This window comes from Bacillus sp. FSL W7-1360 (genome assembly GCF_038592975.1).
Lineage (GTDB): Bacteria > Bacillota > Bacilli > Bacillales > Bacillaceae_D > Shouchella > Shouchella lonarensis.
This window is the reverse complement of record NZ_CP151950.1, coordinates 2,300,604-2,356,710: the sequence shown is the minus strand read 5'-3', so window position 1 is coordinate 2,356,710 and position 56,107 is coordinate 2,300,604. Positions and strand designations below refer to the sequence as shown.

The following is a 56,107-nucleotide window of genomic DNA, read 5'->3' as shown; positions in this document are numbered from 1 at the left end:
ACTGGTGTCCCCCTATCTTGACTGTAAATACCACGCCCGCGCATTTTTATATAACACTTTTTCCGCAGCTTCTAGCGGAAGCGCTCTATATACGAGGTTAATATCATCATCACAATACGGTCTTTTCGCCCGCGTCGAAGGCAAATCTGTGCCAAACATGAGCGCATGCGGGTTGGCTTCATAGATTGTACGCAATGCTTCTTCAACGTCAAAATCGACCCTACCGAACCCAGTCGCTTTCACTTTGACTCCTTTATTAACCAAGGCAAGCAAGTGTGGAAGCCCTTCTTTCGATAAGCCGAGATGGTCAATGGACACAGCTGGCAAGCGCTCAAGTATCAATGCAATTTCGGGTAACGAGATTGCGTCGATGTACAATTCTGTATGCCAGCCAGCTAAATTGTAGACTCTTCTTGCAAATGCATCTAACCGCGCAATATCTTCAGAACCACCTCGTTTCACGTTAAAACGCAGCGCCCGCACCCCGCCATCATGCAGCTTCATGATATCGGCATCACTTACCTCATATGGTAGTTGCGTCACACCAACGAAATTTTCTCCTAACTGCTTTAGTGCATGCAGTAAGTAGGTCTGGTCGTATCCTTGAAAAGAGCCTGAAACAATCGCACCTCCTTCTAGCTGTATACCTTTCGTTCTCTTAAGATACTGCTCATGCGTAAATGGATCTGGTAAATAGCCTTGATTTTCGATTAACGGAAACTTCGGGTCAATAATATGAAAATGAGCGTCGAATATTTTCATCATTTTTCTCATCCCCTCTCCTAATCTTTACCTCTCCATATATTCCTCCACCAACGTCACAACAGCTGGTGCCATCCACTCTTTTTTCTTGACACTGATCCAATCGACTTCGCTAATTTCAGCACAAGGAGAAATTTCTCCATCCCAATTAGCAGCAAAACAAATTAACTCCACGAGTGCTTCTTCCCCGTAAGCCGGCCCCTTCACTGTATACAAATACTGCACGCGATCCTTTTGAACCGTGATATTCAATTCTTCCGCTAACTCCCGTACTAACGCATCTTCAGGCGCTTCCTCCGCTTCTACTTTTCCACCTGGCAAGTACCAAAGCTCATTGTCGCGCACACGCACGAGCAGCAATTTATCCGCTTTTTGTTGCACCAGACACGCACATTTAATCGTTTTCATTGTTATTCATTCCACCCATTCTGTCTATTACGTCTTCGTGATGACAACTTCTTTTTCATTCTTATGATCATCCCACACGACATGAATTTCGAATGTCCCATCTTCAAAGAAAAATGGCATACGCCTACGGATCGACTTTTGCATTGGAAGAGACGCGACCTCTTCGATATCGACCCATACCGGACGCCCACCTTCCGCATCATCACCATTTAACTTACCTTTGAAACTTTTTGACAAGTAATTAAAAATGATATAACGCTCATGGCTATCAGGATTGACGCATTCGTACAGTCCTTTGTAAATGAGCTGATCTACTTTAAGCCCTGTTTCTTCATATACTTCTCTTATCGCGCATTGCACCGGACTTTCAGGAAATTCTAATTTACCACCTGGAGGAATAAACCCTTTAAAATCATCGTGTTGTCGGTCGAGTAACAGTACTTGGTTTCCGTCTTGTATAAGACATAATGTGTAGATTGTGTATTGAATCTGGGATTGGATCATCGTTTCAAGCTCTCATTGCAAAATTTTTTCTTAAATGCTTGAAGATAACGCGTATCCCCTTTTGTTAAAGGAGATGGCAGCGAGTCTAACGAATAGAAAGACAGTGATCTTGTCTCATCATTATCATCGGATAACGTTCCAGAAAAGCTTTTACATACATACACTGCTGTTACCGAATACAGTTCATCGCCGTTTGGAGCTTTCAAATAATATTCGCTCCCAGAAAATACATTTAACAACTCAAGCTCGTGAACATCTAAACCCGTCTCTTCCTTCACTTCTCGTGTTGCCACTTCTTCAAAACTTTCACCAAGATTCATCAAACCGCCCGGCAACCCCCAGGGTCCATCATGTCGTTCTTGTAAAAGCACCTTTTGTTCTAATTCATCCCACAAAATGACAACCGCGCCTGGTAAAATCAATGGCTTCGTCCCGACATATTTTCGTAGTTCTTTGAAATATTCCATAGCAACGACACTTCCTTTGCAAGTTTGCTTATTGATTAAGGTAAAATTGAACGCCAGCTTGATCGACCCAACTAAGTGATCCTTCTTCTAACAGTCTACGTAACTTCTTTTTTGTCACCCACTCGATACGATCAGAACCATCGCCTTTTTTCAATAGCTCTCCCTTCGCTCGACACCTAAAATACACGCCCATAGAGTTTACAGGCCCTTCAAGTGTTTGATACACCGCATAAGGCGCCATACATTCGACTGTAAATCCTGCCGTTGACGTCGTTTTTACTTCATGTAAAGGGTCTATGATGGATTCGAGATCAAGACCGGTCTCCTCCTTGATTTCTCGTCGCAGCCCATCAATAAGTGATTCATACTCTTCCAGTCTACCACCCGGCAATTCTATCGGGGTTTCGCTTTCATTTTCCTTTACACGTCTTTGCACAAGGATTTCTTCCTCATCATCCACATTTCTTATAATCAACGCTCTTACATTGACATGGATCATGTGGTCACCTCCTTCTTAAACAACACCCGATCGAGCCCCGGACCATCATAATCTTTGTGCACATAAACACCGTCTTCTAGCCATGGACTTTCTTCCACCTCAAAGCCCATATGTGTGTGGAAAGCAATGGACTGCTTGTTCACCGGGGAAGTGATGCACTTGATCGTCACCTTTTTTCGCTTCCCTCGCACCGCTTCAAAAAAGTGTTCATACAACCTTTGCCCAATGTATCGTCCACGGTAATCTGGATGAACACCGACGAAATGAATATACGCCTCATCTGTTTGTGTTTGCGACAAAAAGCCGATGAGAAATGCAACCATGTCTCCATCCTTATCGATGGTGTAGCTTGTTGCGCAACGCTTGTACTTGATGACCGCCAGCGCCGGCAAATGTCTTGCTTAAATTCTTCACGGATAAAACAGTCTCTTTTTGTTTTGTCATGATATCTTCCCTCACAATTTAGTTATCTCGTAAACCGTTTTCAAAATACGTGCCGTTCGGGTTCAACACAGGCACGACAGTCGTCGCATTAAATTGGGCACAAAAGGCCACATCATCTTCATATCCTCTTGCAATCAGTTCTTGCCCACTCCCGCACGATGTGACTAGCTCAGACAGTTCATTTCTACAACCACCAAAAGACGCGATACACACTTGTGCTTCGGGAGACTTTGAGCCTGCTAATCCTTGTAATATCGCACCAGCACCGAGGGCATCTTCTATTGCTGGTCTCATGTTGTTCTCCTCTGCTCTTGCGTCATCCCAACGTTCGCCGCAAGAGACCACCGTAATCGGTCTATTGATCTCTTCTTGTAATTTATTGCAATAGCTAGCAACAGCCGCCGCATTTAATAATGAGCCAATCACAAGCTTTGGTACTTGCTTGGCAATCCAAGCGCAATGCGCGCCGTTGAGCGAGCTCAACACAAACCGTCGCTCGCAATGTTCTCGTGCAAAAGAAACAGGCGACAACGTTGGCACACCTAATTTAGCCGCTTCGCTCCTACCAGGAAGATACGTTGCGCCAATGGACTGCGCATACATTTTGCCATCTTCATGCAAAGGATACGGGTAGATAACGGCCCCGTTGTGCAAGGCTGCAACGACCGTCGAGGAAAAACTGAGCACGTCGTGATATCGCCTCTTTTTGCTGCTTCCCTGGCGCCTCTTATCCCCCAATCATGGCGACAGTCAAAGGATCGTTGATCAAACATCGATGCACCTCCAGCCAGTCACATCACAATTTAAAATAATGAACGTAATAAGTTCTAATTCTCTTAAAACCTACCTTTTCTGCCACAGCTTGGGACCGGAGATTTTCCTTCATACAATCCCAGTAAGGGGTCAGTCCTCTACGTAAACATTCTTGAACATAGGCACCTGCCACAATTTGTGCCAGTTTTCTTCCTTCATATTCCTTTAATGTCTCTATCGCTGTCGAAGAAAACTTATCGGTGATGAAATCCGAGAAGCACACACTCACAACTTTTTGTTCATGAACGATACAATAACCGAAACCTTTTTCTAAGAACTGGTTGATACTCCCCCAATAACCCGTGATCTTCCCCTGTAAAAAGGATAGATTTTCAATCTCATTTGCGTTTAATAGAGAACTGGATATTTTGCATAACTCGTAACCGGGTGGTAGCTGATATCCTTGCAACGCTACATGACCACTTTCACGCAAAGTATACACGAACTGCTCGTCAGTTTCGATACCCTTATGTTGAAAAATATCTTTCACAGCCTGATCCCACTGCGGAGACGTTCCACCGATTTCAAACCAATCCCAGCCGATCTTTTTTGCTTCAGATTTTATATACCCCTCAATGAAAGGACCAATCTCTCGCTGAAACGTTTGATTCCCACCATCGCCGATCAAACCAAAACCAATGTCATCGGATTTAAACCAAACTAAACCTGTAGATGGCTTGTCCTTGTCATCAACAAAGATTCTTCCCGGATTGTTACCTAAAATAACGGCAGTTGCTAACGGATCATTTTCATCAATTAAATGCGTACATTTGTTAAATTCATTTTTTTTTAGTTCGTAGATCATTTTTTTCTCTTCTTTCTCTCTCATATTATAAATAGCGGATAGCGGTGCACAGACAGTGAGCCTCTAATGAAGAATACAGCAACTGTCATTTTGTGTGACCGTTACTGCTCACAAATAAAAGTATAGTCTAGGTATAAAAACGAACTTGAGATATTCACAGCCCCGTCATTCTTCAAACACTCTTCCGTCAATACTTGTACCTCTTGATAGTTAAAATAAACCTTTATCCCCAATAAAGCTAAGATGATCACCAATGATAGCACCAATACCCACGTCCAATGAATTCGCCTCATTTACTACTATCACCCCCTTCCTTCTCAAGTTCTCATGCGTATCATATCTTATCATCAAGCTATCCATAAAGCATCCTTTTCTCTAGCTCCCTTGATACCGCGCGACATACGCATCAATCTGTTTATGGGGCTCATAAACGTCACGCCCATGACAAAGGCTGACCAACCTCGGTTTCAGTGTCTCAACAACACGACCGCTCGTTACAGCTTGTTTTAAGTCGACAGTGGCAGAGCCGAACGGCTTCCGTAACTGCCCTCCTCGTGACATAAACAAATCTCCGCCGATTAATACATTGTCTGCTTCATGATAATACGCGACATGACCGGGCGTATGCCCCGGGGTGTAAAATGGCGTTAATCCCCCTATTTCTTTGAACATCCCATCAGGCAACACCGGTAGTGTCTCAGCAAGATGAGACGGAACCGCGTGTGTTGCTTTCTTCATTCCAGGATAAGGTTCGCTCCCTTCAAGGTATTTCATTTCACTCACATGCGCATAAACAGGGACGGTGTGTGCCGCGAGAATCTTTTTTAATCCGCCGACATGATCGAAATGACCGTGCGTAAGCAACACTGCTTTTAACTCGCCCCATTTTTCTATCTCCCGCAATAACCGCTTTGCCATAAAAGACAGACCCGTATCAACAAGATAGACACCCTCAGTTCCCTTTACAATCCAAGCGCTCACCTTCACCAAAAACCAAGCCTCGACTTTCTTGACATGTGGCGATACATTAATGGTTCTCATGATTTTCCTCCTAATGTCATCATTAAAGTCCGTTTTGCGCAAGTGGCGAGTCTAGGGAGAGCCTCCAAGCCCCTATCTATTATTTTATCTCCTTGACCAAACATAAGTCTACTGCATCAATCACTTCAACTCGTTCCTCTGTATCCCACAGCATGATACCCGATGTTTCCTCGTTTTCCACAAACGGTATGAGTTTTTCAACCATTGCACCGTATACCGGATTATATTTAAGCGTCCCATTTGATATGTGCTTTACCATTAGCCCAATAAAATCCATCTCCGTGACCATTTGCCCTGTTTCTTCATATAATTCTCTCATCGCGCATGCTTTAGGGGACTCACGCCCTTCCCTCTTACCCGCGGGCAGTTCCCATTGTTTTCTCCACGTATTATAACAAAACAGGAACTTCCCTTGACACTTGATCACTGCATATGAACCTGCGACAGGCTGATACTGATCAATCTCACATTCTTCTAACCGAATCAACTCAAGAAATTGAAAGCCGTGATTTTTATGTCTGATCATCAGATTCACCTAAACCTTCAGCCAGACGGATCATTTCCTTGATCACAACGTCCACATCCTCGCTGTCTTTGATGACAAACAAATGGTCTGCTTCTTCTTTGGTAGGATCTGTGATGTCTTGTTGCTCAGATTCACGCTGTTGTCGCACGAGCACTTCCTCAAAATTTTCATAAGATCCTCTAAAGATGTTCGTACTGCGGTTGCTTTCTCGCACTCGCTCCAGTAACACCTTATCTGCAAGATCAAAATGAACGAGAATGCGGACAAACTGTTTTCCGGAGAACACTTCTTCTAGCAAATACGCGCGACCTTTCTTGCTGCGGTTGGCGTTACAAATAATAAAATGACAGTTGGCATGCGCTTTCGCATAATCGACAATGAGCTGCGAAAGCGCATGTTTCAAGGTGTTAGGACCGCGTTTGGGGAGTAATTTTTCATAAAACGTATTTAAAAATGCCGCGTGGTTGTCTTGATCAACGACGCACGCATTGTTCAACTCTTTTTCTAATGCGCGAGCAAAGGTCGTTTTCCCGCTATGCGTCTTTCCTACTGTCAGCACGACGAACCTTTTCATCATTTATACCACCTCGGCTTGTCACTACGGAAGTCGTCATGATCGGCGACGACTTCCCTCGCATACGTCGCAAACATTTCTTCGTCTTCTGATGAGCGATCATTTCGGGCAATCCATACCACTGCTGATACGGCATGCATCGCACTGTACAGCGCATATAATGACCAAAAATGATCCGTTGGTGTTTTTCCACCGTGGTACCCATCAATCACACCAGTTGTAAACGGCGTACTCACCGCTTTTGAAAAGAAGCCAAGTTTACACAAGTCGTGCAGTGGATCGCCCCAATCATATTGCCCAAAATCAATCAAACCTGCAAACCGCCCTTGATGAATGATGATATTCCCTGGATAAACATCATCGTGTTGAAAACGGTTCGGACGTCCTTTCATCAATGTTTCTCTCTCCCGAATCGCGCGCACCAACGTCTCTTTAAATGTGCGCTCAAATGACATCTCTTCAAATGCATCTATATAGCGATCGCTCTTGTTTTTCTTATGCTCATACCACGGTGACACATCCGCTGGTGCAGGACACTCGTGCAGCTGCACCAGCATTTGCCCCGCTTCATAGCCAACGTGATACTGGGCATCTTTACTTAACGTTGGTAACACTTCTTCCCCGTCCACACCAGGTATATACGAAAGTAACATATACGCCCTCACTACTTCAGGACAAGTTTGAAACTTGTATGCCGTCGGAACATCACTACTATACACATCTAATTGCTTGAGCGTTTCAAACTCCTTTCGCCGTGCTTCCTGTTCCTCAATCGGAAAAATCCGTAGTAATAAGCGCTCGTCTAATACATACTTGTCGTGAGTAGAAAACCCTTTTTGGAGCGCCCGTACAGTCTTTGCACCTGTTTCTTGCTTCACTTGTGCCACAATCGCATCATTCGTTGTTTGACTCATATTTGCCCCCTCACACACGCGCAATCCAGATCGTCCACCGATCTTTTTCAATGATTTCATCTGTCATATCACCAATACTTTTTTCCACATGCGCAATTAATGCTTCTATTTGTGCGTCGTCTAATTGATGTAAAATCGAACGCCCGCGCCGTGTGCGTAAATCATGCCGCACCTCTTCTATATCCGCGTAGACATCGCGCACTTCCCACAGGTGATGAGTGCTCACCTCAGTAAAGCCGGCTTCTTTTAACGCATACTGTACTTGTTCATCCGTGAACCGTCTTTTTTCCTCCACTTCTCGTAAGAACGGGAATTTCTCAAATAAATAGCCGCGCAAGTGCGTTTGTGATCCCGGGAGAAAACAGTCTGCCGGCGTGCGGTCTTGAATGATCGCAACCCCATTTTCCGCACGTAAAGTACGGTGAAATGCCTCAAACGTCGGACGGAGCGTATCCAAATGATGAATGAGCGCCCGCGCCAACAAGACATCAATCGTTCCTCGTTGTAACACGGATAAATCATCTGAAGGTGCGTGCACATAATCAATGTTGCCACCGCTATTTTTTTCGCGGGCAGCCGTTAACATTTTTTCTGATTGATCTACACCTGTCACATGTTTGGCGCCATTCTCTGCAAAAAGCGTTGTATAAATACCACCACCGCAGCCAATATCAGCAACCGTTTTTCCTTCAATGCCGACATGTTTACGAACAAAGTCTAACCATGATTGGTGTCCTCTTCTCTCTGCATACGTGAAGCGATTTTCAAGTTGATCGAAGTTGTGTTTCATGTGGAAAACCTCCTTGTTATATCTCACTGCAATCACTTTACGTGCATTGACTGCACCTCAATCCTCCCTTCTCTCTCTGTATGCACATACACACTACCAATACACGAATATTCGTCCCCTACTTTTAATAAGTACGCATCATCATCAATGCCAAATCCGCGGGTAATATTCGTTTGCCGCATCCCAGCCGACAAGTTGTCTCGATCTTGCCACGCGGTGTAATGAACACTGATCGCGACGTCTTGCAACAGGCCGATCCCTTCCCTGATCAGCAATGATTGTGTCTCATTGTCGTTCGGTGAGATGATACAGCACGCTGGTGAAATGAGTGCGCCAGCTGAGAAGCCCATTACCGGTTTTCCTGCTTCATACATTGTCTTGATTTGCCGGGCCACACGGGCATCCGCCGCAAAATACTGATGATACTTCACCGTATCACCACCGCCAATGATGAGCGCATCTGCTTGTTTGATGGCTTGTGTGAGTGCCTCACTATCGTCCGGGCCAGAAACGGCAAAGAAATCAATGTTGTCGTAACCCGCTTCCATGAGTCCTGACGTGTACTTCGGCATGTACGCTTGCCAACCTTCCCGCTCTAAACAAGCAATTAAAATGTTGCTATCCTTCGGTAAATGACGCGTAAATGTTGCAACAGCATCCGGTGCGATCGGTGGCCCTCCGCCACCAAAAATAAGCGTTTTCATTTACTCCACCCCTTTTCATTGGTTAAGAAAAGAGGGCCAGCGCCCTCTCTTTTAATCACATGTTTTCGTTGCTTGATGAAACACCATTTTCCATTCCTCATTAAACTCTTTCCATATTGAACTTCGTAATGCTTGCTGTTGCGTATTTTTGTTGTACGTCTGAAATGTCACGTGCGCCACCTCCGCTGTAAGCAAGCGCATCGCAAAATCACTCAGTTCCATATCTACTTCACCAAGGCCGTCCACACAATCCTTATAAGAGGAGACATACCCAGAACTACCAAATTCAACAAAGTTTTCCGCTAGCAACTCCTTAATCCGCTCAGGATTATTCCGCACCTCATTTGTAAGCAGTACTTCTTCCAACGACTGTAAATGTGCTTTCAAAGCTGCCTCATTCATCTGACCGCCACTCCCCATTCATTTAGGACTTACTCGTTGCAAAGTGCTGCACGTTGCACAACTCACCGTCATATAATGTTTCCGCTTCCGAGTATGGAATCCCAATCCTTTCATATACCTTTCTCCAAAAAGCAATCGCGCGCGCGTTTTCTACCATTTGCAAATTAAGATACTTTCCAGGAAATTTCTCAAACACTAACTCTATCGCAGCCTGCGCCACTCCTTTTTTCCGGAAAGCATTGAGGACGAAAAGTTCGTTCACACAATAATCAACCTCATCCGCTGTATACGGCGGCTCATTGACCATGACGAAACCAGCAATGTGCGAATCATGGCTGATCAAAAAAGCATGTAACCGCTCGTCTTGTTCATATAAATGCAGTCCCTCATATTCAAAAACGCCTTGTTCATTTGGTTGCAATTCCGACGTGTATGCAGACAAATCATGCAAGTACAAGGAAACAAGATTCTTCAGTGTCTCCATATGAACAGGTTGCTGTATCGGGATTAGACGTGTCATCATTTATTTTCACCCTCACTTAGCAGGATTTTTCCACGCCTCAATATAAAAGTATTCTTCCTCCACTTCTAAAAAGCCGCGTGCTTCAATTTCCTCGTGCATCTGCCACAACTGTGCGCGATGCTTTTTCACATCAAAACCGGGTGCTTGCCACGGACAAGCGAGCAAATAATAGACAACTGCGCCAATATCGGTATAGCGCTTTTTTACCATCGCTTCACGTGCTGCTTCAATGTGAAAGCCCGCCGCTCGTAGCGCTTGCGCTGCATTTGTGACATGCCACTCAGAATATGATGGATCAAGTGGCAAGCCTAACCGCTCATTGAGTAGCTCCTCATTCCGTCCACCGACTTGTTGCGTAAGGAAACGTCCGCCAGGCGAGAGGAGTCGCTTCACTTCTGGTGGATCATACGAGTCGTGCTGATTGATGATCAAGTCAAATGCCTCCGCCTCAAATGGAAGTGACGCATCGTCCGCAAAAAACGCCACTTGGACACCGAGCGGCTCAAGTTTTTTACGCGCCACTGGGAAATTCGGCTCATACCCTTCTGTCGCACAGACAATCGGCGGGAACGCTGATTGCAATTTTGCAAGCGATTCACCACCGCCCGTACCCATGTCAAGCAGTGCCTTCGCTTGAGGAAGCGCCTCACGTACGAAGCGGCCATAATTCCAAGGTAAGGGATCACTCACCATGCGTCGCGCATTCGTCACAAACGACCAATCCCAGCCAGAAAAACCAGCCTGTACCGCTTGTTCAAGTAAATCGTCAAATCGTTCTTTTTTTTGTATTCATCTGTTAAGCCTCCTATGTTCTTCATCATTTTCTCTTAAATTAGGAAACAATGAAGGCAAGGGAGGACCGCGACAGCGTTTTTATATAAATCCTTCTGGATGCATACAATCACTCCTAGTACTTTGCTTTATCCCAGCCTTATTCTCCCCACGCTTTCTTAGTAAGTCGAAAAATACCATTTATCAAGAGAATCACACCTAAAATAAGTGTCGCCAAGTTTGCTGCCGGACTTTGATACACATGAAACCATTCTCCCAAACGAATAAAATGAGCCAACTTCTCCGCTACTTTACCCGGGCCTATTAAAGACCAAGAAAAGTATTCCATCACCATGAAAACAATTTGCAAGAGTATAAATAAACCTAGCCAAATAATCCACGGAAGTCTTTCTTCTTTATCATAGTCTACCTCATGATTTATTTCTGTCATTTTTTCTAATCTCCTTTCCCATATATGACCATCCTACGTCTTGTTAACAATCCGAGAAATACCGTTTAGTAAGAGTAGTGCGCCCCAAATAAGCGTCACCAAATTTGCACCTGTACTCTGATGGAGAGTGAACCATTCTTCCAACTGAATAAAATGAGCTAATTGATCTCCAAACCTATTCGCGCCTAGTAACGGCCAAGAGAAATGTTCAATTATAGCAAAAATAAATTGCACTAGTACAAATAAACCTAACCAAATAAACCAAGAAAGCCTTCCATCGTCATGATCTACTTTCTGATTAACGTCTGCCATTTTTGTCTCCTCCCCATTTTCTATATGCTCTCCCGTTATCTCTTTCCTACATGTTAAAGCATAAAATTCTCCCTTCTTCATTGGTCAATCACTCATTGTTATAGTTATATAGTACACTGATGGTATTGAACTTGCAAGCATCGTTTCCACTGCACGATGAAAAGAACACCTCAGCCTAGGTGTCCATTTCTATCAGCATTTTTGTTCCAACCTTTTACCGCTCCCGCTTCATCACAAATGCATTCTCCGCTTTCTCAAACCCTACTTTTGGATAATACCCCATCGCCTCTGGCGCAGATAGCAAAATCAAACTACATTCTGCACCAATTGACTCTCGTGTTTGCTCAAGTAACTGCCGACCGACGCCGTCTTTTTGGTAATCCACATCAACAGCTAAATCCGATAAGTAACAGCAATACGCAAAGTCAGTTAGCGAACGCGCCACACCTACAACACGGTTTCCATCCCACGCGGTAATGCATAGCGATGCGGCATCTAGCATCTTTTGTAGTCTCTCCTCGTCATTTACTGGGCGGTTGATCCCAGAACGAGCAAATACCTCTCCTAGTTGTTTTGCTGTAATTTTCGCGTCTCTTTTGTATACAAGCATATGAATTCTCCTCTCTTATAAATATTCTCTAACCATGTAATCGCAACCGTGCCCAGCGCTGTACCTCCGCTGGAATTTCCCATTCACCAATCGTTTCCCTGTACCCGTCTAGAAACTTTTTACTCACTTCTCCATCCAACAATGATAATTCGACGACTTTTTCTTCCATAATAGACCTCGTCCGCGCAATGTCAAAACAACGTGCCCCTACCGATGCATTTGTCCAATCAAGTACGGCAATAATCTCGCCCCCACTTATCATCACATTCAAAGGATGATAGTCTAAATGGAGCAACACACGTTCATCACCGCTTGCATATCGCTCTCTCTCAACCTCTGTTAACCACGTGTCTTCGGTAAAAAAATGTGGCGGCACACATATGTCATGTATGTTCGCGTGCATCTGACCAAATTGATACCCGAGCTTTTCTGCGTCGGAAGGGCATTGCTGTAGCGCCGCTAATAACGTGCGTCCCTCGATCCATTCCATCACCGTACACACCTCATCACGAGCGGTGAAAGAAAGAACTTTCGGAATGGGGATGCCGTGCGCCTCTGCATACGCCATGATGCGCAAATCATCCTCACATTTGTGGACACGATTAGCGGGCAATAACTTCACTGCATACACTTGTCCACCTTCCACGGTCACTTTAAATACTTCTGCGTCACGGCCGCCTTCTATTTGCTGAATCTCGGCAACCTTAGACACACCAGACATTCTCGCCGCTATATGCTTCATTGTGGCACCATTTCCCTCCCTCATCGCTCATCCGTTCCCCTAGACTTTTTCATTCTCGTACACTATAATCTTACGCATGAGATACATAACAAGATTTTCTACCATTCTATTGTTGTCCGTCGCTCTCGTCTTAGGTTTACAAACAGAAGCATCTGCTTCTACGACCCATACGGTTGCTGCTGGGGATACAATGTGGAAAATTGCTGTCCGCTATCAAGTTGGTGTGACTGAAATTATCCAAGCAAATCCTCAAGTGAAAAACCCGAATATGATTTACCCAGGTCAAAAACTCACGATTCCGTCCTCTTCTGCCAATAAACGCTTTGAAGAGGAAGTGGTACGTCTTGTGAACGCTGAACGCGCAAAACAAGGACTGGCACCACTAAAGAACAATTGGGAGCTCTCCCGTGTTGCTCGCTTTAAGTCTGAAGACATGCGTGACGCCAATTACTTTGATCACACGTCGCCGACTTACGGAAGCCCACACAAAATGATCAAGGACTTCGGCATTTCTTACCGTGCTTCCGGAGAAAACATTGCAGCTGGTCAAGTGACCCCGCAAGACGTTTTTAAAGGTTGGATGAACAGCCCTGGGCACAAGAAAAATATTTTATCACCGAACTACACAGAAATTGGCGTTGGTTATGCGAAAGGCGGCTCTTATCGCCATTACTGGACACAAATGTTTATCGGGAGGTAAATAAACACATCCCCAGCACGAGTGAGATCATCACTACGTAGCTGGGGATTTTTCGTCTTTCTTTTTCTCCGTTTTCTGATCCTCCATCGCTAAAAGCACAATCGACCCAAGTAAAATGACCGCTCCAACGATATTTTGAGCGGTGATCGCAATCGGGAAAAAAGGAAATGAGATCACTGCAAGCAGGACAGGGCTAAACGCCCGTGTCACATTCGCAATGGAAAACCGCATATACTGGAGCGCTTTAAAAAAGAGCAGTGTCCCTACAAAGCCCGTAAAGAGTGAAGATAAGACAATAAAAAACGCCCCTTGCCAACGAAAGCCTGTGCTCAAATCATCCGTAAACAGGACATAAACAAGGACAAATCCTAACGCAATCACATTGTTGGTGAATAGTATTGCATTTGCGTTTCTATCTTTTGTTTGTGTCTTCTTAATGTATATATTGGTGAGCGCAAAAAAGAACGTATATATAATCGCAGTGATGACACCAATGAGCAAGGCTGACTCTCCCCCACCTTCACCAACAAACAAAAATGTCCCTAGCAAGGCAACAGCAATGAACACCACCTCTTTTTTCGTCATCCTCTCTTTTAAGATGAGCACCGCTAGTATCACTGCAAAAATCGTGTACAACCGCCCAAGAAATCCGATCATGACCGGTGAGAGTAAGCTAATACTAATAAATAACGCAATGACGCCAATCGCATTAAACAATGCCATCCACATTACATCTTTCGCGACATAAAAGACGACTTTATTTCGCGAGATAAGCCCCCATATAAAACTCGCGACAATGACCGTCAACATATTCACCAGGGCTGCTTTACCAGGGGAGATGTGAATAACACCAAACTTTGACATAAGCGGGCCAATTGCAGTAAACACAATTGACGCCGCATTGTACATATGTCCTGTTGCCAAATGACCGCTCCTCTCGTTACCTCATGTTTCTCTCCCGTTGCAAGCAATAGGCAGTCACACGCGCTAACTCATTCATCGCATGTATAGTCGGCTCCTGGAACGCTTGTCTCGTGAACCAATCGTAACTCCGCCTTAAGCCTTCTTCTAACCCAATACGTGGCTGCGGCAAACCATGCTCACGCAATTTATCGGTACACATCTTATACATGACATCTCGAAACGGGAAAAACTGTTTTGCCGTCACTTGTAATAACGCCATTTCTTCTACTGATACAGGCAATAACTGCGTCTCCCCGGCACATCGCGTGCAAGTGCGCACGAGTTTTTCCCACGTGACTTCTTCCGGATGGGCGAGGTGATACGCCTCATTCTCTGCTTGTTCATTCGTTACGGCAGCTAGCATCATGCGAACGACATCGTCTATATGGACGAATTGCACGCGCTTGTCCGTTGCTGGATAAGGGATCGCTTCCCCTTTTTCGACCTGCTGGAAGAAATACGATTCTCTATACAATTCGTTTCCTTCGCCGTAAATATACGGAGGGCGAAAAATCGTAACAGGAACATTGTACTTGTTTTCAAACAAAACATCCTCGGCTTCTCTCTTATCAAGCCCGTACCGACCCCAGTGCGGATTGGCACCACGCAGTGAGTGTTCGTGCAACAATTGCTGTGACGGAAGGTACACTGCACCCGAACTAAGAAACACGTAACGTTGCAATTTGCTTGTCTCTATAACATGCAACACAACTTCAATATCATGACGCGTGTAAGCAGAGATATCAAAAACGTAGTCGTAATGAACGCCCGCTATACACTCACTTAATGCCTGTTCATCTGTCCGATCACATATATGATGTGTCCGGTAACCGGTGACATCCACCTTCCGCTGCCCTCTCGTCACAAAATCAACCATATACCCACTAGCAATGAGCGCTTCCAACACTGCTCGTCCAACAAAGGCCGTTCCGCCTAGTACTAGGACACTTTTTGTCATAATGCGTTTTCCTCACTTTCTCATCCCGACCATCCTCGTCAAAACTTCTCGCAAAATCTTTTGGTCATACCCAGTATGCTGATGGATCCTTGCTGCCCAATCTGCCACTGTCGGACACGGTACATCGTCAATTACACCTTCACTCGTACTCAAAAAACTGTTCCAATCACAAAATTCCCAATGAGCCACCTCTGTTTTATAAGGGATGCGACACTCTAACAATGGATATGAATTCAACGTACGTTGAGACAGTTCTGCCGCTTGGAAGAAATCAGCCATTGACATCGGCTGACTACAAAACGACTGGGTTGAGACTTTTCCATTCGGCCGATGGTACAAAATGTTGAACCCTTCTTCACGCGGTTGCACTTGTACTTTCGCAGCCGGAAAGAAGCCGGCTAAACTTTCATTCGTGTAGTCCGCGCTATCCGTATTAATTAAAACCGGCTTGAGCCACTGGTCCCCTAAATCACAGAAAAAGCGATTTCCTCCCTCATCAAGTGCGATCACCGCAGCATGGTCGTGATCTTTATGACCAATCGGATACGCTTCAATTCCTGCTTGTTGAAATGCATCAAGTAACCACAAGGCCAAATCATAACAGTTCCCCGACGTTTGATATTGTGCTCGATGCGCTTTCATCAACGCGACCGATCTTTGTTTTTTTTCACCACTTTGATGATAAAACCATACTTTCGTCAACGTTTCCATCGGAAACTGATCAAACTTATGCCATACATCTAAAATACTCTTAGGTGGTAGCATCGCACTTTCACCCCTCAATCCGACATAAAAACTCGATCCGGTTTCCAAATGGATCATCGACATAAAAACGCTCCGCACCTTCTAAAGGCTCATCATCCTTTACAGTCACACCAGCTGCTGTAAGTGTCGACCGCAATTCCTCCAAATTCGCGACATGAAACGCTGGGTGTGCTTTCTTTGCTGGCGCAAAGTCATCTTGAACACCAATATGCAGCTGATGCTGACCACAGGAAAACCAGACACCGCCCCGCTTAGCCAAATTTGCCGGCTTTGGTATTTCTTCCATCCCTAATATACGCCCGAAAAAATCTCTCGCCTTCTCTTCACTCCCCTTTGGTGCTGCAAGTTGCACATGATCAATGCCTTTGTATTGAATGCCCATTAAAAATTCCTTCCTCACACAATAAAATACATAATTTTCTAACTAATAAAGCCACGTTGACTGATTTCCCACGAATGCGCCTTCTGCCTGCTGAAAACATAGCTTCGCCCAGTCGCCCAATTAGCACCTTGCGCTACGAGACAATATGTCCCCGACAATCCATGAACGAGCCGCAACATCGATTCATGTTCTTATCAGTTCCTCTGCTACTAGTTTAAAACCCGTTTATTGTACTGTCAATCATTCTGCTCGACATGTTTTGACATCACTGAGCACTGCGCATTTTTATGAAATGGCAAAGTTGAAGCGATCATACACTCATGGACACAATCACCACGCCTGTGTGACTACGGGATATACCGCGCCACACAGGCGTGGTGACCGTGTCAATTTAAAAACTGCACGGTCTTCTTTTCTTACCATAAGCTAAGTTTACTTCTCCACATCGTTATTCCTGTAATAAATAAGATAATCTGCCCAACTGCCATCCTCGTAGGAAAACGCCTCGCGCATGCACTCGAATCGAAAACCTGCCTTTTCAGCAAGGTGAATTGATGGGCTATTGTCAGGTAGAATATGACACTCAATGCGATGAAATTGTAATTCCTTGAAGAACGCTTCTCGGGCAGCGATCACACTCTCCACCCCGAAGCCAAGCCGCCAAAATTGATTATGAATCGCATATCCCATCATCGCCCACTGATAGTCCATTCGTAAAATCGTATACAACTCTACCTTTCCAACGTTCACACCATCGTCTTTACGAAAAATACCTAAATGATACATCTCATCACGAGCCGCCTTCGCTTCGAAATTGCTCACCCATTGCGCAAACCAGGTTTTCGTGTATATTTCCATTGATGACGGTCTTCCTTAGTCATACTTCGTTTTGGAGGGAAAACTATGCGCCACCTGGGTATGCCAATTTTCATAGTCATCTAGACGATATGGGCGTAATATCAGCCTGTCTGTTTCTGCTTGTACCGTCACTTTTCCCACTCCTTCCTGCTTAGCACCATCATACAATGCTTATATAATCATTGTCGACCTGAGTCAAATATAAAAAACAGGCCCCCTAAGGAGCCTGCCGCTAAATTTTATACTATAGATCCTTCAACACTGCTCGGAAATAGAGCACACGTGTAATCAAATAATAACCTACCTGCAGTAACACGTATATCCCAATCACCATTGACGCCTTCATAACATTAATCGGCAACAAGTTATTGACCATGACGTATGCAAATGATGCATGCACCGCCCCTACAATAGCTGGCACAAAGAAGAGAAAACGCATTTGTTGGTCTAAAACTTGTTTCATCTCTTTCTTTGTTGTCCCCAGTCGCTTAAGCGAAAATAGTTGGCGCTTTGTATCCTCAAGCTCTGTAAATAACTTCAAGTACAACATGCTCCCTTGTACAACAAAGAAGAGGAAACTGACAAACATGCCAATGACGATCGTCAATGAGAAGTCACGCACCATCGTCACATATTCAGAGGCTTTTAACGTAAGCGCCCAAGCATCCTTTTCATCAAGCGTACCGGCGATGGCTTCAGACACTTCTACTTGATCGCGCCAGTTTTTCAATTCATATCCAATGAAGCGCTGCATGTCTACGTCGTTATTTTGAACAAATTGATCATAATCTTGGTTAGAGACCACATATACAGACGCATACGAGAATAGGCGCTCGGTGTCCGTTTCTTGCACATCATACGTTTCTGCCCTATTGCCAACTTCCAAGTTTAGCTGAGTAGGAATCTTCTCACTAGAGACCATCGTCCCATTCGTCACTACTTTTCCCTGTTCTATCTGTACAGTAGGCACGCCAACGGTTTTAGCTAACTCATTGTAACGTGTTTCCGACAATAAAAAGCCAGAGTAAGGAAATTCGTTCCCACCTTCTATATCTTGAAACGATACATATGGCATCGTTTCATTAATTTGATACAAAACCTCCGCATTATATACACTTAACTTCTCTTCCACTTCTTCCGGGCTAATTAGCGCATACGTCCCTGGATCTTCTTCGACCCATGAAATGGACTGTGGCATACTACTTGTGTCTTCAATGATCGCGTTAAAGATCATATACACAGTCCCTGTCGCCGTCAACACAACTGCACTAATGATAGAGGTCAAAAATAGCATCCGCGCATAATCTTTCAAGCGAAATAAAATATTCGTCCTTGTGATCAAGCGCGTACCTTTCATCAACTGGCTTTTATTTGCATAAAACCGTTTATAAAGTGCGACCGTTCCTTGCGTGAAGAAAAAGTACGTTCCTATGACTGTTAAAATTAATACCGGGAATATTGTTAAATGCAATGTATCCCCTGTTGTCATGACCGCAGTCCCATAACCTCCACCAAGGAGCAGTACTGCTAGTACAGTGAATACCGGTGACGTGATCGGCATGGATTTCGGCTTTCGCGCTGCTTTTAAAAGATCCGTCACTTGTTTGCCACGCATTTTCCAAAATGATAGCAACGTCAACACTTGGAACAGTACGATGAATACAACAACCGTTATGATGAATGCCTTCGGAACAAACGCAAATGACAGCGGACTTTCCACAACCAAAACCGAAGAAATAAAGAGTAAAAACAACTTGGAAAATAACGTACCAAAGAGCAACCCAGCAGCAATCGCTAACAGTGAAAGAATCGTTTGCTCAAAGTAAATCAATTTACGCAACTGCCCGCCATTCATCCCAAACAGAGACAACAAACCAAACTCTCTCGATCGTACTTGTAAAAAAGCTTGATTTGAATAGGTAATAAAAAATACCGAGAAAATGACAATTAGCCACTGTGCTGCGACCATGCTAGATCGCATATGATCACCGATTGAACCATTCATCACATCTGGATGATAAATCACTTGTGCGTACATATGGAAAACGGTGACTGCAAACACACAACTAAGGAAATACGCCGCGTAACGTTGCGCATGACCCGTCACATTTCTACGCGCGAGGGTGCGGAGATTCATGGAAATCACCTCCAAGTATACTGAGTGTGTCTAAAATGTTTTGATAAAACACTTGGCGCTTGTCGCCTTTACGTATTTCTGAGAAAAATGTCCCATCTTTAATGAAAACGACCCGGTCACAAAAACTTGCCGCCGTCGGATCGTGCGTCACCATTAAAATCGTTGCCCCGCGCTCTTCATTCATTGAAGCCAATGTATCAAGCACTTGCCGCGCCGCTTTTGAATCGAGATTCCCTGTCGGTTCATCAGCAAGCACCATCGCTGGCTCATGAATGAATGCACGCGCACACGCAGTACGCTGTTGTTGTCCACCAGAGATTTCTGAAATACGCTTGTCGAGGATGTCGACAATATTCAATTGTTTTGCCAACTGCATAAGCCGCTTCTCCATTTCCTTTAACGGCAATGTGTCAAGTGCTAACGGCAGTAAAATGTTTTCTCTTACATTCAACGTATCAAGCAAGTTAAAGTCTTGGAAAACAAACCCAAGCTCACGCCGGCGAAACAAAGCAAGTTTATTCGGTGACAAATCGAGCGGGTTCTTTCCATTCAAAATCATTTCCCCTGCAGTGGGTTTGTCAATCGTCGCAAGCATATTCAAAAGTGTCGTTTTCCCACTTCCTGACGGACCCATGACCCCAACAAACTCGCCTTCTTCAACACGAAGGTCAAAATCATGTAGCGCTCGGTACGCTAGGCCATCTTTTTTCGGATAATATGTTTTAGACAATTGATTGACTGTTAAAATAGACATGTTCAAAACTCCTTTGTGTTTCACTTGATGGTTCTTAGTATAAACCGCAATAGAATTCTCTCCCATAGAATCATCTTGCAGACAAGCATCACAACCTTACAATGTTGTCATGTTATGTAACGTTTATAATTAGTAAAGACCTCCTACAACGAGGAGGCCTCTATCGCTCGATTAAAGATCCTTCAACACTGCACGGAAATAAAACACGCGTGTAATCAAGTAGTAGCCTACCTGAAAGAGCATGTACACGCCGATGACGAGCAACGCATTTATCACTAAATTTACCCCCATCATATTGCTTAGCATTACATAGGCGAATGATGCGTGAACACTCCCGACAACAGCTGGTACAAAGAAGAGAAAGCGCATTTGCTGGTCTAAGACTCGTTTCATTTCTTTCTTCGTCATACCGAGTCGATTCAACGAAAATAGTTGGCGTTTCATATCTTCAAGTTCCGTAAACAATTTCAAATATAGCATACTCCCTTGTACAACGAAGAAGAGTAAACTAATAAACAGACCAATCGCGACAACCAATGAAAATGCTTGCATGAGCATCACATAATTGAGTGGCTTTAAAGAAACATCCCACACACGCTCTTCGTCAACCATATCCGCAATCGCTTCAGACACTTCTGCATGCTCACGCCAATCTTTCAACTCATATCCAATGTAGCGCCACATATCAATTTCATTATTTTTGACGACTTGATTATAATTATGATCAGCAAGGACATATACAGACGCATACGAAAGCAGCGGCTCGTCTTCCAACTGCCCGGCATCATACGTCTCCTCTGTATCTCCAATCTCGACGTCTAGCTTTGGGGGAAATACCTCCCAGTCCAACACATGTGCATTTGTTAGCACTTCACCTTCTTCCACCTGCACTGCACTGACATTAACCGTTTTGGCTAACTGGTTGTATTGTGTCTCTGACAATAAAAATCCTGAACCTGAGAATGTCGCTTCCTCACCAGTAGCACTTCCTTGCGCAGATACATACGGCATCGTTTCATTGATCTGGTATAAAATCTCTGCGTCGTATGCAGTTAATTTCTCTTCTACTTCTTCCGGATGAATGGTTGCATACGTATCCGGATCCTCTTCCACCCAAGAAATCGATTGTGGCATGCTCCTTGCGCCATCCTCCAAAATCGTATCAAACAGCATGTACACTGTACCAGAAGCTGTTAAAACGACCGCACCAATGACAGACGTCAAAAACAACATACGGGCATAATCTTTTAATCGAAATAAAATATTCGTTCTTGTAATTAAACGCGTCCCACTCATTAATCCCTTTTTATTCGCATACAGCCGCTTATAAAGCGCCACCGTTCCTTGTGTAAAGAAAAAGTAGGTCCCGATGACTACTAAAATTAACACTGGAAACATCGTAAGAATCAATGTATCCCCTGTTGTGATGACCGCAAGCCCGTAACCACCGCCAAGGAATAGCAGTGCAAGTACAGTTAATGCGGCTGACGTTTTCGGCATCGATTTCGGCTTTCGCGCTTCTTTTAAAAGATCCGTCACTTCTTGTCCACGCATTTTCCAAAATGACAACAACGTCAGCACTTGGAACAACACGATAAAAGCAACCACTGTAATGATATATGCCTTTGGAACAAACGCAAAGGCGATCGGATTTTCTACAACCAAAATGGAAGAGAGAAACAGCAAAAATAGCTTCGAAAACACAGTACCCAAAAGCAATCCAACGACAATCGCCAATAGTGAAAGGATCGTTTGCTCATAATAAATCAACTTTCGCAATTGTCGGCCGCTCATTCCAAAAAGAGACAACAACCCAAATTCCTTCGACCGTACTTGTAAAAAAGCGCGATTCGAGTACGCAATAAAAAACACTGAGAAAAGCACAATCATCCATTGCGCCGCAATCATCCCCGCTCGCACATTGCTACCACCGCGGATCTCACCATTCGCTACATCTGGATGATAAATAAACTGTGCATACAAAAAGAAGACGGTGACCGCAAACACACAGCTAATGAAGTATGCCGCATACCGTTGGGCATGACCGGTCACATTTCTACGCGCGAGGGTGCGAAGATTCATGGAAGTCCCCCCCGAGCACACTGAGTGTATCTAAAATATTTTGGTAAAACACTTGCCGCTTTTCACCTTTACGTATCTCCGAGAAAAACGTGCCATCTTTAATAAAGACAACCCGATCACAAAAGCTCGCAGCCGTCGGATCATGCGTCACCATTAAAATTGTCGCGCCACGCTCTTCATTCATCGAAGCTAGTGTGTCTAACACTTGCCGTGCTGCTTTTGAATCCAGATTCCCGGTGGGCTCATCGGCAAGCACCATTGCCGGCTCATGAATAAACGCTCGCGCACAAGCGGTACGCTGCTGCTGTCCACCAGAGATTTCTGAAATACGCTTGTCAAGAATATCTACAATGTTCAATTGTTCTGCCAGCTGCATGAGCCTTTTTTCCATTTCCTTTAACGGCAATGTGTCAAGTGCTAGTGGCAATAATATGTTTTCTCTTACATTCAATGTATCCAGTAAATTAAAGTCTTGGAATACAAACCCTAGTTCACGTCTCCGAAACAATGCAAGTTGATTAGGGGACAAATCAAGTGGGTTCTTTCCGTTCAGAATCATTTCTCCTGAAGTCGGCTTGTCAATCGTCGCAAGCATATTTAAAAGTGTCGTTTTCCCACTTCCTGACGGACCCATGACCCCAACAAACTCACCTTCTTCAACACGAAGATCAAAGTCATGTAGCGCCCGGTATGCTAAGCCATCTTTTTTCGGGTAGTATGTTTTAGACAGTTGATTCACTGTTAAGATAGACATCATCAAAACTCCTTTGTGTTTCATTTGATGGTTCTTATTATAAACAAGGCTACAATCCCCTCCCATAGAATCATCTTGCAAAGGAACGTGATCATCTTACAATGTTGTCATGTTATGCAACGTTTTTGACGAGAATGCAATGGTGACTGTTGTCCCAACCCCCGTTGTTGACGTAAGCGTCAGTGAATGACCTAGTCCTTTCGCAATTGTTTTTGCTAAATAAAGCCCCATTCCTGTTGATTCTTGAAACTTCCGTCCATTCTCTCCCGTGAAAAATGGTTCAAACACACGCGGCACATCGTGTTTTGCAATCCCCACACCTTGATCTATTACATCTAGTAAAATTTGACTTTTTCCTTCCCTTAATTTGAATGTAATCTTTGCACCTGTTTGTTGTGGTGAATACTTTAATGCATTAAATACAATTTGTTGCAATAATACACGGAGCCACTTCTCATCACTGTACACAAAATATACGCCTCGTTCACCTTGAATCTCCGGGAAAACCCCGCGACGAATAAATTGGCGCTTCTCTTCATTCACAATACTACTGATCACCGTAATTATATCTACTTTTTCCGCCTTCAAGTCCATCGCAAAATGATCCAAACGTGCTAAATGCAACAGCAACTCGAGCCCGTGTCGGAAACGATCATTCTCATCACTAATTTCATCAAGTACCGTGTCATTTCCATCATTTTTTCCTTGTTGCACCAATAAAGAAATCACTGAGACAGGGGTTTTCATATGGTGAACCCATTGATTGAAAAACAACTGCTGCTGTTCGTGTGCACGTATATACATATCAAGCTTCTCTTCATACTTACGACGCTGTTGCCACTGCCCTTCCTGCCAAAGTCGTGCTTCATATGTTGGCATATGCATATTTTCAAACAAGCCGTCTTGCCCTTCACCTTTTGTATATTCATACAGCTTCTTCAAATATCGCCGGCTTCTCACATATTCAACTATTAGCCAGGTCACGAGCAAAAATAAACATAATAAAAACGCATAAGCAACGACGCCTCGCTCCACCGATGATTCCTTCGTAGAAAAAAATAAGTGAAACACAACCGTTGCAAGTGCTGTATTCAACATAAATAAAATGATCACCGCAAGTCTATCTAACAAAAATGCGCGGATCATAAAGATGCCCCCCAATTGATATTCAAACGATACCCTTGACCACGTACTGTTTGAATCGCATCTGTAATTCCTAATTCTGAGAGCCGTTTCCGCATCCGCGTCACATTGACTGATAACGTATTATCATCAACAAAATGTACCTCATCCCACAATGCCTCTAGTAAATCATCCCTACTCACAATTTGATTAGGTGTATCCGCAAGACGCGCAAACAAACGTGCTTCATTTTTCGTCAGTTCCGCGACCTTGTCTTGAAAATGCAACTCATTGCGAGACGGCCAAAAACGTAGCCCTTCCAATTCACGCACCGATTCAGTATTTGGCGCTTGCGCATATTCACCGTATGCGCGTCGCAACGCACTTTTTACTTTCGCCACCACAACATCAAGATGAAACGGCTTTGTTAAATAATCATCGCCCCCATGTTCAATCGCCATCACTTGATTCATTTCATCCGTCCGCGCGGAAATAAACAATACAGGCACATTCGAAATCGCACGAATTTGCCGGCACCAATAAAAGCCATCAAAGTATGGCAAGTTAATATCGAGTAATACAAGATCCGGTTCTACCTCGAGAAACTCGTCTTTAATCGCTTCATACCGCACCGCTTGCGTCACTTGGTAACCATACCTTTGCAAGTGCTCTGCGACAATGCGCCGAATTTGCGCATCGTCCTCAACAATGAAAAGATGATACATCACTCTAAACTCCTTTATGAAAGAACGGGCCTAATATAGTTTGTGCCTCTTTCCTAGGTATTATTTCTTATGTTAATCTTCTCTCAGTCAATTGTCTATTCACCTACCTTAAAAAAGAAGCGTCGCTAAAAACGACGCCCCCTCTCCAATTGCCTACTTTTGGTCACGTGGGGTGCAACAGCATGCGGTACAACACCCCGCAGTACAGCAGCTCTTATTCTTACTCTTTTTCATTTTCTCACCTCTCTTGCAGATTTAACAGTAAAATGAGCACCTGATAAGCATCGCAATCCATCGCTCTCGACTTTCCTACTTTTGGTCACGTGGGGTGCAACACGATTGCTTTTCTTTCTCTTTCACTTCCACTACTTTCACGCTACAGCAGCTCTTGTTCTCGCTCTTTTTCCCTTTCAAAAGACTGAAAAATCCCATGTTCTCACCTCCCTTACAGGTTTAACCCTAAGAATAAGTAACCAGCAAACGTTGCCATCGAAAAGATCGCGATCATATACGCCACCATCAGTCGTTTCTTGAAAATACTCGTTAGCATCAGCACTTCCGGTAAGCTCGCACCTGCCCCGCCAATGATTAGTGACATCACCGGTGCTAACGGAAAACCACCCGCTAAAAGAGCTTGCGTCACAGGTAACATCGTCGATAGTCTCACATAAAGGGGAATCCCTAAAACTGCTGCAACGGGGATCACCCACCACTCACTTTGATTTTGGAAAAAGGTAAAGACCGAAGTCGGTACCGCTTCTTTAATGAATGCACCGATAAACGCGCCAATAACAATGTACACTCCAACAGAGCGAATCAGCCTCCACGTCTCACCGATCGACAATTTCAAATGATGTGCCCAGTCGCGACGACGACGCTTCATATCTTCCTCTTCCTGTCCCTCAACAATGACGGCTTTGATTTGTGCCTGAAAGTTGAGTTGATCAAGCACATACCCGACCACGATCGAAAAGACTACAGTGACTCCCGCATAAATGAGTGTGACCTTCCAACCATATACAAGTGCCATCAAACCAAGCACCCAGATATTCAACAACGGCGACGTAAAGAAAAACGTCATTACCGCTTGAAACGGCACGCCACGATTCAGCAATGTCACCATTAATGGAATCGTTGAACAAGAACAAAATGGTGTCACGAACCCAAGAATAACCCCTGCAACACTACCGACCATCCCTCTCCCAGACGACATTACTTGCTTGATTTTGTCAAATGGCAGATACGGTCGAATTACATTCATCACAAAAGATACAACAACCAATAGTACCAATAACCCTTTCGCTAACTCGTAAAATGTGTGCCATAGACTTGCCATCACATAAAATTCCACCTTTCAATAATTGGTGATTGCAACTAATACCCACGAGGGAATAGCATATTACCGATGTTCAATAATTGCGTTTTACAACTAATTACCATAAAAGAGCCGCTTGTTAGCAGCAATTGCTTTTCTTCATCGCTTCTAACAAGATGTCAAGACTCTCTAGCACTTGTTCTTTCTTGTCTGCTGGGATGTGAGAGAAAATTCGTTGTAAATATTGTTGCATTTGCACATTTACTTTCTCACCAAACGCTTCTCCCTCCTCCGTTAAGGTTAATTGCACATAACGGCGGTCTGTCTCAGACTGCACACGTTTCACAAGCCCTTTTGTCACAAGCCCTTGTACTTGCCGGCTTAGTGTACTCGTTTCCATACGCAAATGTTCTGCTAACTCATTGAGCGACGGGCCATTTAACTTGTGAATGTGCTCAAGCACGTAACTTTGAATATTTGTGATCCCACAACATGATGCGCCTTCCTTTTCTAAAAAGACCATATTCCTTGCTAACATTTGCAACACATCGCGTATTTGTGATAGTCCTGGTTGTACACATCTGTTATTCACTCATCTTCACTCCAGCCAATTAGTTGTATAACGCAAGTATATCACAGTCAAAACGTAAGACCAAGGAAAACGCAATTTTCTTTCAGTGCCCTTTAATATCGTTTATTTCGTGGCATATTAGTTGTATAATGCAAATATAGAGCACTTCTGATGTCCTGTCAAGGGAAAATCTGAAGAAGGTAGTGTTTATGCAATGATGCGTTGGCCACCACTTTTTTGAAAAGATAGTAGCCAACTAGATGACTCGTCAACTCTCAGTGCTTCTTCGTTTATGGATCACACCAACCATTTGACGAACAATCTCGTCCACAGCAGATTGTCCGTTCATCATATCATCTGCGCTCGGCTTTACGACATCATTCATATGTGTGTACGCTTTTCTACTCACATTTAAATAGTGGGTACAATCATCCACCAACTCACTCATTAAATTTGGCGGTTGGCGAATGATTCTCCTTGCAAACGCGATATCTAGTGGCGTATCAATATAGAAGGAGAGGTCAATCAAGTCCCTCATCTGCGTTTGTAAATACGAAAACGGATAATCTAAAATGATGAAGTCACACTTCTTGCGATCACGTAATATGTTTATATCGCGAATGATCGGATTCACCTTCCACTCATCATAGTTTGCCCCATTTTCTATCCACTGGCAGAGATCACTCGGTCCTTCTAACTCGTAATCATCGAAGTGTAGCACGTACGCATTCGGCAACTTGCTCGCTAAAGCACGTGCCACTGTCGTTTTCCCTCCACCCGAAACAGCGGCAATCGCAATGATCATAGATGATGCTCCTTCCTCGGTCAAACAGCAACATTCTCTTTATCTTTTCTCTTTATCTTTTGTTAAACGGTTCATTTTAACTTTCACATAGCAAGCAATTAGAAAAGCAATTACCATATTTGCCGCCACATTGACCCGGTCAAGCAAAATTGTAACACCGCCTAGAAAAAATAAGTTGTCCTCATTGGAAGAGCGCCTGCCATCATTCGGAAATGAAACGGGCAGATTTCCATGTAAAAATTCCAGTAAATCATTCGAAGTTCAACCCGAGCGATTTTACATGGAGAGGCGGGCGTGTTAGCCTGGTGCGGTGTAGCCAAGCCTTATTTTAGCTTGGATCTTGGCGGGGAACACATGCCCGTAGAGGCTCCATGTCAAAGCGCGATGCAACTGCTCACACCCCCTTCGAGGGACGTGCAGTCATTCCTCAAGTTAGTTAACAAGCCTGAACTTCCATAGGCGTTTTACCTCCAAGCGAACTGTGAGGACGGATATGATGATAATATCGGAAAATATAGTCCTCGATGAGCCATTTTAAATGACGTGTGTTTCTAATCACAAAATGATTTAGGTGTTCATTTTTCATTTTGCCGAAAAAAGATTCCATCGGTGCGTTGTCATAAGGGCATCCGGCGCGACTCATGCTTTGTATGACACCGTTTTGCTTACAAAACTCAGTGAAAGCTTTAGAGGTGAACTGGACTCCTTGATCACTGTGTAAGATCAATCCTTTTTTAGGCGCATGTTTCTGCAGTGCTTCTTGTAACGTTTCAATTGCAAGGTCAGCGGTGATATGTGAATCCGTCTTTGTGGCGACAATGCTACGATTGCTCAAATCCAAAATGGAACAGTTATAACGGACTTGTCCGTTCGCTAAATGAAGGTACGTAAAGTCAGTGCACCACCGTTGATCCGTATGAGCAACGACAAAATTTCTGTTTAAAAGGTTCGGAAAGACGCTGTGCTTCTTCCCTTTCACATAAGGCGGCTTTCGCTTATATGCAATAGAACGCAGCCCTAGTTCTTTCATGTACTTGTGCACAGTAAGTAGGCTACATGTGTATCCCTCATGAGCCAGCCTTTTATGGATCATACGGTAGCCCATTTTCCCGCCATAACGGTGGAAAATGTCTTTAATACACGCACTGATCGCCGCTTTTCTTTCTTGTTGTTTTGCTCGTCGTTTCTTTCTGTGATTGTAGTAGGCATTGGGTGATAGTCGGAAACGTCGTAGTAGCCATCGCACACCAAATTCCTTGGCATTTTCGTCGATGAATTGATAAATTAGTTCTCGCTTTCCTTCGCAAAGAATGCTGCCGCCTTTTTTAAGAAGAGGTTTTCCTTTTCTAGTTCCTCATTTTGTTTTTCTAATTGTGCTAGTCGGTCATATACGCTTTTTGCACGTTCTTCATCAATTTGGTTGGATTCATTGCATTCTTTGCGGTATTGCTTCACCCAATGATTGAGGGTCCCATGCCCCAAACCATATTCTTTTGCTAAACTTCCCATGCTTCGTCCCTCTTCAAGGTGCATCCGGACGAGTTTTTCCTTGAAGATTGCGTCATAATGTTTTTTACTCATTTTGTAACACCACTTTCTGTTGGTTTGATTATACATCTTTTCCTCATGTGGTGTTACAACTTCACTATATCATGTCAATGTTGTGAGTGAAAGCCTGCGCACAACCTTCATTTTTTTAATTTAAACACGATATAATTCGGACGCCTCAACTTTGACACAGCTGAGGGATGGGCTTCGATCATCTCTTTAGAAGGCTTCGGTTCAATGAGGCCCTCTAAAACAAATCCTGTTCCAATTAAACGACTCATATAACTTGTCAGCGTTCTGTGAAAGAATAACATGTTTTCCTTTTCACCAAAGTCCTGCTCATAAGCACCTTCATAAAAATACTTGTCTACTTTCCAGTGTAATATTTCTCCATCTTCTCCTCTTTCCCAGCCATATTCAGGCGTTGCAAAGCACGGGTGCAAAATCGAAAACACAAATGTTCCACCGGCTACGAGTAGCCGGTACATTTCTTGAAACGCTTTTTCATCATCAGCCAAGTCTTGAATGACCATATTGGATACAATACAATCAAAACTTTCTGCACGCAAAAAAGACAAGTCTTCGCAATTCCCCTGTCTGTAGTTAATCACGAGTGTTTCCGGTGTTCGTTCTTTCGCAATCTCTATCATGTTTGTTGAATAATCGACGGCTGTAACCTCAGCCCCGTTCTTGCAAAAGATTCTACTTAAATAGCCTTCACCACACCCAGCATCTAATACCCTCTTTCCTTTAACATCTCCAATAAGAAAAAGAATGGTTGGGTTTAAAAGCCATTCACGCCCTTTATCTCCTTGCTCTGTCTGCATGGCCGCATAAGCTTGAGCAAAACCATTCCACCTTCGAATTGATTCTTCCGTTCCCATACTTTTTGTCACAGTTATCTCCCCTTAGGTTGTTTCTCTCTTAAGGAACCTTTTCAGCCGTAACCGTTTATCCTCGTCTTCTCAACTTAAACACAATAAAATCTGGTCGCCTTAATTTTAATGCTGCCTCGGGGTGCGCTGCCAATATCTCTTGCGAAGGCTTGGGTTCGACAAGCTCTTCTAAAACAAATCCTGTTTTCGTTAACGTATTGACATAACTTGTAAGTGTTCGATGGAAAAATAACATGTTTTCCTTATCACCAAAATCTTGCTCATACGCACCCTCATAAAAGTATTTGTCTACTTTCCAGTGTGACTCTTCCCCGTCTTCTCCTCGCTCCCAGCCATATTCAGGTGTCACAAAACATGGGTGCAAGATTGAAAATACAAATGTCCCGCCAGTTACGAGTAAGCGGTGCATTTCTTGAAATGCCTGTTCATAATTAGCTAAATCTTGAATGACCATATTGGATACAATGCAGTCGAAACTTTCTGTTCGTAAAAAAGACAAGTCTTCGCAATTTCCTTGTTGATAAGTAATCGCATCCACTTTTGTCGTGCGCTTTTTCGCAATGTCTAGCATACTCGTTGAATAATCAACCGCAGTAACCTTTGCACCTCTGTTGTCTAACATTCTACTTAAGTACCCTTCTCCGCATCCAGCATCTAAGACTCGCTTCCCTTTTATATCTCCGATAAGTGAAAAGATTACTGGGTTTAAAAGCCACCTGCGACTTAAGTCTCCCTGTTCTGTCTGATCTGCCGCGTACGCTTTGGCAAAATCATTCCACCTTCGAATCGATTCTTCCGTTCCAGCATTTTGAGTCACAATTGTCCCTCCTAGGCTTCCAGCGTTTTTCTATCTGACGGATTGTAATATTAAGTGCAACACCTAAAAACGTGGCTAAAATAAAACAGCCCATAACAGCTTCGTGTAAAATGTAGGTAACCAAACAAACACACACACGGAGGATGCTATGAGCTACCAACATCTTACCACATTTGAAAGAGCACGTATAGAAACGTTTTATAGCCAGGGGCAGTCTATTCGTGCGATTGCTAAAAAGCTTAACCGCTCACCTTCTACCATTTCTAGAGAACTGAAACGGAACTCGGAAGAGAAGTTCTATCAGCCTGAAAGTGCTCAAGAGAACTATCACAAGCGTAGATTACGTTGCGGACGTATTGGTAAATGGTCCTGTGAATTAGCTGAGATCATAAATGAGAAGTTGAAACAAACTTGGTCGCCCGAACAAATTGTAGGACGATTATTTCAAGGGACCATCAGCTTTAAAACCATCTATCGTTGGATTTATCAAGGTCTGTTAGTGAATCAAGATTTATCCTTTCTTCGCCACAAGGGAAAACGGCAAAAACCACTAGAAAAAAGAGGGCGCTTTAATATTGGAACATCTATTTCACAACGACCTAAAGAAATTAGAAAGCGGGAGACTTTTGGTCATTGGGAACTGGATAGTGTTGTTTCCAGTCGTGGGAAAAGTAAAGCGTGTCTTGCTACATTTGTTGAACGTAAAACTAGATGGTACATTGCCTTTAAAATGTCGGATCGCACCTCCTCATCCATGGAAAAAGCGATTCGAACATTAAACGAACAGTTGCCTGCTGGCGCTTTTCAAACCGCAACGGTTGACAGAGGGAAAGAATTTGCCTGTTATAGCTCCATTGAACAAGATACGGATATTCAGCTGTACTTTGCTGATCCTTACTCTTCGTGGCAACGTGGCAGTAATGAAAATGCCAATGGGTTATTAAGAGAGTTTTTCCCTAAGAAAACGGATTTCGCTACTGTTTCTGGTGAAGAACTAGAATTTGCACTGTCGCTAATCAATCATAGACCAAGAAAATGTTTAAAATGGAAAACTACACACGAAGATAGCCTCTCGGCATTAAGGACTAAGCAACTGGAAACAAATAGGTAGATTGATCAAAAAAAGAGTTAAAACCAACACATTCGCTCAAAATTTCATTTCTCTTTCAAAAAAGCGCGCACCAAAAAAACCTTGCCCGCAAGATTTTTTATCAATGTGTTAAAATTAGGCTGCTTGAGGTAGAATAGTCGAGATCAAATGATGCATTTCACCTTCTCGATGACTGTACCAGGCATCCACGTGCTGACACATCATGATGGCATACGTGCGAATGGCCCACATCATAGTGGACCGATGCCTGCCGGCCTCCAGCTTGTAGTCTGTCTTTGTCCGTTTGTTTGTCCGTTCAACAGTAGTGCGACGCGCGAAGATGCGATCCCAAGCTTCTGAACTCCGCGGGAATTCAGGGAAAAGCCTTGGGTCATCCTTCGTACTGGTATGAAAAGTACGTCCAAACTTAGCATTGGAACAAGGATTTTCGCACGTACATGTGGTGCGATTCTCCATTAATGGACAACGCCACTTTTGTCTCTTTTGCGTGTGATCATAGCCATTTTGCTTCATTTCTAAACCCGCCGGACAAATGGGTATGCCTTGAGGAGAAATGGTGATCTTCTTACTATCGTCATAACCCTTGTCATTGTTGTCCTTTTTCTTCGTCCGCTCATTCAGATCGATGAAAGGATTGCATCCATGATGTATAATGAAGTCATAGATGGCTCGTGCATCATGCGCAGCATCTAAGAGAATTCTCTCAGTCGTGCCTACTGTGAAGCGCTGTGAGAACTCTGAAAAGGTTAGTACAAAGCTGACCGAGTCGTGCCGAGACGCTGGCTGGAACTTTGGGTAAAGCGGTAAATCATACGGACTATCTGCGGCTGTAAGGTAATACAGCGAATATCCGTTGTAATGATGCCGATGAGAGCTGTTCCAACCGGTATCTGTGTCAGGCTGAGAGTAGTGGCGGGGGTGACCGCAATTTCTACGCTCCTCGGCACGACAGGCGCAAGCAGGCTTGCTTCGGGGATAGACGGCAGTGGTTACAGGTGTGGCGTCACCTGCAATGGTCAACTGGTCTACATCTCCGAGCAACCCTAGCTTTGCGCTTACTGAAAGAAAAGCATCCTGGAATAAGGAAAAAAGCGAATCTGTTGGTAAAGTTCTTTTCGTTCTACAGCATTTCATTGCTCGTGCAACAATTCGTTTCACCCGATTGGGCGTAACAGTAGGTGCTTTTTCACCTGGTTTTCTCCCTTTCTTCGGCTTTTTGCGCCGGCGTTGCTTATGGCCTTTTCTATTCTTATCACATAGGTTCCATAGACGATGGAAAAAATCGTAGAACGTACCAACACCGGGTACATCTCCGATCTCAAATCCGCTAAGCAAGGCATAAAGACGGTTAGTTTGAAGTGTTTGGACCCATTTGGTAATGCCTTCTTCGGGCCGGACGAAAAGCATTAGTAAAAACGCACGCATCATAGAAGCTGGATCGCGTGGTATTGTCCCTTGAGTAGAATCAGAGTAGGTGTGTTGTACGAGGGCTGAAACGCTTGATAAATCAGTAATGTAGCACTTTGAAATCACTGACCAATCATTTTTGTGCAATAACAATGCCCCATCTGCGTAGTGCTCTTGTAATTGCTCGAGCATAGATTTTTGATATTCGGTATGCGGAACCATTGCTGGTTTCATAAAAACCCCTCCATCGAAAAAGTAATATATTTCCAATTCGATTATTGGGGTGGTTTTTGAAAAATCAAGAGCATATCTGTTTGTTTTGTGTCTGAAAAACGAACACGTTATTTTTGTTTCAATCATTATTACATGAAAAATCCCCCTACGAAGTAGGAGGATAGCACTTTAGAGTGCTTGATAAAATCTTGTCTCGGCGCGCTTTTGCGAATGCCGAGAGGCTATGAAGTGTTTCAGGAGGAAGTGTTGCACTTAATTTGACAAACCCTCATCTTAAAACGTTTTCATTGTGACGTCAAACGTTTTGTGATACAAGCAACACCGCGCTACGCTTTTTCTTCCTCTTTTTCATCAGGAGACAAGATTTCCCACCAAGAAAAAATCGTATCAATGATGAAGATGATTCCCCAAACCCTTATCACTTGATTCATTGCAGATTCACTAAACAGCCCATACAGCTCTGGATCCTCTCCCCACTTTTTAATCCCTTCTACACTAAGTACATCCGTCAATGACACTGTGTCACTAGGAAATAGCAACCAGAATAGCCCATTTGCAAACACGAAGATGATCGCATGCATGGTCCATTCTTTTGCAGTCGCTCTCGCTTGCGCCGCACCATACCTACTTTCTTCACGCGCGCGATGTTCCTCCGCACTGATCAACGGTTTCTTCGTCCACTTCTCGATTTTCCCTCGTATCCAAAAATCTAATTTCTTGAAATCACTTCGTCCGAATGTGAGCGCGTAGAGAATGAATATGAAGACAATCACTTGAAACACAGACAGCTCCCCTGTTGCTCTATACACAAAAAACGCGATCACACTATCAAACACATTCAACAAAACAAACAGGAGTATACTCCATTTACTTAACAGCGGCCGCACAAGCACATAACGAAAAAGCACGAATGAGACGACGCAAAGAAACCCGAGAACTTCTGTCGCGATGAACATAGTCCAATACCATTCTAATAGTAGTGACATTTACATTCCCCCGTCAAACTTTTTTTAGTGCGCTCTTTTACTCTCGCACTTCTTCATCCCAATCCGCCCGAATAATCGCAAACGTTTTTCCTCTACTCCGCATTTCCATAAGCCCTTCCTCTGTATACCAGTTTGATAATAAGCGATCGTCTGCAGTCCATAGAAATAGCGGTGTGCTTTCTGCAGTGATGTCAATGCCACCTGCCGAAGCATAAGATTGGAATATTTCGCTACTGAATGGAACTTCTCCGTTTAACTTTATCGACCCGGAACGATCTTTACCCGTTGGCTGTACAAAAAGTGTAAATCCCGTATCATCATCTTGTGTTTGAGCGAGCTTGTACGCAATAAACAATTCATCCGTATCGCTATGTTCAAAACCTACCGCGCCTACTTGTTGCGAAACAGCTTCGTTCAATTCTCCGTCTTCATATACATCTACATAAAAGTAAATATATTGTACCGTATCTTTCAGTGTCTTCGTTTTAAAAGCAATCGCGTCATCTGTCGTCAGCCACAACAACCGCTGTTCTGTTTTATTCCATTCAATCGGCTCAAGAAACGATTCATCTTGTTGCTGTTGCTCTGTACAACCACTTACTAATAACAAGCTTGCAACAATTCCCCAACATGCTGTTTTCATCATCATGGCGCTTCTGCTCCCGTTCATATAGGATTATATTAACTTTACTTACTCACTCAACTTTCGCAGGCAAAAAATGCTTCGAGTTTCAGTTATAACAAGGCCTGTCGGCCTATGAAATATGCTCCTTGACATCAGTACTTGAAACATGAAAAGCACCACTTCTTTTAGGTATAATAGAGTTGACTAAACCCAATACCAAAAAGAAGAGGTGCTTTCTCTATGATAACTGAAAGGCATGTAAATGAGCAACTCCCAAATGAAATTAATGTTGTATTATCGGAGCTAGAAATGACAAAGCATTTGCGTCAATCAGGTATTCGGAAGAACTTTGGGTTTAGCTGTAATGTTTTATTTCGCCTTGTATTCGCGCTCATTTTCCACCAAAAAAATTGGTTTGCGCTTTTCACTTCAAAGAAGCGTGAAGATTTTCCTGGAAAAGACGCTATATATCGCTTTTTAAACTATCCAAAGTTTGCTTGGAGAAAGTTTCTTTTATCGCTCAGTACAGCTGTCATTCAAAAAGTCAGCGCATTGACATCAAATGATCGTCCCAAGGTCTTGATTGTGGACGATTCTTCATATGACCGCAATCGCAGTAAAAGGGTCGAACTGCTTGCCCGTTGTTTTGATCATTCTTCCACTAAAAATCGCTTTTATAAAGGATTTCGTATGCTTACACTCGGTTGGTCCGATGGGAACACTTTTATACCTATTGATTTTTCACTACTGAGTTCCAAAAAATCTATCATCAATGGCATCAACGAAGATCTCGATAAGCGTAGTGCTGGTTATAAGCGACGTAAAGAGGGTCTTCAATCCGCTCCTGAACAACTCCCTGGTATGATCGCGCGAGCATTATCGAAAGGCGTTCAGGCTTCCTATGTCTTAATGGACTCGTGGTTTACTCAACAGCCATTGATCAAAGCCATTGTAGATCAAGGAATTGATGTTATCGGTATGGTGAAGAATTCAAAACAGCGTTATCAAGTAAACGGTAAAATGCTATCTTTGAAGGAGCTTTATCACCGTGCAACGCCTCTTCCTGAGAAAAAAGGTGTTCTCCGCTCCATCACGACAACGATGGCAAATGGTGTCACTGTTAAAGTTGTTTTTGTGCGTAATCGGAATAAAAAGCGAGAATGGCTTGCTGTTTTGAGTACAGACTGCACCCTTTCTGAACAGGAGATTATCCGAACTTACGGGATCCGCTGGGATATAGAAGTGTTTTTCAAGACGACGAAGTCGCTCCTCCGTTTGCAAAAGGAGTTTCAAGGGCGTTCGTACGACTCACTTATTAGCCACACAACCATTGTTTTTACTAGATATATCGTGTTATCCTGGCAAAATCGTTGCCACAATGATCATCGGACACTGGGTGGTGTATTTTATGATCTCTGTGATGAGATGCAGGCGCTTGATTGGACTGTTGCGTTGCAACAGTTACTCGAGCTTCTTCATGATGCTTTTGACAAGATTGATAAGCGCGCACAGCGCTTGATCAAAAGTCAACTCTCACATTGGATTGCTGGATTACCCACTTATATCAAGGCTTACATGCCTGATTTGAGGTGCGAAAGTTGAGTTACTCATATTAAAACGCTTCCATGTTGCGTCAACGCTAAGATGCCATTTAATTAAACGTTTGTTTCATCTTCTACCAATGGTTTGTAAGGGACCGGCGAAGATAAATTAATTAACGTCGATGGATGACCAAAGGCCATCGCTTCATCAATGAACTGCTCTAGCACTTCCACTGATTCGACCACCACTTTGACTAAATAACTATACTGACCAACTAAACGATGACATTCAATGACGCTTTCATGCCCGATACAAAAATTCCGAAAAGCTTCACACCGGCTCGTTTCCATCAACACAAACGCCATCACATGCTTGCCGACTTTTTTTGGGTCAATCATCGCCCGGTAACCACTAATCACTTGCTTATCCTCTAGTTTTTGTACCCGCTCCTTCACCGCTGGCACCGACAAATTCACTTCTTTCCCTAAACGCGTCATCGACATCCGTCCGTCTTCTTGCAATTGCTTCATGATCTCCCAATCAATCTCATCCATTTTTTCACCTCAAATCATTAGGAAATTGCACATAGAAACCTTTAAAACAGCATGCATGTGCGTTTGAAAACCGAAAAAAGTACATTCTTACTCTCTATCATACTTGTTACACTACATACATCAAACAAAAAGGACTGATACCCATGAACAACGCACTACTTTTAGTCGATGTGCAACAAGCATTTGATGATCCGAAGTGGGGGCAGCGCAATCATCACGACGCAGAAAAAAATATTGCGCTCCTTCTAGGCGAATGGCGAAAGAAAAAAGCACCTGTTATTCACATTCAACATCATTCAACTCGCCGGCACTCTCTTTTCTATCATGAACATCCCGGATTTTCTTTTAAAAATGAAGCCCAGCCTATCAACGGTGAGGAGATTTTCCGAAAGCAAGTGAACAGTGCTTTCATCGGCACCGGACTCACATCGTATTTGCGCAAGCAACATATTGCCGCTTTAACAATCGCGGGCTTCACCACCCCTCACTGTGTATCCACAACCGCACGGATGAGTGCAAATCTTGGTTTTCAAACAACCGTCGTTTCTGATGCCACTGTCGCATTTCCTTTACAATGGGGTGAGGCACGCTACACCGCTGAACAAGTTCACGAAGCTTCTTTGCTCACGCTGCACGAAGAATTTGCCACAATCACTTTGACGAAATCTCTTATAAAAGGACGTGAGGAATCATGGCATTGATCATGAAAAACGCATGTGAATCATGCACAAAAACACTCGCACCACACGAAGTTGCTTATATTTGCATACATGAATGCACCTTCTGTCCTGCGTGCACAGAAGAAATGACTTTCGTTTGTTCAAATTGCTCTGGGGAGCTTGTCAGAAGGCCGTGTGGGATAGACGCACAATCAAATTGCTCGCTCTAATATCGGCACACTCTCGCCATTTTAATATTTTTTAAAAATACAAATGAATAACTTTTTATAACATGATAGCATGAACCATGTAACCAAAATGCATACAGAAAGGAATGACATGCGATGGACAGAAACATCGAAGTACTTCCTCTATACCACATCGCTTATATACGGCAAATCGGCCCTTATGGTCCTTCCAACATGAAAGCAATCGCACAAATCAAAGAATGGGCACAAGAAAAAAACTTACTCACTGGCTCTGCCATTATACTTGGTATTGCTCGAGACAATGCAAAAGTGACGCCCCCACAGAAATGTCGATATGATGCCTGTATCGTTCTGGAGCATGATCACCAGATTGACCATTCCCTTCTTTACGACGAACTTCCTGGTGGTCAGTATATGGTCTTCACACTTGAACATACGGCTACAGCCGTGCAAGAAGCATGGTGCAACACGTTTCAAGTAATAGAGGACAATGGTTATGGCATTGATGACAAACCGATTTTGGAGCGATATACCGGGGAAATGATACGCCAAAACAAGTGCGAAATATGTGTCCCTGTCAAACCAGTCTAGCAGTCACCAGAGAGGAGCTATCCTTCTTCACACCCGGATGAGCTCCTCTCCACATCATTCAGTTCTCTTTTTCCAAACGGATTAAATTTGGTAAATAATCACTACGGATGACTTGCCACTTATCACAGTCGGCCTCATTCACCCCTACTATTGTATGAATCGGTAGCCAGAAAAATTGAAATACCCAACCATTATCTTTTCCGTCACATTTGACGACATATTCCCAACGATCAGGAATGAGCCCATCTTCTTTCTCTTTAAAATGGTAAACAAATCTCCGTTGATACTCATTTCTATACGTGGAAAAATACTTGTACACACCAATCCGTCGGACATATTCAATGTTTGTTAACCCTGTTTCTTCAAATACTTCCCGCACAGCAGCCTCTTTTTCATCTTCATTTTTCTCCACTCCACCGCCTGGCACGTGAATATCTGACTCCGGATCATCGCGATGCTTATATACAAGTAACTGCCATTCTCCATCTCGGTACCGCGTTATGTAAGCAAGTGCTTTTTTTACTTCAGTTGTTTCCATATGGATGCTCCTCCTAATGTTATTCGTATTCAAAGATGTTACCTATACACTTGAGAAAGCGCGACCACAGCAGCATACCTCTCCAACAAAAAGATGGTTTCACACCCAAACATCAAGATAGACTTGCTTGACGCCCTCCACAAGATGAGTGTATACTTAAACTACATAAAGCATAAACTAAAAACGACCGCAGGTGCCCTATTAACACCCACGGTCTGCAATAACAAGGGCTCCCTTTAAAGGGGCAACCATACTTGGTGATACACGACCACCCTACTGCTGGCGCGCTTAAGGGTGGTTATTTCTTTTCGTTATCGCATTTTCGCTTCTGCGACACGTTGATGATTGACACAATCAAACCACCGAACGCAATCATGAGCGCTAACGCTTGAAAAGTCGTCATCATCGCAACACTCCTTTCTGTCGGGAGTGCCGCCACCCTTAAAGACCTGTATGTTATTGCACTGCTAGTGTAACACAATGAAATCCATGTTGAAAGCGTTGTCATTCGGTGTAGAAAACCTTTACTTGAAGAATTCATCCCCCGCCTCTTAAATGCACTATTTAAGAGCTAAGAAGTGACCTAAGTCTTCTACTCGGAAACGATAAACAGTATCGCTGCTAGCTTTAGTAGTTCAACGCCAACCGATGTATCTGGAGCCTGAATATAGTACCCCATGACCTGTGGGCTTGCGAGCTGTAAACCAATCCCACTCAATAATAGGACGAACAGGATAAACACTTTCGCTCGCTCAGGCGCCACGTATTGTGTATATAATGTTTTATAGTTGTTTAGTGATGATTTCATGTGGCCTCTTCATCATCGAAATAGGGGATGTGCTCTGGGATGTGCTGCAAGAAATATTTTAGATCAATATGAAAGTAGCCCTCAATATCCTCTCTTAACCTCTGCTCTAACGCACAAAACGCTGCAACAACGTCATCTTTCTCAAACACATTATGAAGATCGGCCTCTGCCCAGATAGATGTCACCTTTGCTTGATGCGAAAATGGCCACAATGAAATTAACGCGCCATCTTCATACTCCCCGTATTCAATCGTATAGTAATGAAACTCGGGAACAAAATCATCCCTTACCTTTGTTTTCCACTCAAAAAGAGCCTTGTAGAATTCCAAAATAGCTAGTTCTGCCTCGAAGTATCGCTCATTATTTATCTTGATGATGAACAAAGCTTCTACAGCCAAAATAGATGGGACATCTGCTCTCTGTTTATTTGATATACTTTCGCTTTTGCTAGTGAATTCGTATTCGAACGTTATATTGTTTGCATTTGTATGCTTGGTTTCTATTATGTTCATATTACTTTTATTCCCCTCCTGTTTCCGGTCACTCCGAAAACAACCTATCCACTTCCCATACAATCGGGACAACGTGTTGTTCCACATTTGCTAAAATGTGCGTCTGTGTTTTCAATTTCACATTGACAGATGAATGCATTCTTACTCCAGGATCATAACCAATGCTGAGATATTTATAGATTTCATCATTCTTCTTCAAAATCCGAACCCCATAACCATAATACAACTCACCCTCAATATTTTCATAAGGCGTCAATAATTTTTCCTGATAATCCGGGCCTAGTAGTTTTCCAGCCCATAAGCCATTCCAAAACTTTTCAAGATCCAATACGGTTGTAAACGCGCCTCCGTCTGGCCCGCCAACAATTGGAACGGAATAAATATTGGTTTTCCAGCTATTATCCTCTTCACTGTCAATGTATCCGAGTGCTGTTCGTTCTGGCAGTTGATCCATCCGAAAATAGCCCGAGTCTGACATCTCACAAGCACGAAAGATATGCTCCTCCACATAGTCCGGAAACGCCTTTCCTGATACTTCCTCTACAATTAAGCCGAGTAAAATATAACCAGCATTGCTATAGGAAAACGTTTCCCCTGTCTGGAACTTCATCGCGTTTTCCTGAAACATTGGCAAAAAATCAGCCGGCGATTTGATCGTATACATCGGGACTGTTTTCCACAACTCTTCAAAGTCGCTCATCACTTCTTCATCAAAATAATCTGATACCCCTGAGGTGTGCGTCAATAAATGATGAACGGTGATGCTTGGATCAAAGTGCGGGAATGAAATCGATAAACACTTATTTAGATACGTGTCGAAGGTCAGCAGTCCTTTCTCGACGAGCTGACATATCGCGACTGCAGTGAACATTTTACACCCAGATGCCATCCCAAATCTTGTTTGCAAGGTGATCTCGATCTGCTCGCTCCGATTCGCGAAACCAAATGCGCCTTCATAACGTGTGTGCTCACCTTGTACAAATACGGCGCCAGAAAACGGCAACTCTTCATCATAACCTTTTATAAATGTTTCAATTTTTTGTTGAAATGTCATTCAAATCAATCCTCTCTATACTACTTCCCCTTCACACCACGATACACCTCTAGATTCAGGACAAAATCCTTTACATCTATTGCGCAAATTTCCCAACTATTCATCATGTCTATCTTTTACTCCCTCATCGCAGTGATACGAATCAAACATCCCCAAGTCCGTTGCCTTACACACCACATGTGCACGAGCCACTGGACTTTCTGTATCCACATAGTGATCTTCCCCTAGCCAATACCTTCTTTTATACTTAGCAAGTCTTTCTTCGTAGTCGCCAATATACAAATCGCGATTTAACGCTCGCTCATACCTCAATTCCCGAGGGCAGTCGAGGAATAGGATGAGATCAAAAAAACGCCTCCACTCTTCCCGTTGCAGGAATATCCCTTCAACGAGAACGATGTCATCACGTTCGACGGTCACGTGTTTATTCACAATATGATCCGCTGCTTTGTCGTAAAACGACAACGTCAATGTCCCAATATTGCCGTGCAACTCTTCGAACAGTTGCCTTTTTAACTCCTCGACATCCCATTGCAAATAATAATACTCGTACCATTCTTCATGCCCGGTGTGATATCGCTTATCCCTTTCAACAATGTGATCGTCAATATGGAAAACAGATACTTTTCGATGCTCATACTTTAATTCACGCTCAAGCTTTTTTACGAGCGTCGTTTTCCCAGCGCCACTTAAACCATCGATTGCCACGATAAATGGACGCTCCTGAAGAGCGGATTGATGCCTTTGCAATATGAGCGATGTGATTTCTTTGATTGACATCGTTTTACGCCCCTTGCCTCTGTACATACTGCTTCAAGTCGGAAAATTCCTCGATCACATCATCATACTCACTTACTTCGCCGAAGCCATATTTGGCATAAACAAAGGAGATGCCCGCATATTTTGCAGCATTTAAATCTCCTTCCGTATCCCCTACATAAACGGGGCTCTTTAAGTGATTTCTTTCCATAATTAAATTAATATTCTCTCCTTTATAAAACCCAGTTCTGCCTGGATTCTCGTAATCGAAAAAGTATTTTTCAAGTTTATGATACGCATAAAAAGATTCAATATATCCATCCTGACAGTTGCTCACGATATACAGCTTGTATTTCTTCAATAAGGAGTTCAGTACCTCCTCAACATTGTCGTAAAGTTTGCCACCATACGCTGTTAAATACTTCTGTTCAGCGTCACCACAGGCGCTTATTAATGTTGTTCGCTCCTTCTCACTCAACTCAGGGAACAATTTTTTACTAATCTCAAGCATTTGTAATCCCATGGTCCCTTCAAAATCAGTTCGTGTTAACTTGTCTTTCAGCGGACAATGTTTCTTAATACACTCATTCCATGCATCTAGAACCGTATCGATTGAGTCCCAAATCGTTCCATCTAAATCAAAAATAATGCTATCCATAATAGGCCACCTCTACTTTTTTACTTTTCTAACATCAACAATCCCTCTCATCACACACGACACGGCTCCGCCCATTCATCCAAGATCTCCTTGCACTACCGCAGTCCATATGTCCCTCTCATTCCACAAACGTGCCGCAACAACGATTCGCTTCTTTTGAGTTGCTATCCTCTTATCATACGCAAGTTTTTTGCTAACCTCAATAAAAAGCACCCTTTCACAGGAATTTATAAACCCCTTTCCACATGAAAGCTTCTAGCACCTAGAGCAGTCGCTTCCTTAGGATGCAAGACCTTCACAGGTTTGTTCCAACTATAAAAGAATCTCCCCTATACAAAAATGTAGTTTCTTTAAATTAACAAAATGAATGCTTGCGCTTTCAAAGTCGGTCTGCTAGAATAGAAACATCAGGAAGAAAATTAATTTCAGAAAGGCACATATTCATATGATAAAATTAGCACACGTGGTTGCGTTCGTGAGTGGGTCGCCTCAATTTAGGATTACAGAAGCATTCGATGATCAAGCGCCACTTTACACCTATTACGGACAACCAAATATTGAAGCTGATTTGGTGGGTATTGATGCTACTAGTCGTGACAACAAACGAGTGCGAACATTTGATGATGTGCATACGCTATGCAAAGGTAATGTTGTGTTTAGTTTAATATCAGGAAAAGCCACGATCGTTCGTGCGCATCACGAGGGCTATCTATACACGCAAAACTACGTGAAGCTAGTCACTGATGAAACGGTTGATGCGAAATATCTTGTTTACTTACTTAATGAAGATCCATCCATTAAGAAACAATTTCAAATCGGATTGCAAGGTTCTCAAGTACTAAAATACACGCTGAAACAAGTGAAAGAACTGGTATTACCAAATTTACTACCAATAGAAAAACAGCGGATCATCGGTGCGCTTTATTTCAATCAATTACGTCTGGAAGCGTTAAGAAATAGAGCGGCAAATGCAGAAACGACCATCGTCTTAACAAAACTTAGGGAGGTAAGCAATCCATGAACGAGACGCAATTTGAAACCGAACTCATTCAATACTTGACGAGTGGCACCATTACAAAACAAGCACATGTTGAACGAAGAGGTGGCGTTATTGCTGAAGAATCAAACGCTAATTATAATGTTGATTATGTAGTGAAAACGAAACTGTGGAAATATGAACCTACGATTAAAACGACAGACCAACTCTGGGATAATTTCAAGACAATCCTGGAACGACACAACCAACACACACTTGAACACCCGTTAAGTGTAGTGGAATTTAATCAAGTGAAAAAGATCATCTCTGACATCCAGACCCCTTATGAAGCAGGGCAGTTCTTGTATGGCTTAAATGGTGTGTCGCAAATCGAGATTGATTTAGACGATGGTCGCCATGTATTCCTGACTGTTTTTGACCAAAAACAAGTAGGGGCTGGGGATACGGTTTATCAAGTGGTCAATCAAATTGAACGACCAGCAATCATCACCGGAAAACAAAAGCGCCGTTTTGATACAACCCTTTTGATTAACGGTCTGCCGATCATTCAAATTGAGGAAAAGCGTGACACGCGTGATGTCAATGAAGCGCTCAATCAAATGCATCAATATGCGGATGAAAATCAATATCGTGACATTTTCTCGACCTTGCAAATTTTGGTGGCAATCACCCCAAACAACGTGAAGTATATGGCAAATACAACGCCAGATCAATTTAATAAAGATTTCGCTTTTCACTGGCAACGCAAGCGTGACAATACGATTGTGCGCAACTGGAAAGAATTCGCAGATTCCATGCTATCGATTCCAATGGCGCACCAAATGGCGACCAACTACATGATTTTGGACGGAACAAAAAATAAACAAACGTTGAAAGTGATGCGCCCTTATCAAGTGTATGCAACCCAAAACGTGATCGAGCGCTTGAAACGTGCTGATTTTGAATTTGGTATGAATAAAATTGGTTACATATGGCACACAACTGGATCTGGTAAAACGATTACTAGTTTCAAAACGGCCTGGCTCGCAAGCCGGATGCCGAACGTCGATAAAGTCGTTTTCGTTGTCGATCGTATTGCCTTAACGAAACAAACGAACGAAAATTACAAAGCCTATGACCCCGATGCGACAGAAGACACATTTGGTAGCGTGCAAAACACCAGTAATACGACTGATTTGAGTCGTAAGCTTAAAAGCAAAGACAATAGCATTATTGTGACTTCCGTACAAAAACTCGATACGTTAGTGAAACGCAAAACCTTTAAAGCGCCAGAAAAAAATATTGTGTTTATCGTCGATGAGGCACACCGTTCGACCGGCGGTGACTCATTTAAAAACATCCAGAAAGCCTTTAAGAAATCCGCTTGGATCGGGTATAGCGGCACACCAATGTTTGATGATACAACGACTGGCCTAAGAACAGAAGATATTTTCGGTCCACTATTACACGCATATACGATTCGTGAAGCGATTGCGGATCGCAATGTTCTAGGTTTCAAAGTAGATTTTGAGACAACGATTGGCGAAAAAGAAATGAAAGAGCAATATCTTCCGGCATTTTACCGTGACCGTTATCCAAAATGGAGCGAAGAAAAAATTCAAGAGAGGATCAACAACCTCTCGCAAGAAGATATGGATGACACGATTGAACCAAGTTTCTATGATGAAAATCCAGATCACGTCAAACTAGTTGTGGAAGACATTTTCAAAAACTGGCGGAACCGCTCTAATGAAGGCAAGTATAATGCATTGTTTACCACGCACGTCGGCGGTGGCAGAGCTAGCACACCGATGGCGATGATGTATTTTCACGAGTTTCAACACGTCAACAAAGAAAACAAGAAAAACGGCGGGCAGACGTTAAAAGTGGCCGTGACGTTCAGCCAAAATTCATCGAATAATGATATCATGCTTGACACAAATAAAGGTTTGTACGCTGCCATTCAAGCGTATAATACGGAATTCGGCACCTCTTTTGGAATGGATGATGTTTCTGGCTACACGCAAGACGTGACTTCACGTTTAAACAAATCTGCATCCGACGGAAATTTTCTAGATTTGGTGATTGTGGTCGACCAATTATTAACGGGCTTTGACGCACCGGAACTGAACACGCTGTATGTCGATCGAACCTTAAAAAACGCGGGGTTAATTCAAGCTTATTCCAGAACGAACCGGATCGCCGATATGCAAGAAAAACCATGGGGACGTGTGGTCAATTACCGCTGGCCTGCGCAAAATGAGAAGTTGATGAATGAAGCGCTTGCGATTTATGCCAATAAAGATTCAGCCACTTTGTCCGATGATGAACGACGTGAGTCTAACCAAAAAGACGAGATCATTGCTAAACCATTCGAAGACGAGTTCGCTGAAGTGAAACAAGTCGTTGATGAATTGAGGAATTTAACAACGGGATTTGAACAATTGCCACCATCTGAAAAACAAAAAGATGATATGCTTGACTTGCTCCGTGACTATAACAAGGGCATGGCAAAGTTAAAGCAATATGATCCCGATGAAGTCGATGGTGAAAACGTCGGATTTGACTATGACAATCCCGACGAATTAGTCGAAAAGTTAGGAATGACTTCAGAACAGGAAGTCATGTTAACGACCGTTTTAACCAATGAACTGAAGACACATATTGCGAAAGAGAAGAAGATCCCGCTTCCACAAATTGACCTGCGGATGACACATGTGAAAGATGTTAAAGTAAACTACGATTATCTCACTGAACTCTTGCAGCAACTATTGAACGAAGTCCACTACGAGAAAAATGAAGCCGCCAAAGAGACGCAAGAGGAAATCAATAAATTTGCGAATGGATTGGATGATCGTCATTATGCGACTGAGATTATGAATGCAGCTGGCGCAATCATCAACCGTCACTTCCCACCTGAAGGTTATGATCTCAAGTATCCGGTAGAACTAAGTGATCGTGAAAAAATCATCCAGGATGCGAACAATGTTAGTATTGATAGAGTGTTTCTTGACTTCCGAGTGAAATGGGGAATCACGGATATTATCACAAGTGCCGAAATGCGTGAGTTGTTTAGCTGGCATCGCTACGGCTCGCAAGACTTAGATGATACCGGTCAAATTCGTGATATCATCACTAAAGCAAGTGATGACTATCAGAACCTTGCTCATGATGAGGAAGTACAATCATTGTCTAAAATTAAATACCGGACCAGTTTGCGTAAAGCCCTTTACGAGTTAGCGGATTCATTGGCGAGGGATTAAACGGGGCGTTTCAAGAGTGAACCAATCGGTCATAGTTGAGTAGTGGTGTGTGTAGAAATTGCACATACCACTCAGCACGGTGTCTCGCAGTACAGCTAAGAAAAGGTGATTAGTGAATATAAAGCATACAATAAGCATCAAAAAATAGGTTCTGATTTCGATAAAGAAATGCAGGAAATGCAAGGAGAGCAGACATGAGCGAGAACAAAGAAAATGTACCTAAAATAAGGTTTCCGGGTTTTGATGGTGTTTGGGAGAGGCGGAAGATCGGAGAAGTTATTGAGAATTATGTAGAAAAGACGGTTGTGCAGAACCAGTATCCTGTTTTAACTTCTTCGCAACAACAAGGTATTGTACTACAAGAGGATTACTTTGCAGATCGACGAGTTACTACAAATGATAATATTGGGTACTATGTTTTACCTAAGGGTTATTTCACTTATAGAAGCAGAAGCGATACTGATGTATTTGTGTTTAATCGCAATAATCTTATAAATAAAGGGATTATCAGCTATTATTATCCCGTCTTCAAACCAAAGAACATAGACTCAAATTTTTTACTTAGAAGATTAAATTACGGTATAAAACATCAGCTTGCTATGGCTGCCGAAGGAACAGGGCAACGAGTGCTTTCTCAGCGCAAATTCAAAAATATGACAGTAAGTGTTCCCGAACTTCAAGAACAAAAGCAAATCGGATTACTTTTTGAACAACTCGACCACCTCATCACCCTTCATCAGCGCAAGTTAAATAACGTACAAACTTTGAAGGCTGGGCTGCTTCAAAAAATGTTTCCAAAAAATGGCGAAGCTTTTCCAGAAGTTCGTTTCTCAGGATTCACTCACTCTTGGGAACAACGGAGACTTAAAGATATTGCTGAATTTAATCCTAAGTCGATGTTACCAAACGAGTTTGAATACGTTGATTTGGAATCTGTTGTAGGTACTGATTTGATTGCTCATCGTACTGAATCAAAAGAGTCTGCACCATCTCGAGCTCAACGATTGGCACAACGTGGAGATGTCTTTTATCAAACAGTTCGTCCTTATCAAAAGAACAACTATTTGTATAATTTACCTTATGATAACTATGTTTTCTCAACAGGTTACGCACAAATGCGACCAAGTATTGATAGCTATTTCTTACTTAGTCGTGTACAAGAAGAGCGATTCGTTAAGGCTGTTCTAGATAGAAGTACGGGTACAAGTTATCCCGCAATCAACTCAAATGACTTAGCAGAAATCGAAATTAAAGTACCTGTTGATAGTGGTGAACAAGAGAAAATCGGGTCGTTATTCCGAAGCCTCGACTCCCTCATCACCCTGCACCAGCGTAAACTGGAACACTTGCAACAACAGAAGAAATCATTACTACAACAAATGTTTGTCTAGGGAGGCAATAACAACATGAGTAAAAATCTACAAACCATGACAACCAAACTGTGGGCGATGGCGAATGATCTTCGTGGAAATATGGACGCCGCAGAATACAAGAACTATATTTTAGCGTTTATGTTTTATCGTTATCTGTCCGAACATCAGGAACGGTATTTAGTTGAAACGAATGTTCTTGATATTGCCGCGCACGAATCAATCAATAAAGCTTATTTAGAACAAGCGAACGGTGACGACTTGCCTGACTACTTAGAGGATATTTCTGCAAACCTAGGCTATGCGATTGCTCCGCTTGATACGTGGGAATCTTTAGTCCAAAAGATCGATAACAGTATGGTGATTCCGAGTAATTATCAGGAGATGTTTGATCACTTCAATAAGAACGCTCAATTAAACAAAGATGCTGCAAAAAATTTCCGTGGCGTGTTTAACGACATCAACCTTGGAGACTCGCGTCTTGGCTCTTCAACAAATGAACGTGCGAAATCACTGAACCGGATTGTCAAGCTTGTGGACGGGATTGATTACAAAGGTGAAGATGGCAGCGATATTCTTGGCGTCATCTATGAATATCTCATCGGACAATTTGCCGCAAATGCCGGTAAAAAAGGGGGCGAGTTCTACACACCTCATGAGGTTTCTAAGATTTTGGCTAAAATCGTCACTTGTGATGTAGAAGAATCGGATCACACTTTTTCGGTGTATGACCCGACTTGTGGATCTGGATCATTGCTATTAACCGTTCAAGGGGAGTTGCCTGGTGGCGATAAACGCGGGGCGCTTAAATTCTATGGCCAAGAAAAGAACACGACAACATACAACTTAGCTCGTATGAACTTGATGATGAATGGTGTTTCATATAACAACATGACGCTAAAGAATGCCGACACCCTTGAAACTGATTGGCCTGATGGACCAGATGAAAAAGGGATTGACCACCCACGCGCTTTTGATGCCGTCGTTGCGAACCCTCCGTATTCTGCTCATTGGGACAATAACGAAACGAAGTTAAAAGATCCACGTTTCAGCGAATATGGGAAACTCGCCCCTAAAACGAAGGCGGATTATGCATTCATTTTGCACAGTTTATATCATCTAAATAATACTGGCACAATGGCGATTGTCTTACCGCACGGTGTCTTGTTCCGTGGTGCCGCAGAAGGGATGATTCGTAAAACAATCATCGAAAAAAACTACCTTGATACAGTGATTGGGTTACCGGCCAACTTGTTTTACGGTACAAGCATCCCGACGACAATTTTAGTATTCAAGAAAAATCGTCAAACAAAAGATGTCTTGTTTATCGATGCGAGCAAGGAATTTGAGAAAGGCAAGAATCAAAACAAACTTACTGCAGAAAACATCAATAAAATCATTGACACTTATCAAAACCGTGTCGATGTTAATAAATACGCGCACGTGGCATCACTAGAAGAAATTAAAGAAAACGAGTTTAACTTAAATATTCCTCGCTACGTGGACACGTTTGAAGAAGAAGAACCGATTGATCTTGATGAGGTGAATAAGCTGTTAGCGCAGGATAAGCAAGAAATTGCTGAGCTTGAAGCGAAGATCAATGAGCAGTTGAAAACATTGGGGGTTCGTGTGTAGGCACTAATAAGAGAAGGGGCAAGCAACATTGTAATATCACTTTAAAGAAAAGAGATTTCTCGAAGGAACTCCTATAGATATTCCGAAGCCCAGCCCGAGAATTTCACATGGAGAGGTGAGCATGTCAACCTAGTTGATGTAAGTGCTAAGTCTCTTTGTCCTGCCCCTTTTCCGTCCATCAATAATATAGACCTCTAAATGTCTTTGTATATCCACAGCACCCTGATAAAGGTATGACATGTCTAAAATAACGTCCCTTGCTCGCCATGATCAATATCCACTCCACATATACGCATGAATTCTCCTATCGTCATATGAGGAAAAGAAGATTCAACGATAAAAACAAACAACTGTGCCGTCATATAGGCATCGTACAACGCCCGGTGCGGCTTAAAAGCCGGCGTCTTTCGGACGTGCTGATCTAAACGAAATTGATGCACAAGATCACTTAGCCGATACGACTTTTGCCCAGGATAGGCGTAACGTGCTAAGCGCAACGTGTCGAGCACAAGAGGAGGACGGTATGTGGCACACTTCCTACGAAGCAGCTTCCAATCAACCCGAGCATTGTGAGCAACCATGATTGCCTGGCCAAGAAAATACAATAAAGGGATCTTGATCTCATCAAATGTCAGCGCGTCTTTGACATCATCATTTGTCAGTGACAACCAAGGACGCCGCGGCACCGGACGGAATGGACGAACAAGACGGTGGAAGTGATCTTGTCGATCCGCTTTTCCACCGTTCACTTTCACTACACCGATTTCTAAAATCTCTTCTTTCTCTTTATCTTGTCCCCCGGTTCCCTCTAAGTCAATAGATACAAATGACAGTGATCGCCAATGCTGGTCCATATCCACCACGGCACTTCCTTTCATAATGAAGTCACCACAATGTTTTAAATAATAGAGTGGTTATATTCAAGATTCATCCGGTAAAAGTTCATTAGTCTCACTTGGTCTTCACTTAGCTTGTCTTGATTCCAGTACATATGCATTAAATTGTACTCAAATACTTCTTTCAGCAACAAAAAGAGTGGTAGTTTCTCCAACATCTCGTTAGAAATATGATACTCTTCCATATATCCTTCGACTAATGCTTCTAAAATCGCCTTCTTATAATCTCTTATATTTCCTTTGCCAATAAATGTGTATCGGAGTGCAGAATAGAGTGGTACGACCAAGTCATAAATCAAAAAATGCTTTTCGCAATCTTGAAAGTCAATAAAAGTGATCGTGTGGTGCTTGTCAACAACGGTGTTTTCTAACCATACATCTCCATGGATGACACCATACGCTGATTTATCTGCCGGAATTTCTTTTATTTTCGAGATCACTTCTTGTGCAAATTCCTTAATCGTTGACTCTTGTTGAGGAATATACTTGTCAAAACGATATTCCTCTTGTTTGTACCAGTCTGAAACATGGGTAAACGGACGTATTTTTTCATATTCTTTTGTTAAACGGTGCATCTTCCCTATCTGTCGACCAAGTTTTTTTAAGATCAACGCATCCCATTCTGCATTCGATAAATGCCTCCCCGGTGCAGCCCGATACAAAACCACGAGCTTGTCCTCAGGAGTCATCTTCTCTACACTATGACCGTCAATAGAAGAAATGGTAGGAGATACATCCATCCCATTTTTGTACAAAAAGTTGGTCCAGTTTACTTCCTCTAACTGTTCTTCATACGTTCGATAGTTTGTTATTCTAGCAAAATAATTACCCTGATCCCCAAAACAGCGATACATTTCATTTGTAACAGGCTCAACCTTTGTAAAACTAATTGGGAAATTGTTGTTTAAGAAACCTAAAATTCTTTGCTCCATTAGTATGCTGCCCCTTTCAATCGTCTAAGCCTTCACGCACTCGCCTAGCGCCAATGATTCCAAAATACGATCTTTCATTTTTAATGACGCCATTGCCTGTGTCACATCCAACAAGTCACTTTTGACCCCATTGTCTAAACAGTGCCTTACATGTTTGATGACTTCTTCATAGTCATCTTTTACTTCTGGATTTAACAACGTCTCGCTACCATCATTGCGATATAACACAAGCCGCTCTTTTGTCTCTTCCGCATACGCTGCCTCCAGTTTAATGGTACCGTTTTCACAAACGAGTTCAAACCCGACTAAAAACGGGGATCCCTCAGGTAAGTTTGTATGGCTTTCCGCTAAAGCGACTTTATCCTTATATTTGAACACAGATCGCACGATCGACTGTTCACCGATATCAATGCTATTTGAATAGACTTCTTCTGGTGAACCGATCACTTCATACATGAAATCTAAGTTATGGATATGGAAATCAGAAACATTTTTTTGGACACCTAAGTCGCCCCAAACAGGTGCTGTCTTATTATAAGACCTAAATGACATGACTTTCCCCATCTCACCGCTCTTTACTTTATTCATCGCTAGTTGATGCGGCGAAGAGAAAGGTCGACAAAGATATGACGACGATGCTCCTCTGCCACCTTCTTCATTTCTAGCGCTTCCTCTAAACGATATGTGACAGGTGTCTCACAAAAAACGTGTTTCTTATTTTTTAATGCTTTGATCGCCCACTCTGCATGCAGAGGTGTAGGAAGGCAAATATCTACGACGTCGATGTCAGGGTGGTGGATGATTTCATCCATATCGGTCGTTGTACGAATGTGTAGCTTTTCCCCAATCTCTTTTAACTTCTTTTCATCTCGTCCGTATAACGCAACTACCTCATACCCGTCTATTCTTTTGTATATTTCTGCATGATACATGCCAAATCCCGTCCCCAATATCCCAACTTTGATCATCTCCCACACTCCTTCTTCATAATTTTGTATGGTAATTCCAACCGCAAAACAAAAACATACGTTCCCTATTCGTTATTTCTATCATACAAAACAATCTCAACCATGTCAATGAAAAAGAAGATGTTTTCCTGCCGTACTAAAGATTTAATTACAGCAACCACCAAAGAATGCGTATTTCTAAACTTCCTGTTTTTTATGAACAAGCCTGTCCACAAAAATGAATATGATTAATGCTATACATACAAAAATCCCACTTGCAAATCCAACATAACTTACAGAGGTGAAATGAATAACGGCGCCACCTACACTCGCACCTAAACCTATCCCTAAGTAAAGAGCAGAAGCACTAAAAGACAAAACCATTGACGCCTGCTTAGGATTTAATGAAATAAGAAATGCATTTGCAGCTGGATTCATTCCAAAACCAGGGATACCCCACAACAATGAAAACACGCCTACAAGAACAATCGTCAATGTGGATGGCTCCAATAAAGAGAACAACGGAAAAGCAACTAATGCAACCGCAAATCCAAACAGTGACCATTTCAGTGTCTTGGGAGCACCTATGCGGTCCGTTAAATACCCCCCTAATAGATTGCCAAATAAAGCGCCGATACCAAGAATAAAAAGAAACACGCTTATATTCTCTACACTCGTTATCTCCGTAATCATTGGCGCGATATAGGTATAACTCATAAAACCACCTGTCGTTGCAATAATGCTGACTGTTAGCGTCATGATAATCATTTTGTTAAAACCTTTCAGCCCTTCCTTTATGTTCACATGGACCCCTCGTTCAACTCTAGGTAGCAATATCAGAACAGCTATCACTGTCACTAACGATATTAATGCCACAAAAGCAAAAGAATAGCGCCAAATAAACGCATTTCCAATCCATGTCCCAATCGGCGCACCGAAAATAAGCCCAATAGTAATTCCCGCGATGACAAACGATAAAGCTTTCCCTCTCATATTATCTGAGACGATACTTGTGGCTGCGGTCATAGCTAAAGGAGTGAACAAGGCAGCCGCTAGAGCAGCCAATACTCTTGTTGCAAACAACCATTCAAAAGAGACCATGACTGCGGAAAGGCCATTAGCGATCGTGAACGCAATCATTGATAGCACTAAAAGTGTCTTTATAGGCATATTCAAAGTCAATACCCCTAAAACAGGTGCTCCAATTGCATATGCAATTGCAAATGCTGTCACTAACTGCCCCGCTGCAGCGATTGTAATATCCAAGTCGTTTGATATACTCGGCAACAATCCGGCAATGACAAAGTCGTCTGTGCCTATAATAAACGTCCCAAGCACTAATACAAAGAGGCGATAATTCATCTAATCCCTTCCTTCTTCCTTTTTCAATTCTCTTTCCCAAAAGTGAATAATGTTCTCTAGATAGATTTCTTTTTCCTTGAATTGCTTAATCTGCTCTCGAATCATTTTTAGTTTTTCCGAGTAAAGGGAAACTGCTGAATGAGCACAGCCCTTATTGTTCACTTTCTGAAAGTTGTCGCAAGAAATCGCTGGATAAATTTCATCTGTACTTAATCCTAACGCTAAAAGAAACTGGATAGATTTTACTTTTTCAATATCATACGCCTCAAATCTTCGGTACCCATTTTCCAACCTAGTAGGATGTAGCAATTTCTTTTGCTCATAATAACGTAAAGACCGCACACTCACACCTGTTTCCTTTGATAATTCACTGATTTTCACTTGTCCACACCCCCTGTTCGAAACATACCATTTCATGATAAACGCTTACATTATGTCAAGGTCAATAGATTTTAAGGAACGTCTTATCAAATTATCAATTATCGTACACTCATTCTTACAAACTCCGTCCCTTAACCCTTGCTCTCCACAAAAATATTGTTATACACTAAGAACACCACACAAAAGGAGAAAAATCGTCTCATGTCTACCAATCCCTGCCACTCAATCACCAATCTCATGAAAGACTTCCCGCACCCATGGGCCATTGCCGGCGGATGGGCGATTGATCTCTTTCTTAGCCAACAAACAAGACCTCATAGTGACATTGAAATTCTCATCTTTCGCCGCGATCAATTTGCCTTACAAACTTACTTAACCGACTGGCAATTCACTTGCGTCGAGAACAGAGCCATCCGGCCATGGCTGAAAAAAGAAAAGTTGTCTCTCCCTATCCACGAAGCTTATGCAGAAAAAGACGGGGTGCCGCTTGAAATACTTTTAAATGAAGCAGATAAGCATCACTGGATTTATCGGCGCGACACACGCATTAAACACACCCTTAACGAGACAATTAACATCACAAGTGAAGGCATCCCATACCTTAGCCCGGAAATTGCGCTCCTCTACAAATCAACCCATCTGCGCGCCAAGGACGAAGCAGATTTCCACCACGCGACCAAAAAAATGAGCCTCCACCAGATACAGTGGTTAAAGGAGTCTCTTCTGACCATGGACGAAGCGCATCCATGGATATCGCTCCTCCATTGAAAAGTTCCGAAAAAAAAGCCGAGATGCAATTGATCCATACACCTCGGCTTCAAACTACCCACTCATAAACCTCATTTCCTTTTCTGCACTGGAATCCATATTTCACACGTGACCGT

General features: G+C 42.9%; 67 protein-coding genes and 1 pseudogene (1 of these 68 running past the window's edge). 11 read left to right on the top strand and 57 right to left on the bottom strand.

Annotated elements, in window-relative coordinates; translation table 11 throughout:
* Positions 1-12: 12 nt before the first annotated feature.
* From NSQ26_RS12260 to NSQ26_RS12155, 22 genes are all read right to left on the bottom strand, one after another.
* Positions 13-762 (bottom strand): amidohydrolase family protein, encoded by a 750-nt coding sequence (locus NSQ26_RS12260; RefSeq protein ID WP_499720067.1) that lies wholly within the window; start codon positions 760-762, stop codon positions 13-15.
* Positions 763-789: 27 nt separating this feature from the next.
* Complete coding sequence (locus NSQ26_RS12255) at positions 790-1,170, bottom strand: NUDIX hydrolase (protein WP_499718339.1); 381 nt, start codon at positions 1,168-1,170, stop codon at positions 790-792.
* A gap of 27 nt (positions 1,171-1,197) precedes the next feature.
* Positions 1,198-1,671, bottom strand: a complete 474-nt coding sequence (locus NSQ26_RS12250) for an NUDIX domain-containing protein (RefSeq protein WP_499720066.1) — start codon at positions 1,669-1,671, stop codon at positions 1,198-1,200.
* On the bottom strand, positions 1,671-2,141 hold the full coding sequence (locus NSQ26_RS12245; RefSeq protein ID WP_499718338.1) for an NUDIX hydrolase: 471 nt from the start codon (positions 2,139-2,141) through the stop codon (positions 1,671-1,673). The genes NSQ26_RS12250 and NSQ26_RS12245 overlap by 1 nt, the downstream gene beginning before the upstream one ends.
* A gap of 28 nt (positions 2,142-2,169) precedes the next feature.
* Positions 2,170-2,640: an NUDIX domain-containing protein gene (locus NSQ26_RS12240; protein ID WP_499718337.1), complete on the bottom strand. Its 471-nt coding sequence runs from the start codon at positions 2,638-2,640 to the stop codon at positions 2,170-2,172.
* Positions 2,637-2,963 carry a GNAT family N-acetyltransferase gene (locus tag NSQ26_RS12235; protein ID WP_499718336.1) on the bottom strand — a complete coding sequence of 109 codons (327 nt, stop codon included), beginning with the start codon at positions 2,961-2,963 and terminating at the stop codon, positions 2,637-2,639. Before NSQ26_RS12235 ends, NSQ26_RS12240 begins: the two co-directional genes overlap by 4 nt.
* Positions 2,964-3,102: 139 nt before the next feature.
* Entirely contained in the window at positions 3,103-3,771 is a 669-nt protein-coding gene (locus tag NSQ26_RS12230; RefSeq protein WP_499718335.1) for a 2-phosphosulfolactate phosphatase, read from the bottom strand.
* Between the two features lie 109 nt (positions 3,772-3,880).
* A complete protein-coding gene (locus NSQ26_RS12225; protein WP_499718334.1) occupies positions 3,881-4,702 on the bottom strand; it encodes a GNAT family N-acetyltransferase in 822 nt (273 codons plus the stop codon).
* Positions 4,703-4,803: 101 nt separating this feature from the next.
* A complete protein-coding gene (locus NSQ26_RS12220) occupies positions 4,804-4,995 on the bottom strand; it encodes a hypothetical protein (protein WP_499718333.1) in 192 nt (63 codons plus the stop codon).
* A gap of 82 nt (positions 4,996-5,077) precedes the next feature.
* Positions 5,078-5,743, bottom strand: a complete 666-nt coding sequence (locus tag NSQ26_RS12215) for an MBL fold metallo-hydrolase (protein WP_499718332.1) — start codon at positions 5,741-5,743, stop codon at positions 5,078-5,080.
* A 79-nt stretch (positions 5,744-5,822) separates the two neighbouring features.
* Positions 5,823-6,269, bottom strand: coding sequence for an NUDIX domain-containing protein (locus NSQ26_RS12210; RefSeq protein ID WP_499718331.1), 447 nt, complete (start codon positions 6,267-6,269; stop codon positions 5,823-5,825).
* On the bottom strand, positions 6,256-6,843 hold the full coding sequence (locus tag NSQ26_RS12205; RefSeq protein ID WP_499720065.1) for an AAA family ATPase: 588 nt from the start codon (positions 6,841-6,843) through the stop codon (positions 6,256-6,258). Before NSQ26_RS12205 ends, NSQ26_RS12210 begins: the two co-directional genes overlap by 14 nt.
* The gene (locus NSQ26_RS12200) at positions 6,843-7,817 is read right to left on the bottom strand and encodes a phosphotransferase family protein (RefSeq protein ID WP_499718330.1); all 975 of its coding nucleotides are present in this window, start codon (positions 7,815-7,817) and stop codon (positions 6,843-6,845) included. Before NSQ26_RS12200 ends, NSQ26_RS12205 begins: the two co-directional genes overlap by 1 nt.
* On the bottom strand, positions 7,768-8,574 hold the full coding sequence (locus tag NSQ26_RS12195) for a class I SAM-dependent methyltransferase (RefSeq protein ID WP_499718329.1): 807 nt from the start codon (positions 8,572-8,574) through the stop codon (positions 7,768-7,770). Before NSQ26_RS12195 ends, NSQ26_RS12200 begins: the two co-directional genes overlap by 50 nt.
* A 5-nt stretch (positions 8,575-8,579) precedes the next feature.
* Positions 8,580-9,251 (bottom strand): Type 1 glutamine amidotransferase-like domain-containing protein, encoded by a 672-nt coding sequence (locus tag NSQ26_RS12190; protein WP_499718328.1) that lies wholly within the window; start codon positions 9,249-9,251, stop codon positions 8,580-8,582.
* A 51-nt stretch (positions 9,252-9,302) separates the two neighbouring features.
* On the bottom strand, positions 9,303-9,653 hold the full coding sequence (locus NSQ26_RS12185; RefSeq protein WP_499718327.1) for a nuclear transport factor 2 family protein: 351 nt from the start codon (positions 9,651-9,653) through the stop codon (positions 9,303-9,305).
* Between the two features lie 22 nt (positions 9,654-9,675).
* Entirely contained in the window at positions 9,676-10,176 is a 501-nt protein-coding gene (locus NSQ26_RS12180) for a GNAT family N-acetyltransferase (RefSeq protein WP_499718326.1), read from the bottom strand.
* Between the two features lie 12 nt (positions 10,177-10,188).
* On the bottom strand, positions 10,189-10,887 hold the full coding sequence (locus NSQ26_RS12175) for a class I SAM-dependent methyltransferase (RefSeq protein ID WP_499718325.1): 699 nt from the start codon (positions 10,885-10,887) through the stop codon (positions 10,189-10,191).
* A 220-nt stretch (positions 10,888-11,107) separates the two neighbouring features.
* Entirely contained in the window at positions 11,108-11,398 is a 291-nt protein-coding gene (locus NSQ26_RS12170; protein WP_499718324.1) for a YfzA family protein, read from the bottom strand.
* Between the two features lie 33 nt (positions 11,399-11,431).
* The gene (locus NSQ26_RS12165) at positions 11,432-11,710 is read right to left on the bottom strand and encodes a YfzA family protein (RefSeq protein ID WP_176763914.1); all 279 of its coding nucleotides are present in this window, start codon (positions 11,708-11,710) and stop codon (positions 11,432-11,434) included.
* 214 nt (positions 11,711-11,924) lie between these two features.
* Positions 11,925-12,320, bottom strand: a complete 396-nt coding sequence (locus tag NSQ26_RS12160) for a GNAT family N-acetyltransferase (protein ID WP_499718323.1) — start codon at positions 12,318-12,320, stop codon at positions 11,925-11,927.
* Positions 12,321-12,348: 28 nt separating this feature from the next.
* Entirely contained in the window at positions 12,349-13,062 is a 714-nt protein-coding gene (locus tag NSQ26_RS12155) for a phosphotransferase family protein (protein WP_499718322.1), read from the bottom strand.
* A gap of 76 nt (positions 13,063-13,138) precedes the next feature.
* On the opposite strand from NSQ26_RS12155, the gene safA reads away from it, so the two are divergent.
* The gene (gene safA, locus NSQ26_RS12150) at positions 13,139-13,762 is read left to right on the top strand and encodes a SafA/ExsA family spore coat assembly protein (protein WP_499718321.1); all 624 of its coding nucleotides are present in this window, start codon (positions 13,139-13,141) and stop codon (positions 13,760-13,762) included.
* Between the two features lie 33 nt (positions 13,763-13,795).
* Here safA and NSQ26_RS12145 read toward each other — a convergent pair whose 3' ends face one another.
* From NSQ26_RS12145 to NSQ26_RS12065, 17 genes and pseudogenes are all read right to left on the bottom strand, one after another.
* Complete coding sequence (locus tag NSQ26_RS12145; RefSeq protein ID WP_499718320.1) at positions 13,796-14,686, bottom strand: DMT family transporter; 891 nt, start codon at positions 14,684-14,686, stop codon at positions 13,796-13,798.
* Positions 14,687-14,702: 16 nt separating this feature from the next.
* A complete protein-coding gene (locus tag NSQ26_RS12140; RefSeq protein ID WP_499718319.1) occupies positions 14,703-15,683 on the bottom strand; it encodes an NAD-dependent epimerase/dehydratase family protein in 981 nt (326 codons plus the stop codon).
* Positions 15,684-15,695: 12 nt separating this feature from the next.
* The gene (locus NSQ26_RS12135) at positions 15,696-16,448 is read right to left on the bottom strand and encodes a hypothetical protein (protein WP_499718318.1); all 753 of its coding nucleotides are present in this window, start codon (positions 16,446-16,448) and stop codon (positions 15,696-15,698) included.
* Positions 16,449-16,455: 7 nt separating this feature from the next.
* Complete coding sequence (locus NSQ26_RS12130; protein ID WP_499718317.1) at positions 16,456-16,830, bottom strand: VOC family protein; 375 nt, start codon at positions 16,828-16,830, stop codon at positions 16,456-16,458.
* Positions 16,831-17,262: 432 nt separating this feature from the next.
* A pseudogene (locus NSQ26_RS12125) lies at positions 17,263-17,790 on the bottom strand (GNAT family N-acetyltransferase).
* A gap of 142 nt (positions 17,791-17,932) precedes the next feature.
* Complete coding sequence (locus NSQ26_RS12120) at positions 17,933-19,825, bottom strand: ABC transporter permease (RefSeq protein ID WP_499718316.1); 1,893 nt, start codon at positions 19,823-19,825, stop codon at positions 17,933-17,935.
* Positions 19,800-20,579, bottom strand: coding sequence for an ABC transporter ATP-binding protein (locus NSQ26_RS12115; RefSeq protein ID WP_499718315.1), 780 nt, complete (start codon positions 20,577-20,579; stop codon positions 19,800-19,802). The genes NSQ26_RS12120 and NSQ26_RS12115 overlap by 26 nt, the downstream gene beginning before the upstream one ends.
* Before the next feature lie 171 nt (positions 20,580-20,750).
* Positions 20,751-22,661, bottom strand: coding sequence for an ABC transporter permease (locus NSQ26_RS12110; RefSeq protein ID WP_499718314.1), 1,911 nt, complete (start codon positions 22,659-22,661; stop codon positions 20,751-20,753).
* Positions 22,636-23,415 carry an ABC transporter ATP-binding protein gene (locus NSQ26_RS12105; protein WP_090776526.1) on the bottom strand — a complete coding sequence of 260 codons (780 nt, stop codon included), beginning with the start codon at positions 23,413-23,415 and terminating at the stop codon, positions 22,636-22,638. The genes NSQ26_RS12110 and NSQ26_RS12105 overlap by 26 nt, the downstream gene beginning before the upstream one ends.
* A 96-nt stretch (positions 23,416-23,511) precedes the next feature.
* Positions 23,512-24,561: a sensor histidine kinase gene (locus NSQ26_RS12100; protein WP_499718313.1), complete on the bottom strand. Its 1,050-nt coding sequence runs from the start codon at positions 24,559-24,561 to the stop codon at positions 23,512-23,514.
* Positions 24,558-25,262, bottom strand: a complete 705-nt coding sequence (locus tag NSQ26_RS12095; protein ID WP_499718312.1) for a response regulator transcription factor — start codon at positions 25,260-25,262, stop codon at positions 24,558-24,560. Before NSQ26_RS12095 ends, NSQ26_RS12100 begins: the two co-directional genes overlap by 4 nt.
* Before the next feature lie 445 nt (positions 25,263-25,707).
* Entirely contained in the window at positions 25,708-26,598 is an 891-nt protein-coding gene (locus NSQ26_RS12090; protein WP_499720063.1) for a permease, read from the bottom strand.
* 118 nt (positions 26,599-26,716) lie between these two features.
* Entirely contained in the window at positions 26,717-27,169 is a 453-nt protein-coding gene (locus NSQ26_RS12085) for a MarR family winged helix-turn-helix transcriptional regulator (protein ID WP_499718311.1), read from the bottom strand.
* Positions 27,170-27,416: 247 nt separating this feature from the next.
* Positions 27,417-27,953: a nucleoside/nucleotide kinase family protein gene (locus NSQ26_RS12080; RefSeq protein WP_499718310.1), complete on the bottom strand. Its 537-nt coding sequence runs from the start codon at positions 27,951-27,953 to the stop codon at positions 27,417-27,419.
* Between the two features lie 436 nt (positions 27,954-28,389).
* Positions 28,390-29,570 (bottom strand): IS3 family transposase gene (locus NSQ26_RS12075; RefSeq protein WP_499718308.1). Its coding sequence is split into 2 segments (ribosomal slippage): positions 28,390-29,267 and positions 29,267-29,570, totalling 1,182 coding nucleotides; the frame shifts between segments, so codons are not numbered across the junction.
* 71 nt (positions 29,571-29,641) lie between these two features.
* Positions 29,642-30,397: a class I SAM-dependent methyltransferase gene (locus NSQ26_RS12070; RefSeq protein WP_499718306.1), complete on the bottom strand. Its 756-nt coding sequence runs from the start codon at positions 30,395-30,397 to the stop codon at positions 29,642-29,644.
* Between the two features lie 55 nt (positions 30,398-30,452).
* Positions 30,453-31,214: a class I SAM-dependent methyltransferase gene (locus tag NSQ26_RS12065; RefSeq protein WP_499718305.1), complete on the bottom strand. Its 762-nt coding sequence runs from the start codon at positions 31,212-31,214 to the stop codon at positions 30,453-30,455.
* A gap of 148 nt (positions 31,215-31,362) precedes the next feature.
* Here NSQ26_RS12065 and NSQ26_RS12060 point away from each other — a divergent pair, with 148 nt between their 5' ends.
* Entirely contained in the window at positions 31,363-32,325 is a 963-nt protein-coding gene (locus NSQ26_RS12060; protein WP_499718303.1) for an IS30 family transposase, read from the top strand.
* 114 nt (positions 32,326-32,439) lie between these two features.
* Here NSQ26_RS12060 and NSQ26_RS12055 read toward each other — a convergent pair whose 3' ends face one another.
* The 3 genes from NSQ26_RS12055 to NSQ26_RS12045 form a co-directional block, all read right to left on the bottom strand.
* On the bottom strand, positions 32,440-33,966 hold the full coding sequence (locus NSQ26_RS12055; protein WP_499718301.1) for a transposase: 1,527 nt from the start codon (positions 33,964-33,966) through the stop codon (positions 32,440-32,442).
* A gap of 326 nt (positions 33,967-34,292) precedes the next feature.
* Positions 34,293-34,952, bottom strand: a complete 660-nt coding sequence (locus NSQ26_RS12050) for a hypothetical protein (RefSeq protein WP_499718300.1) — start codon at positions 34,950-34,952, stop codon at positions 34,293-34,295.
* A 37-nt stretch (positions 34,953-34,989) separates the two neighbouring features.
* Positions 34,990-35,601, bottom strand: a complete 612-nt coding sequence (locus NSQ26_RS12045) for a YgaN family protein (protein WP_499718299.1) — start codon at positions 35,599-35,601, stop codon at positions 34,990-34,992.
* Between the two features lie 216 nt (positions 35,602-35,817).
* On the opposite strand from NSQ26_RS12045, the gene NSQ26_RS12040 reads away from it, so the two are divergent.
* A complete protein-coding gene (locus NSQ26_RS12040) occupies positions 35,818-37,179 on the top strand; it encodes an IS4 family transposase (RefSeq protein ID WP_499718298.1) in 1,362 nt (453 codons plus the stop codon).
* A gap of 53 nt (positions 37,180-37,232) precedes the next feature.
* Here the strand turns inward: NSQ26_RS12040 and NSQ26_RS12035 are convergent, their stop codons facing one another.
* A complete protein-coding gene (locus tag NSQ26_RS12035) occupies positions 37,233-37,673 on the bottom strand; it encodes an Lrp/AsnC family transcriptional regulator (protein WP_499718297.1) in 441 nt (146 codons plus the stop codon).
* 143 nt (positions 37,674-37,816) lie between these two features.
* Here NSQ26_RS12035 and NSQ26_RS12030 point away from each other — a divergent pair, with 143 nt between their 5' ends.
* The 3 genes from NSQ26_RS12030 to NSQ26_RS12020 all read left to right on the top strand — a co-directional run bounded on the left by NSQ26_RS12030 (position 37,817) and on the right by NSQ26_RS12020 (position 39,132).
* Positions 37,817-38,374 (top strand): cysteine hydrolase family protein, encoded by a 558-nt coding sequence (locus NSQ26_RS12030; RefSeq protein ID WP_499718296.1) that lies wholly within the window; start codon positions 37,817-37,819, stop codon positions 38,372-38,374.
* Positions 38,365-38,562 carry a DUF1272 domain-containing protein gene (locus NSQ26_RS12025; protein ID WP_499718294.1) on the top strand — a complete coding sequence of 66 codons (198 nt, stop codon included), beginning with the start codon at positions 38,365-38,367 and terminating at the stop codon, positions 38,560-38,562. The genes NSQ26_RS12030 and NSQ26_RS12025 overlap by 10 nt, the downstream gene beginning before the upstream one ends.
* A gap of 114 nt (positions 38,563-38,676) precedes the next feature.
* Positions 38,677-39,132: an AraC family transcriptional regulator gene (locus tag NSQ26_RS12020; RefSeq protein WP_499718293.1), complete on the top strand. Its 456-nt coding sequence runs from the start codon at positions 38,677-38,679 to the stop codon at positions 39,130-39,132.
* A 58-nt stretch (positions 39,133-39,190) separates the two neighbouring features.
* Here NSQ26_RS12020 and NSQ26_RS12015 read toward each other — a convergent pair whose 3' ends face one another.
* The 7 genes from NSQ26_RS12015 to NSQ26_RS11985 form a co-directional block, all read right to left on the bottom strand.
* Positions 39,191-39,670, bottom strand: coding sequence for an NUDIX hydrolase (locus tag NSQ26_RS12015; protein ID WP_499718291.1), 480 nt, complete (start codon positions 39,668-39,670; stop codon positions 39,191-39,193).
* 298 nt (positions 39,671-39,968) lie between these two features.
* Positions 39,969-40,076, bottom strand: a complete 108-nt coding sequence (locus NSQ26_RS12010) for a putative holin-like toxin (RefSeq protein WP_499718290.1) — start codon at positions 40,074-40,076, stop codon at positions 39,969-39,971.
* Between the two features lie 186 nt (positions 40,077-40,262).
* Entirely contained in the window at positions 40,263-40,478 is a 216-nt protein-coding gene (locus tag NSQ26_RS12005) for a hypothetical protein (RefSeq protein WP_499718289.1), read from the bottom strand.
* Positions 40,475-40,990, bottom strand: a complete 516-nt coding sequence (locus NSQ26_RS12000; RefSeq protein WP_499718287.1) for a DUF7878 domain-containing protein — start codon at positions 40,988-40,990, stop codon at positions 40,475-40,477. Before NSQ26_RS12000 ends, NSQ26_RS12005 begins: the two co-directional genes overlap by 4 nt.
* Positions 40,991-41,018: 28 nt before the next feature.
* Complete coding sequence (locus NSQ26_RS11995) at positions 41,019-42,044, bottom strand: serine hydrolase domain-containing protein (protein ID WP_499718286.1); 1,026 nt, start codon at positions 42,042-42,044, stop codon at positions 41,019-41,021.
* A 96-nt stretch (positions 42,045-42,140) separates the two neighbouring features.
* Positions 42,141-42,824 carry a kinase gene (locus NSQ26_RS11990; protein ID WP_499718284.1) on the bottom strand — a complete coding sequence of 228 codons (684 nt, stop codon included), beginning with the start codon at positions 42,822-42,824 and terminating at the stop codon, positions 42,141-42,143.
* A gap of 4 nt (positions 42,825-42,828) precedes the next feature.
* A complete protein-coding gene (locus NSQ26_RS11985) occupies positions 42,829-43,461 on the bottom strand; it encodes an HAD family hydrolase (RefSeq protein WP_499718283.1) in 633 nt (210 codons plus the stop codon).
* A 445-nt stretch (positions 43,462-43,906) separates the two neighbouring features.
* On the opposite strand from NSQ26_RS11985, the gene NSQ26_RS11980 reads away from it, so the two are divergent.
* The 4 genes from NSQ26_RS11980 to NSQ26_RS11965 all read left to right on the top strand — a co-directional run bounded on the left by NSQ26_RS11980 (position 43,907) and on the right by NSQ26_RS11965 (position 50,705).
* Positions 43,907-44,482, top strand: a complete 576-nt coding sequence (locus NSQ26_RS11980; RefSeq protein WP_499718282.1) for a restriction endonuclease subunit S domain-containing protein — start codon at positions 43,907-43,909, stop codon at positions 44,480-44,482.
* The gene (locus NSQ26_RS11975; RefSeq protein WP_499718281.1) at positions 44,479-47,700 is read left to right on the top strand and encodes a type I restriction endonuclease subunit R; all 3,222 of its coding nucleotides are present in this window, start codon (positions 44,479-44,481) and stop codon (positions 47,698-47,700) included. The genes NSQ26_RS11980 and NSQ26_RS11975 overlap by 4 nt, the downstream gene beginning before the upstream one ends.
* A gap of 194 nt (positions 47,701-47,894) precedes the next feature.
* Entirely contained in the window at positions 47,895-49,091 is a 1,197-nt protein-coding gene (locus NSQ26_RS11970) for a restriction endonuclease subunit S (RefSeq protein WP_499718280.1), read from the top strand.
* 15 nt (positions 49,092-49,106) lie between these two features.
* Positions 49,107-50,705 carry a type I restriction-modification system subunit M gene (locus NSQ26_RS11965; protein WP_499718279.1) on the top strand — a complete coding sequence of 533 codons (1,599 nt, stop codon included), beginning with the start codon at positions 49,107-49,109 and terminating at the stop codon, positions 50,703-50,705.
* 242 nt (positions 50,706-50,947) lie between these two features.
* Here NSQ26_RS11965 and NSQ26_RS11960 read toward each other — a convergent pair whose 3' ends face one another.
* From NSQ26_RS11960 to NSQ26_RS11935, 6 genes are all read right to left on the bottom strand, one after another.
* On the bottom strand, positions 50,948-51,559 hold the full coding sequence (locus NSQ26_RS11960) for a 3'-5' exonuclease (RefSeq protein WP_499720060.1): 612 nt from the start codon (positions 51,557-51,559) through the stop codon (positions 50,948-50,950).
* A gap of 44 nt (positions 51,560-51,603) precedes the next feature.
* On the bottom strand, positions 51,604-52,533 hold the full coding sequence (locus NSQ26_RS11955) for a phosphotransferase enzyme family protein (RefSeq protein ID WP_499718278.1): 930 nt from the start codon (positions 52,531-52,533) through the stop codon (positions 51,604-51,606).
* A 24-nt stretch (positions 52,534-52,557) separates the two neighbouring features.
* The gene (locus tag NSQ26_RS11950; RefSeq protein ID WP_499718277.1) at positions 52,558-53,085 is read right to left on the bottom strand and encodes a hypothetical protein; all 528 of its coding nucleotides are present in this window, start codon (positions 53,083-53,085) and stop codon (positions 52,558-52,560) included.
* A gap of 38 nt (positions 53,086-53,123) precedes the next feature.
* A complete protein-coding gene (locus NSQ26_RS11945) occupies positions 53,124-53,501 on the bottom strand; it encodes a Gfo/Idh/MocA family protein (RefSeq protein ID WP_499718276.1) in 378 nt (125 codons plus the stop codon).
* Positions 53,502-53,678: 177 nt separating this feature from the next.
* Positions 53,679-54,842, bottom strand: a complete 1,164-nt coding sequence (locus NSQ26_RS11940) for an MFS transporter (protein WP_499718275.1) — start codon at positions 54,840-54,842, stop codon at positions 53,679-53,681.
* On the bottom strand, positions 54,843-55,223 hold the full coding sequence (locus tag NSQ26_RS11935) for a MerR family transcriptional regulator (RefSeq protein WP_499718274.1): 381 nt from the start codon (positions 55,221-55,223) through the stop codon (positions 54,843-54,845).
* A gap of 201 nt (positions 55,224-55,424) precedes the next feature.
* On the opposite strand from NSQ26_RS11935, the gene NSQ26_RS11930 reads away from it, so the two are divergent.
* A complete protein-coding gene (locus NSQ26_RS11930; RefSeq protein WP_499718273.1) occupies positions 55,425-55,991 on the top strand; it encodes a nucleotidyltransferase domain-containing protein in 567 nt (188 codons plus the stop codon).
* Positions 55,992-56,062: 71 nt separating this feature from the next.
* Here the strand turns inward: NSQ26_RS11930 and NSQ26_RS11925 are convergent, their stop codons facing one another.
* Positions 56,063-56,107, bottom strand: the final stretch of a protein-coding gene (locus NSQ26_RS11925; RefSeq protein ID WP_499718272.1) for an AraC family transcriptional regulator. 831 nt of this gene lie beyond the right edge of the window; the window shows 45 of its 876 coding nt (coding positions 832-876); its start codon lies off the right edge, out of view; its stop codon occupies positions 56,063-56,065.

What these genes read in the sequence shown, in the direction of transcription:
- NSQ26_RS12260 (WP_499720067.1), bottom strand. Translation starts at nt 762, where the DNA reads ATGAAAATATTCGACGCTCATTTTCATATTATTGACCCGAAGTTTCCG.
- NSQ26_RS12255 (WP_499718339.1), bottom strand. Translation starts at nt 1,170, where the DNA reads ATGAAAACGATTAAATGTGCGTGTCTGGTGCAACAAAAAGCGGATAAA.
- NSQ26_RS12245 (WP_499718338.1), bottom strand. Translation starts at nt 2,141, where the DNA reads ATGGAATATTTCAAAGAACTACGAAAATATGTCGGGACGAAGCCATTG.
- NSQ26_RS12240 (WP_499718337.1), bottom strand. Translation starts at nt 2,640, where the DNA reads ATGATCCATGTCAATGTAAGAGCGTTGATTATAAGAAATGTGGATGAT.
- NSQ26_RS12235 (WP_499718336.1), bottom strand. Translation starts at nt 2,963, where the DNA reads ATGGTTGCATTTCTCATCGGCTTTTTGTCGCAAACACAAACAGATGAG.
- NSQ26_RS12225 (WP_499718334.1), bottom strand. Translation starts at nt 4,702, where the DNA reads ATGATCTACGAACTAAAAAAAAATGAATTTAACAAATGTACGCATTTA.
- NSQ26_RS12220 (WP_499718333.1), bottom strand. Translation starts at nt 4,995, where the DNA reads ATGAGGCGAATTCATTGGACGTGGGTATTGGTGCTATCATTGGTGATC.
- NSQ26_RS12215 (WP_499718332.1), bottom strand. Translation starts at nt 5,743, where the DNA reads ATGAGAACCATTAATGTATCGCCACATGTCAAGAAAGTCGAGGCTTGG.
- NSQ26_RS12210 (WP_499718331.1), bottom strand. Translation starts at nt 6,269, where the DNA reads ATGATCAGACATAAAAATCACGGCTTTCAATTTCTTGAGTTGATTCGG.
- NSQ26_RS12205 (WP_499720065.1), bottom strand. Translation starts at nt 6,843, where the DNA reads ATGAAAAGGTTCGTCGTGCTGACAGTAGGAAAGACGCATAGCGGGAAA.
- NSQ26_RS12200 (WP_499718330.1), bottom strand. Translation starts at nt 7,817, where the DNA reads ATGAAATCATTGAAAAAGATCGGTGGACGATCTGGATTGCGCGTGTGT.
- NSQ26_RS12190 (WP_499718328.1), bottom strand. Translation starts at nt 9,251, where the DNA reads ATGAAAACGCTTATTTTTGGTGGCGGAGGGCCACCGATCGCACCGGAT.
- NSQ26_RS12185 (WP_499718327.1), bottom strand. Translation starts at nt 9,653, where the DNA reads ATGAATGAGGCAGCTTTGAAAGCACATTTACAGTCGTTGGAAGAAGTA.
- NSQ26_RS12180 (WP_499718326.1), bottom strand. Translation starts at nt 10,176, where the DNA reads ATGATGACACGTCTAATCCCGATACAGCAACCTGTTCATATGGAGACA.
- NSQ26_RS12170 (WP_499718324.1), bottom strand. Translation starts at nt 11,398, where the DNA reads ATGACAGAAATAAATCATGAGGTAGACTATGATAAAGAAGAAAGACTT.
- NSQ26_RS12165 (WP_176763914.1), bottom strand. Translation starts at nt 11,710, where the DNA reads ATGGCAGACGTTAATCAGAAAGTAGATCATGACGATGGAAGGCTTTCT.
- NSQ26_RS12160 (WP_499718323.1), bottom strand. Translation starts at nt 12,320, where the DNA reads ATGCTTGTATACAAAAGAGACGCGAAAATTACAGCAAAACAACTAGGA.
- NSQ26_RS12155 (WP_499718322.1), bottom strand. Translation starts at nt 13,062, where the DNA reads ATGAAGCATATAGCGGCGAGAATGTCTGGTGTGTCTAAGGTTGCCGAG.
- safA (WP_499718321.1), top strand. Translation starts at nt 13,139, where the DNA reads ATGAGATACATAACAAGATTTTCTACCATTCTATTGTTGTCCGTCGCT.
- NSQ26_RS12140 (WP_499718319.1), bottom strand. Translation starts at nt 15,683, where the DNA reads ATGACAAAAAGTGTCCTAGTACTAGGCGGAACGGCCTTTGTTGGACGA.
- NSQ26_RS12135 (WP_499718318.1), bottom strand. Translation starts at nt 16,448, where the DNA reads ATGCTACCACCTAAGAGTATTTTAGATGTATGGCATAAGTTTGATCAG.
- NSQ26_RS12130 (WP_499718317.1), bottom strand. Translation starts at nt 16,830, where the DNA reads ATGGGCATTCAATACAAAGGCATTGATCATGTGCAACTTGCAGCACCA.
- NSQ26_RS12120 (WP_499718316.1), bottom strand. Translation starts at nt 19,825, where the DNA reads ATGAATCTCCGCACCCTCGCGCGTAGAAATGTGACGGGTCATGCGCAA.
- NSQ26_RS12115 (WP_499718315.1), bottom strand. Translation starts at nt 20,579, where the DNA reads ATGTCTATTTTAACAGTCAATCAATTGTCTAAAACATATTATCCGAAA.
- NSQ26_RS12110 (WP_499718314.1), bottom strand. Translation starts at nt 22,661, where the DNA reads ATGAATCTTCGCACCCTCGCGCGTAGAAATGTGACCGGTCATGCCCAA.
- NSQ26_RS12105 (WP_090776526.1), bottom strand. Translation starts at nt 23,415, where the DNA reads ATGTCTATCTTAACAGTGAATCAACTGTCTAAAACATACTACCCGAAA.
- NSQ26_RS12100 (WP_499718313.1), bottom strand. Translation starts at nt 24,561, where the DNA reads ATGATCCGCGCATTTTTGTTAGATAGACTTGCGGTGATCATTTTATTT.
- NSQ26_RS12095 (WP_499718312.1), bottom strand. Translation starts at nt 25,262, where the DNA reads ATGTATCATCTTTTCATTGTTGAGGACGATGCGCAAATTCGGCGCATT.
- NSQ26_RS12090 (WP_499720063.1), bottom strand. Translation starts at nt 26,598, where the DNA reads ATGGCAAGTCTATGGCACACATTTTACGAGTTAGCGAAAGGGTTATTG.
- NSQ26_RS12080 (WP_499718310.1), bottom strand. Translation starts at nt 27,953, where the DNA reads ATGATCATTGCGATTGCCGCTGTTTCGGGTGGAGGGAAAACGACAGTG.
- NSQ26_RS12060 (WP_499718303.1), top strand. Translation starts at nt 31,363, where the DNA reads ATGAGCTACCAACATCTTACCACATTTGAAAGAGCACGTATAGAAACG.
- NSQ26_RS12055 (WP_499718301.1), bottom strand. Translation starts at nt 33,966, where the DNA reads ATGAAACCAGCAATGGTTCCGCATACCGAATATCAAAAATCTATGCTC.
- NSQ26_RS12050 (WP_499718300.1), bottom strand. Translation starts at nt 34,952, where the DNA reads ATGTCACTACTATTAGAATGGTATTGGACTATGTTCATCGCGACAGAA.
- NSQ26_RS12045 (WP_499718299.1), bottom strand. Translation starts at nt 35,601, where the DNA reads ATGATGATGAAAACAGCATGTTGGGGAATTGTTGCAAGCTTGTTATTA.
- NSQ26_RS12040 (WP_499718298.1), top strand. Translation starts at nt 35,818, where the DNA reads ATGATAACTGAAAGGCATGTAAATGAGCAACTCCCAAATGAAATTAAT.
- NSQ26_RS12035 (WP_499718297.1), bottom strand. Translation starts at nt 37,673, where the DNA reads ATGGATGAGATTGATTGGGAGATCATGAAGCAATTGCAAGAAGACGGA.
- NSQ26_RS12030 (WP_499718296.1), top strand. Translation starts at nt 37,817, where the DNA reads ATGAACAACGCACTACTTTTAGTCGATGTGCAACAAGCATTTGATGAT.
- NSQ26_RS12025 (WP_499718294.1), top strand. Translation starts at nt 38,365, where the DNA reads ATGGCATTGATCATGAAAAACGCATGTGAATCATGCACAAAAACACTC.
- NSQ26_RS12020 (WP_499718293.1), top strand. Translation starts at nt 38,677, where the DNA reads ATGGACAGAAACATCGAAGTACTTCCTCTATACCACATCGCTTATATA.
- NSQ26_RS12015 (WP_499718291.1), bottom strand. Translation starts at nt 39,670, where the DNA reads ATGGAAACAACTGAAGTAAAAAAAGCACTTGCTTACATAACGCGGTAC.
- NSQ26_RS12010 (WP_499718290.1), bottom strand. Translation starts at nt 40,076, where the DNA reads ATGATGACGACTTTTCAAGCGTTAGCGCTCATGATTGCGTTCGGTGGT.
- NSQ26_RS12005 (WP_499718289.1), bottom strand. Translation starts at nt 40,478, where the DNA reads ATGAAATCATCACTAAACAACTATAAAACATTATATACACAATACGTG.
- NSQ26_RS12000 (WP_499718287.1), bottom strand. Translation starts at nt 40,990, where the DNA reads ATGAACATAATAGAAACCAAGCATACAAATGCAAACAATATAACGTTC.
- NSQ26_RS11995 (WP_499718286.1), bottom strand. Translation starts at nt 42,044, where the DNA reads ATGACATTTCAACAAAAAATTGAAACATTTATAAAAGGTTATGATGAA.
- NSQ26_RS11990 (WP_499718284.1), bottom strand. Translation starts at nt 42,824, where the DNA reads ATGTCAATCAAAGAAATCACATCGCTCATATTGCAAAGGCATCAATCC.
- NSQ26_RS11985 (WP_499718283.1), bottom strand. Translation starts at nt 43,461, where the DNA reads ATGGATAGCATTATTTTTGATTTAGATGGAACGATTTGGGACTCAATC.
- NSQ26_RS11980 (WP_499718282.1), top strand. Translation starts at nt 43,907, where the DNA reads ATGATAAAATTAGCACACGTGGTTGCGTTCGTGAGTGGGTCGCCTCAA.
- NSQ26_RS11975 (WP_499718281.1), top strand. Translation starts at nt 44,479, where the DNA reads ATGAACGAGACGCAATTTGAAACCGAACTCATTCAATACTTGACGAGT.
- NSQ26_RS11970 (WP_499718280.1), top strand. Translation starts at nt 47,895, where the DNA reads ATGAGCGAGAACAAAGAAAATGTACCTAAAATAAGGTTTCCGGGTTTT.
- NSQ26_RS11965 (WP_499718279.1), top strand. Translation starts at nt 49,107, where the DNA reads ATGAGTAAAAATCTACAAACCATGACAACCAAACTGTGGGCGATGGCG.
- NSQ26_RS11960 (WP_499720060.1), bottom strand. Translation starts at nt 51,559, where the DNA reads ATGGACCAGCATTGGCGATCACTGTCATTTGTATCTATTGACTTAGAG.
- NSQ26_RS11955 (WP_499718278.1), bottom strand. Translation starts at nt 52,533, where the DNA reads ATGGAGCAAAGAATTTTAGGTTTCTTAAACAACAATTTCCCAATTAGT.
- NSQ26_RS11950 (WP_499718277.1), bottom strand. Translation starts at nt 53,085, where the DNA reads ATGTCATTTAGGTCTTATAATAAGACAGCACCTGTTTGGGGCGACTTA.
- NSQ26_RS11945 (WP_499718276.1), bottom strand. Translation starts at nt 53,501, where the DNA reads ATGATCAAAGTTGGGATATTGGGGACGGGATTTGGCATGTATCATGCA.
- NSQ26_RS11940 (WP_499718275.1), bottom strand. Translation starts at nt 54,842, where the DNA reads ATGAATTATCGCCTCTTTGTATTAGTGCTTGGGACGTTTATTATAGGC.
- NSQ26_RS11930 (WP_499718273.1), top strand. Translation starts at nt 55,425, where the DNA reads ATGTCTACCAATCCCTGCCACTCAATCACCAATCTCATGAAAGACTTC.